Annotated in this window: 51 protein-coding genes and 1 pseudogene (1 of these 52 cut by a window edge); 38 read left to right on the plus strand and 14 right to left on the minus strand. The window is 63.0% G+C overall.

Going from position 1 to position 57,671, the window contains the following annotated elements:
- Positions 1 to 1,039: the start of a ribonucleoside-diphosphate reductase subunit alpha gene (locus I8J29_RS10730; RefSeq protein ID WP_208847616.1), read on the minus strand. It extends 1,187 nt beyond the left edge of the window; only the first 1,039 of its 2,226 coding nucleotides appear in the window; its start codon is at positions 1,037 to 1,039; the stop codon falls past the left edge of the window.
- A 477-nt stretch (positions 1,040 to 1,516) separates the two neighbouring features.
- Between I8J29_RS10730 and I8J29_RS10735 the strand changes: the two genes are divergently transcribed.
- From I8J29_RS10735 to I8J29_RS10765, 7 genes are all read left to right on the plus strand, one after another.
- The gene (locus tag I8J29_RS10735) at positions 1,517 to 3,163 is read left to right on the plus strand and encodes a copper resistance CopC/CopD family protein (RefSeq protein ID WP_208847617.1); all 1,647 of its coding nucleotides are present in this window, start codon (positions 1,517 to 1,519) and stop codon (positions 3,161 to 3,163) included.
- 100 nt (positions 3,164 to 3,263) lie between these two features.
- Positions 3,264 to 4,115 (plus strand): sensor histidine kinase, encoded by an 852-nt coding sequence (locus I8J29_RS10740; RefSeq protein WP_208847618.1) that lies wholly within the window; start codon positions 3,264 to 3,266, stop codon positions 4,113 to 4,115.
- Between the two features lie 5 nt (positions 4,116 to 4,120).
- Complete coding sequence (locus tag I8J29_RS10745; RefSeq protein WP_208847619.1) at positions 4,121 to 4,840, plus strand: response regulator; 720 nt, start codon at positions 4,121 to 4,123, stop codon at positions 4,838 to 4,840.
- A 151-nt stretch (positions 4,841 to 4,991) separates the two neighbouring features.
- Positions 4,992 to 5,636 carry a YcnI family copper-binding membrane protein gene (locus I8J29_RS10750; protein ID WP_240546086.1) on the plus strand — a complete coding sequence of 215 codons (645 nt, stop codon included), beginning with the start codon at positions 4,992 to 4,994 and terminating at the stop codon, positions 5,634 to 5,636.
- 402 nt (positions 5,637 to 6,038) lie between these two features.
- A complete protein-coding gene (gene pheS, locus I8J29_RS10755) occupies positions 6,039 to 7,070 on the plus strand; it encodes a phenylalanine--tRNA ligase subunit alpha (RefSeq protein WP_208847620.1) in 1,032 nt (343 codons plus the stop codon).
- Between the two features lie 16 nt (positions 7,071 to 7,086).
- Positions 7,087 to 9,531 carry a phenylalanine--tRNA ligase subunit beta gene (pheT, locus tag I8J29_RS10760; RefSeq protein WP_208847621.1) on the plus strand — a complete coding sequence of 815 codons (2,445 nt, stop codon included), beginning with the start codon at positions 7,087 to 7,089 and terminating at the stop codon, positions 9,529 to 9,531.
- 306 nt (positions 9,532 to 9,837) lie between these two features.
- A complete protein-coding gene (locus tag I8J29_RS10765) occupies positions 9,838 to 13,212 on the plus strand; it encodes a hypothetical protein (protein WP_208847622.1) in 3,375 nt (1,124 codons plus the stop codon).
- A 347-nt stretch (positions 13,213 to 13,559) separates the two neighbouring features.
- Here I8J29_RS10765 and I8J29_RS10770 read toward each other — a convergent pair whose 3' ends face one another.
- From I8J29_RS10770 to I8J29_RS10780, 3 genes are all read right to left on the minus strand, one after another.
- Positions 13,560 to 14,246, minus strand: coding sequence for an SDR family NAD(P)-dependent oxidoreductase (locus I8J29_RS10770; protein ID WP_208847623.1), 687 nt, complete (start codon positions 14,244 to 14,246; stop codon positions 13,560 to 13,562).
- A 247-nt stretch (positions 14,247 to 14,493) separates the two neighbouring features.
- Positions 14,494 to 14,886 carry a cupredoxin domain-containing protein gene (locus tag I8J29_RS10775; RefSeq protein ID WP_208847624.1) on the minus strand — a complete coding sequence of 131 codons (393 nt, stop codon included), beginning with the start codon at positions 14,884 to 14,886 and terminating at the stop codon, positions 14,494 to 14,496.
- Between the two features lie 90 nt (positions 14,887 to 14,976).
- Positions 14,977 to 15,339, minus strand: coding sequence for a phage holin family protein (locus I8J29_RS10780; RefSeq protein ID WP_208847625.1), 363 nt, complete (start codon positions 15,337 to 15,339; stop codon positions 14,977 to 14,979).
- Positions 15,340 to 15,573: 234 nt separating this feature from the next.
- On the opposite strand from I8J29_RS10780, the gene I8J29_RS10785 reads away from it, so the two are divergent.
- The 5 genes from I8J29_RS10785 to cysK all read left to right on the plus strand — a co-directional run bounded on the left by I8J29_RS10785 (position 15,574) and on the right by cysK (position 21,498).
- Positions 15,574 to 17,934 carry an endonuclease MutS2 gene (locus tag I8J29_RS10785; RefSeq protein WP_208847626.1) on the plus strand — a complete coding sequence of 787 codons (2,361 nt, stop codon included), beginning with the start codon at positions 15,574 to 15,576 and terminating at the stop codon, positions 17,932 to 17,934.
- Between the two features lie 17 nt (positions 17,935 to 17,951).
- Entirely contained in the window at positions 17,952 to 18,371 is a 420-nt protein-coding gene (locus I8J29_RS10790) for a DUF350 domain-containing protein (protein ID WP_090641344.1), read from the plus strand.
- A gap of 163 nt (positions 18,372 to 18,534) precedes the next feature.
- Positions 18,535 to 19,107, plus strand: coding sequence for a hypothetical protein (locus tag I8J29_RS10795; RefSeq protein ID WP_208847627.1), 573 nt, complete (start codon positions 18,535 to 18,537; stop codon positions 19,105 to 19,107).
- A 121-nt stretch (positions 19,108 to 19,228) separates the two neighbouring features.
- Positions 19,229 to 20,554, plus strand: coding sequence for an MFS transporter (locus I8J29_RS10800; protein WP_240546087.1), 1,326 nt, complete (start codon positions 19,229 to 19,231; stop codon positions 20,552 to 20,554).
- A gap of 26 nt (positions 20,555 to 20,580) precedes the next feature.
- Positions 20,581 to 21,498 (plus strand): cysteine synthase A, encoded by a 918-nt coding sequence (gene cysK, locus I8J29_RS10805; RefSeq protein ID WP_208847628.1) that lies wholly within the window; start codon positions 20,581 to 20,583, stop codon positions 21,496 to 21,498.
- Positions 21,499 to 21,538: 40 nt separating this feature from the next.
- Here cysK and I8J29_RS10810 read toward each other — a convergent pair whose 3' ends face one another.
- Positions 21,539 to 22,615 carry a CotH kinase family protein gene (locus I8J29_RS10810; RefSeq protein WP_208847629.1) on the minus strand — a complete coding sequence of 359 codons (1,077 nt, stop codon included), beginning with the start codon at positions 22,613 to 22,615 and terminating at the stop codon, positions 21,539 to 21,541.
- 911 nt (positions 22,616 to 23,526) lie between these two features.
- Here I8J29_RS10810 and I8J29_RS10815 point away from each other — a divergent pair.
- From I8J29_RS10815 to I8J29_RS10870, 13 genes and pseudogenes are all read left to right on the plus strand, one after another.
- The gene (locus tag I8J29_RS10815; protein ID WP_208847630.1) at positions 23,527 to 24,339 is read left to right on the plus strand and encodes a hypothetical protein; all 813 of its coding nucleotides are present in this window, start codon (positions 23,527 to 23,529) and stop codon (positions 24,337 to 24,339) included.
- Positions 24,340 to 24,771: 432 nt separating this feature from the next.
- Positions 24,772 to 25,440 (plus strand): DUF2642 domain-containing protein, encoded by a 669-nt coding sequence (locus I8J29_RS10820; RefSeq protein ID WP_208847631.1) that lies wholly within the window; start codon positions 24,772 to 24,774, stop codon positions 25,438 to 25,440.
- 114 nt (positions 25,441 to 25,554) lie between these two features.
- The gene (locus I8J29_RS10825) at positions 25,555 to 25,779 is read left to right on the plus strand and encodes a hypothetical protein (protein ID WP_240546088.1); all 225 of its coding nucleotides are present in this window, start codon (positions 25,555 to 25,557) and stop codon (positions 25,777 to 25,779) included.
- A 35-nt stretch (positions 25,780 to 25,814) separates the two neighbouring features.
- Positions 25,815 to 26,213, plus strand: coding sequence for a spore coat protein (locus I8J29_RS10830; RefSeq protein WP_208847633.1), 399 nt, complete (start codon positions 25,815 to 25,817; stop codon positions 26,211 to 26,213).
- A gap of 156 nt (positions 26,214 to 26,369) precedes the next feature.
- Positions 26,370 to 26,861: an Lrp/AsnC family transcriptional regulator gene (locus I8J29_RS10835; protein WP_208847634.1), complete on the plus strand. Its 492-nt coding sequence runs from the start codon at positions 26,370 to 26,372 to the stop codon at positions 26,859 to 26,861.
- A gap of 14 nt (positions 26,862 to 26,875) precedes the next feature.
- The gene (locus tag I8J29_RS10840; protein WP_208847635.1) at positions 26,876 to 28,087 is read left to right on the plus strand and encodes an aminotransferase class I/II-fold pyridoxal phosphate-dependent enzyme; all 1,212 of its coding nucleotides are present in this window, start codon (positions 26,876 to 26,878) and stop codon (positions 28,085 to 28,087) included.
- Between the two features lie 205 nt (positions 28,088 to 28,292).
- Entirely contained in the window at positions 28,293 to 28,424 is a 132-nt protein-coding gene (locus I8J29_RS33735) for an aspartyl-phosphate phosphatase Spo0E family protein (RefSeq protein WP_240546106.1), read from the plus strand.
- 92 nt (positions 28,425 to 28,516) lie between these two features.
- Positions 28,517 to 29,170 (plus strand): annotated as a pseudogene (locus I8J29_RS33740) (MFS transporter); the annotation flags it as partial.
- A 19-nt stretch (positions 29,171 to 29,189) separates the two neighbouring features.
- Positions 29,190 to 29,645: an MFS transporter gene (locus I8J29_RS33745; RefSeq protein WP_240546119.1), complete on the plus strand. Its 456-nt coding sequence runs from the start codon at positions 29,190 to 29,192 to the stop codon at positions 29,643 to 29,645.
- A gap of 119 nt (positions 29,646 to 29,764) precedes the next feature.
- Positions 29,765 to 30,340, plus strand: a complete 576-nt coding sequence (locus I8J29_RS10855) for a cob(I)yrinic acid a,c-diamide adenosyltransferase (protein WP_208847636.1) — start codon at positions 29,765 to 29,767, stop codon at positions 30,338 to 30,340.
- A complete protein-coding gene (locus I8J29_RS10860; protein ID WP_208847637.1) occupies positions 30,337 to 31,380 on the plus strand; it encodes an RluA family pseudouridine synthase in 1,044 nt (347 codons plus the stop codon). The genes I8J29_RS10855 and I8J29_RS10860 overlap by 4 nt, the downstream gene beginning before the upstream one ends.
- Positions 31,381 to 31,547: 167 nt before the next feature.
- Positions 31,548 to 31,907, plus strand: coding sequence for a Spx/MgsR family RNA polymerase-binding regulatory protein (locus tag I8J29_RS10865; protein ID WP_090641362.1), 360 nt, complete (start codon positions 31,548 to 31,550; stop codon positions 31,905 to 31,907).
- Positions 31,908 to 31,940: 33 nt separating this feature from the next.
- Positions 31,941 to 33,137 (plus strand): aminotransferase class I/II-fold pyridoxal phosphate-dependent enzyme, encoded by a 1,197-nt coding sequence (locus I8J29_RS10870; protein WP_208847779.1) that lies wholly within the window; start codon positions 31,941 to 31,943, stop codon positions 33,135 to 33,137.
- A 71-nt stretch (positions 33,138 to 33,208) separates the two neighbouring features.
- On the opposite strand, the gene I8J29_RS10875 is transcribed toward I8J29_RS10870, so the two are convergent.
- The 4 genes from I8J29_RS10875 to I8J29_RS10890 all read right to left on the minus strand — a co-directional run bounded on the left by I8J29_RS10875 (position 33,209) and on the right by I8J29_RS10890 (position 37,732).
- A complete protein-coding gene (locus tag I8J29_RS10875; RefSeq protein ID WP_240546089.1) occupies positions 33,209 to 34,426 on the minus strand; it encodes a cytochrome P450 family protein in 1,218 nt (405 codons plus the stop codon).
- A gap of 329 nt (positions 34,427 to 34,755) precedes the next feature.
- Positions 34,756 to 35,736 (minus strand): Gfo/Idh/MocA family protein, encoded by a 981-nt coding sequence (locus tag I8J29_RS10880; RefSeq protein ID WP_208847638.1) that lies wholly within the window; start codon positions 35,734 to 35,736, stop codon positions 34,756 to 34,758.
- On the minus strand, positions 35,737 to 36,747 hold the full coding sequence (locus I8J29_RS10885; protein ID WP_208847639.1) for a Gfo/Idh/MocA family protein: 1,011 nt from the start codon (positions 36,745 to 36,747) through the stop codon (positions 35,737 to 35,739). It lies immediately after the preceding gene.
- 712 nt (positions 36,748 to 37,459) lie between these two features.
- A complete protein-coding gene (locus I8J29_RS10890) occupies positions 37,460 to 37,732 on the minus strand; it encodes a hypothetical protein (RefSeq protein WP_208847640.1) in 273 nt (90 codons plus the stop codon).
- 208 nt (positions 37,733 to 37,940) lie between these two features.
- Between I8J29_RS10890 and I8J29_RS10895 the strand changes: the two genes are divergently transcribed.
- Together I8J29_RS10895 and I8J29_RS10900 are read left to right on the plus strand one after the other, a co-directional pair.
- A complete protein-coding gene (locus I8J29_RS10895) occupies positions 37,941 to 39,422 on the plus strand; it encodes an alpha/beta fold hydrolase (protein ID WP_208847641.1) in 1,482 nt (493 codons plus the stop codon).
- Positions 39,423 to 39,512: 90 nt separating this feature from the next.
- Positions 39,513 to 40,373: a 5'-3' exonuclease gene (locus tag I8J29_RS10900; protein ID WP_090641371.1), complete on the plus strand. Its 861-nt coding sequence runs from the start codon at positions 39,513 to 39,515 to the stop codon at positions 40,371 to 40,373.
- A 190-nt stretch (positions 40,374 to 40,563) separates the two neighbouring features.
- Here the strand turns inward: I8J29_RS10900 and I8J29_RS10905 are convergent, their stop codons facing one another.
- The 4 genes from I8J29_RS10905 to I8J29_RS10920 all read right to left on the minus strand — a co-directional run bounded on the left by I8J29_RS10905 (position 40,564) and on the right by I8J29_RS10920 (position 42,158).
- Positions 40,564 to 40,740, minus strand: a complete 177-nt coding sequence (locus I8J29_RS10905) for a hypothetical protein (RefSeq protein WP_208847642.1) — start codon at positions 40,738 to 40,740, stop codon at positions 40,564 to 40,566.
- A gap of 25 nt (positions 40,741 to 40,765) precedes the next feature.
- Complete coding sequence (locus tag I8J29_RS10910; protein ID WP_208847643.1) at positions 40,766 to 40,951, minus strand: hypothetical protein; 186 nt, start codon at positions 40,949 to 40,951, stop codon at positions 40,766 to 40,768.
- Between the two features lie 597 nt (positions 40,952 to 41,548).
- Positions 41,549 to 41,809, minus strand: a complete 261-nt coding sequence (locus tag I8J29_RS10915) for a hypothetical protein (RefSeq protein ID WP_256252759.1) — start codon at positions 41,807 to 41,809, stop codon at positions 41,549 to 41,551.
- 52 nt (positions 41,810 to 41,861) lie between these two features.
- Positions 41,862 to 42,158, minus strand: coding sequence for a DUF3055 domain-containing protein (locus I8J29_RS10920; RefSeq protein ID WP_208847644.1), 297 nt, complete (start codon positions 42,156 to 42,158; stop codon positions 41,862 to 41,864).
- Between the two features lie 262 nt (positions 42,159 to 42,420).
- Between I8J29_RS10920 and I8J29_RS10925 the strand changes: the two genes are divergently transcribed.
- A complete protein-coding gene (locus I8J29_RS10925; protein ID WP_208847645.1) occupies positions 42,421 to 43,434 on the plus strand; it encodes an HRDC domain-containing protein in 1,014 nt (337 codons plus the stop codon).
- Here the strand turns inward: I8J29_RS10925 and I8J29_RS10930 are convergent.
- Positions 43,429 to 44,433, minus strand: coding sequence for a zinc dependent phospholipase C family protein (locus I8J29_RS10930; protein ID WP_208847646.1), 1,005 nt, complete (start codon positions 44,431 to 44,433; stop codon positions 43,429 to 43,431). The two genes, I8J29_RS10925 and I8J29_RS10930, sit on opposite strands and share 6 nt — an antisense overlap.
- Before the next feature lie 411 nt (positions 44,434 to 44,844).
- Between I8J29_RS10930 and I8J29_RS10935 the strand changes: the two genes are divergently transcribed.
- The 10 genes from I8J29_RS10935 to I8J29_RS10980 all read left to right on the plus strand — a co-directional run bounded on the left by I8J29_RS10935 (position 44,845) and on the right by I8J29_RS10980 (position 57,490).
- Positions 44,845 to 45,306: a chemotaxis protein CheX gene (locus I8J29_RS10935; RefSeq protein ID WP_090641379.1), complete on the plus strand. Its 462-nt coding sequence runs from the start codon at positions 44,845 to 44,847 to the stop codon at positions 45,304 to 45,306.
- A gap of 104 nt (positions 45,307 to 45,410) precedes the next feature.
- Entirely contained in the window at positions 45,411 to 46,184 is a 774-nt protein-coding gene (locus I8J29_RS10940) for an SDR family NAD(P)-dependent oxidoreductase (protein ID WP_208847647.1), read from the plus strand.
- A 32-nt stretch (positions 46,185 to 46,216) separates the two neighbouring features.
- Positions 46,217 to 47,719: a DEAD/DEAH box helicase gene (locus tag I8J29_RS10945; RefSeq protein WP_208847648.1), complete on the plus strand. Its 1,503-nt coding sequence runs from the start codon at positions 46,217 to 46,219 to the stop codon at positions 47,717 to 47,719.
- Between the two features lie 1,235 nt (positions 47,720 to 48,954).
- Positions 48,955 to 50,040, plus strand: coding sequence for a Gfo/Idh/MocA family protein (locus tag I8J29_RS10950; protein ID WP_208847649.1), 1,086 nt, complete (start codon positions 48,955 to 48,957; stop codon positions 50,038 to 50,040).
- Positions 50,033 to 50,842 carry a sugar phosphate isomerase/epimerase family protein gene (locus I8J29_RS10955; protein WP_208847650.1) on the plus strand — a complete coding sequence of 270 codons (810 nt, stop codon included), beginning with the start codon at positions 50,033 to 50,035 and terminating at the stop codon, positions 50,840 to 50,842. The genes I8J29_RS10950 and I8J29_RS10955 overlap by 8 nt, the downstream gene beginning before the upstream one ends.
- Positions 50,843 to 50,923: 81 nt before the next feature.
- On the plus strand, positions 50,924 to 51,937 hold the full coding sequence (locus I8J29_RS10960) for a LacI family DNA-binding transcriptional regulator (protein ID WP_208847651.1): 1,014 nt from the start codon (positions 50,924 to 50,926) through the stop codon (positions 51,935 to 51,937).
- A 44-nt stretch (positions 51,938 to 51,981) separates the two neighbouring features.
- Complete coding sequence (locus I8J29_RS10965; protein WP_208847652.1) at positions 51,982 to 52,938, plus strand: ABC transporter permease; 957 nt, start codon at positions 51,982 to 51,984, stop codon at positions 52,936 to 52,938.
- Positions 52,939 to 52,956: 18 nt separating this feature from the next.
- Entirely contained in the window at positions 52,957 to 53,928 is a 972-nt protein-coding gene (locus I8J29_RS10970) for a carbohydrate ABC transporter permease (protein WP_208847653.1), read from the plus strand.
- 50 nt (positions 53,929 to 53,978) lie between these two features.
- Entirely contained in the window at positions 53,979 to 55,943 is a 1,965-nt protein-coding gene (locus I8J29_RS10975) for a type 2 periplasmic-binding domain-containing protein (protein ID WP_208847654.1), read from the plus strand.
- Positions 55,944 to 56,269: 326 nt separating this feature from the next.
- On the plus strand, positions 56,270 to 57,490 hold the full coding sequence (locus I8J29_RS10980; protein WP_208847655.1) for an S-layer homology domain-containing protein: 1,221 nt from the start codon (positions 56,270 to 56,272) through the stop codon (positions 57,488 to 57,490).
- Positions 57,491 to 57,671 lie beyond the last annotated feature (181 nt).

Genomic DNA, 57,671 nt, shown 5'->3' on the forward strand with positions numbered 1-57,671 from the left:
CCTGCACCTTGCGCATGAACAGGTCCGGGATGCAGACGCCGGGGAAGATGTCGTGCGCCTTCATGCGGTCGTCGCCGTTGTTCGTCTTCAGGTTCAGGAAGTCGAAAATGTCTTTATGCCAGACGTCGAGGTAGACGGCGACGGCGCCGGAGCGCACGCCGAGCTGGTCGACCGCGACCGCCGTGTTGTTGTAGTTTTTGATCCAAGGCACGACGCCGCCGGCGACGCCTTTGAACCCGCGGATGTTGGAGCCGCGGCTGCGGACCTTGCCGATGTAGATGCCCATGCCGCCGCCGAATTTGGATACTTGGGCGAAGCTGGAATCGACGTTGTAGATGCCCCATAGGTTGTCGGGCACTGTATCGATGAAGCAGCTCGACAGCTGGTGGAACGGCTTGCGCGCGTTCGCGAGCGTCGGCGTCGCGACCGTCATCTGCAGGCGGCTCAGCACGTCGTAGAATTTGCGGGCCCAAGCGAGCTTGTCGTCTTCTTTCATGGCCAGGTGCATGGCCACGCCCATGAACAGCTCTTGCGGCAGCTCCAGCACGTCGCCGTTGAAGCTCTTGATGAGGTAGCGGTCGGACAGCGTCTTCAGGCCGATGTAGTTGAACAGGTAGTCGCGTTCCGGCACGATGTAGTTGCCGAGCTCGCGGATCTCGTCGCGGGTGTAGTGGTCCAGTATGTAGCTGCCGTATAAGCCCTTGTCGGTCAGGTACGTGATGAGGGAGTAGAAGTCCCCGTAGCCGAAGTAGCCGTATTTGCGGTTGATGGCGGATTCTTTATAGAGATCGTACACGAGAAGCTTGGCCGCGACATATTGCCAGTTCGGCTCTTCGATGCTCGTTTTCTCGACTGCAACTTGCGTCAGCGTACGTTGGATTTCTTTGGTCGTGATGTTGTTGCGGAAATAGGGGAGCAAGGCCGTTTCCAGCTCCAAAGGATCGCAGTCGCTGTAGCTCTGGCAAGCGAAATCGATGACCTTCTTCAGCTTGGAAAAGATGAGTTCTTCCTTCTGACCATTCCTTTTAATAATATCCACGGGCAGAGCCACTCCTTGTCGAAGGTTGTCGTCCGACAACCCGTAATACACAATATGTTGTAAGTACTTTCCTACGTTACACCGAGATATAGTGATAGTCAAGCTAAACAATTCGACATCCGGGCCCTCCGGAAAGCCCGTTTTCTACATGAAAAATCAATGAAAGCTCGCAGCGGCGCCCTTTCGCAAACGGTCGATCCGGCGTCTCCGATGGCAAAATAAAAGGCGGCGAGCAAAAAACAATTATAGCATTTCGGGCATCGGATGTGTCGTGACAATAATAGGGAGTTTCGACGCGGATCCGGATCGGGGATTCGCCGCGGCAGGGCGGAAACGGATTCGTTCAAACAAAAGTTGAATTTACGATTGGTGCTCGGCGATTCGCTCTAGTACACTAGGCTTATCGGCGACCGGTTTTGAAACCGGCGCCTGGAACAGAAGGAAGGGACGTGACGTTACGAGATGTTGCTCGGACGCATGATTGGACGGCGTAAACCGATCCGTCGCGCCTTCGCGGCGGCGGCGTTCGCGCTATGGCTCGGCATCCTGCTGGCCGGCGCGCCTTCGGCCGCGCTCGCGCACGCCGAGCTGGAGCGCTCGGTGCCGGAGCCGAATACCAAATACGAGCAGAGCCCCAAGGAAGTGGAGCTCGCCTTTAATGAAGCGATCGAAGCGAAGGTCGGCTCGCTGGAGGTGCTGGACGACAAGTCGCGCCGGGTGACGCAGTCGGATCCCGTGCCGAGCGCCGACCATCGGACGCTGAAGCTGGCGCTGCCCAAGCTGGGCGAGGGCGTCTACACGGTGTCGTACGCGATCGTGTCCGCGGACGGCCATCCCGTCAGCGGCTCGTACGTCTTCGTCGTGGGCAATCCGCCGCAGGGCGTCGACGCTTCCGCGTTCGACCCGCACAAGGCGCTCGGGCACGAAGGCCACGGCGCGGCGACGGGGCTGACGACGAACCAATTCATTATTTACGCGGTCCGCTCGCTGTATTACGCGGCGCTGCTGTGGACGGCGGGACTCATGTTCTGGGGGCTTGCCGCCGGGAACCGCGGCGAGGCGCTGGCGAACATCCGGAAGAAATGGGAGCCGATCGCGCTGCGCACGCAGCTCGTGGCGGTGCTGCTGTACGTGTTCGTCCATGCGCGCGAGATTCTGAAGGGCTATCCGTCGAGCGACTACGGCAAGCTCTTCCTCGACACGGCTGTGGGCAAGGAATGGATCGCGCTGGCGGCGCTGGCGCTGCTCGGGTTCCTGCTCGTCCGGCTTCACCCGGCGCTCCGGGCGCTCTGGGCGGGGGCGATGCTGGCCGTCGAAAGCTGGAGCGGGCACGCGGCGGTCTTCTCGCCGAAGTACGCGACGGTGCTGTTCGACTTCCTGCATCTGGCTTCCGGCGCCGTATGGGCAGGCGGCCTGACGCTGCTGTTCATGCTGTGGCTGAAGGAACGCAAGGAAGCCGGCCGATTCGCCGCGCTGTTCTCCAAGGCGGCGCTGCTGTCGCTCATGCTGCTCGCGCTGTCGGGCGTCGGGATGACGCTGCTTTTCCTGCCGAGCTTGAAGTACCTGTTCTACACGGCGTGGGGCACGCTGCTGCTCGTCAAGACCGGGCTGGTCGTGCTCGTGCTCGGGGTCGGCGGAACGCTGCACCTGCGGATCCGCAAAGGCGGTCTGCCGACGGGCGCGCTGCTGCGCGCGGACGCCGCGCTGATGGTCCTGATCGTCGTCGTCGCGGCGCTGTTCACGTACGTCAGCCCGCTGCCGGCCAACGAACCCGTCACGTACCATCAGATGGGCGAGAAGATGCATCTGTCCTTCCGCGTCACGCCGAACAAGGCGGGCGTCAACGAACTGACCGTCAAGGTCTGGCTGCCGGACGCCGTCGGCGCCGCGAAGTCGGCGGAGCTGCGGCTGTTCTCGCTCGACCGCAAGGAGCTCGGTCCGATCGAGGTGCCGATCAAGCCGTTCGAGGATACGGAGCTGACGGACTTCGAGGGCTACGCGAAGACCGCCTACAAGACCGAAGGGCCGTACGTTCCGTTCGCCGGCCGGTGGGAGGCCGAGATCCGCGTCCGCGACAAGGACGACAACGAGACGGTGCAGAAGGTCGATTTCCGCAACTATTAACGTTCGCGACTAGCAGGGCCGAGGCTCGGGTCATGGGCCGCCCGAACGAGCGGCCGCAGGGCGGAACGCGCGCCGGGACGGAAGGGAGGCAGGGACGAGGATGACGTATAAGCGGCTGAAATGGCTCATTCTATGGACGCCGACCTTGACGATCGCGCTGTGGGAATATTTGCGCCATACGCTGCTGCTGCCCTATCTGTCCATGGATCTCGGCAACGCGCTGGCGCCGGTCATCGTCATGACCGTGACCGCCACGCTGCTGCTCCGGCTGTTCCGGATGCTGGAGGACACGCAGGATACGCTGCAGCGGTCCAAGGCGGCCGAGGCGGCGTTCGAGGAGCGCGAGCAGCTGGCGCGGGAGCTGCACGACGGCATCTCGCAATCGCTGTTCCTGCTGTCCGTGAAGCTCGACAAGCTCGAGCACGCCAAGGATCCGGAGCTCGCGGCGGAAACGATGGTCCAGCTGCGCCGGACGGTCAAGCACGTATACGACGACGTCCGGCAGTCGATCGCGGCGCTGCGGAGCGAGCCGTCCCGGACCGACGTGCAGTGGATGCGGGCGGTGCGCGACATGGCCGCGGAGCTGGAGCTCGGCGGCCTGCGCGTCGAGCTGGATTGGCAGCTGGCCGATGCCCGGCTGTCGGGCAAGGAGAAGGTGCAGCTGATCGCGATCGTGCGCGAGGCGATGCAGAACGCGCGGAAGCACGCGGGCGCTTCGCGCCTGCGGGTGTATGCCGCGTCCGGCGGGGAGGCGGCGTTCCGCTGCACGGTCGCCGACGACGGCGCCGGGGCCGATCCGGAGCGGCTGTTCGCGAAGGGGCGCTACGGCGTCCGCATGATGCAGGGACGCGCCGCCGAGATGGGCTGGCGCTTCGCGGTCCGGCCAGCCGGCGCGGACGACGCGTGGTCCGGCGGCCGGGGAACGGTCGTGGAAGTCGAGAAGGAAGGGTGAGCGGCATGGAGGGGAACGGAACCGGGAACGACAAGATCAGAGTGCTGCTGGCGGACGACCATCCCCACGGCCGTGAAGGCATGCGCGACATCGTCGGCGGGGCGCCGGAATTCGAGATCGCGGGCGAGGCGGCGAACGGCGAGCAGGCGGTCGCCATGGCGGCCCAGCTGGCGCCCGACCTCGTGCTGATGGACATCAACATGCCCGTCATGTCGGGAATGGAGGCGACGCAGCTGATCAAGGCCTTCGATCCCCGGATCAAGATCGTCATGGTGACGGTGTCCGACGACATCACGGATCTGTTCGAGGCCATCAAGCGCGGCGCGCAGGGCTACCTGCTCAAGAACCTGTCGCCGTCCTCCTGGCTGGAATATTTGCGGACCGTGGCGCTGGACGAGGCGTCGCTGTCCAAGGAGCTGGCCTTCCGCATGCTGCAGGAATTCAACGGCGGCAGCGGCTCGGGCGCGGCGCGGCGCCCGGAGGTGCAGGGCGCCGCGGCCGGCCGGGGGCCGGAGGATCGGGCGCATACGGCGCTGACGCAGCGGGAGCGCGAGGTGCTGGAGCAGGTGGCGTCGGGCGGCTCCAACCGGCAGATCGCCGAAGCGTTCGGCCTTTCGGAGCATACCGTCAAAAACCACTTGAAGAACATTTTGCAGAAGCTGCATCTCGACAACCGGGTCCAGCTGACGCGGTACGCGCTGGAGAAGGGGCTCGTGAAGGAATAGGCCGCCGTCCCGGACAAGGGACACGATTTCGTAACATCCGCATAGCCCGTTCGAGTCATGTCTTCGCGGCACGTCTGCGCTATACTCCCTCTAGGCTAAGATAATGATACCGGCAAATGGGGGATCATTTGCCAGAGGGAGGATGCGCGGAATGTTGAAACGCATGAAGAAAATATCGGTGATCGGGGCGGCCGCGATATCGCTGTTCCTGTTCGCGTCCATGGCGAGCGCGCACGTGACGGTGCAGCCGAAGCAGACGACGCAGGGGAGCTACGAGGTATTCTCGGTCCGCGTGCCGAGCGAGAGCGAGAACGTGACGACGACGGGCGTGAAGGTGACGGTGCCGGACGGCGTGGCGATCAGCCGGGTCGAGCCGAAGGCGGGCTGGAAGTACGACCTGGAGCTCGCGCCGGACACGAAGGCGGTGAAGTCCATCACGTGGACGGCCGAAGGGGCGGGACTCGCGCAGACGGAATTCACGGACTTCCGCATCTCCGGCAAAGTGGCGGACGACGCGGCGCAGCTGGTTTGGAAGGCGTATCAGACGTACAGCGACAAATCCGTGGTGGAATGGGTCGGCGCGGACGGCTCGGATCATCCCGCATCGGTCACGGCGGTCGTCGCGGGCGCCGCGGAAGGCGACGGGCACGGCGCGCCGGCGGCTTCGGCGGATGCCGAAGCCGCCGCGGACAAAAGCGGCGCGAAGGAAAACGCCTCGTTCGTCCTGTCGATCGCGGCGGCAGTGCTCGGCGCGGCGGCGCTGATCGCGTCGCTGACCCGCCGGAAACGGGCGTAATCGCGAAAAAAGGACGGAATAGGCGGCTTTTCGCGCGGAACGGACTTGCGAACGAGCGGCCAAGTTTCGTATAATAAAACGAACATACGTCAATGCGATGAGGAAGAAGAGTACGCAGTGCTTTCCGCAACAGGGAGGAGACGCCGCAGATTGAGAGCGTCTTCGGGAAATCAGGCTGCCGAAGTTCGCTTCCGAGCAGGCTTCTGAACGGGTGCGTCCTCCGGGCGCATGAGGTAGGAGGCACCGGTCGTCCGGCCGATATCCGGAGCTTGAGGAATCGCAAGGCGATACGGCGGCAGCATGCCGGCGCGGCGGTTCGAATTAGGGTGGTAACACGGTTCTTTCGTCCCTTACGGGGAGAGAGGACCGTTTTTTTATTTCCAAGAGAAGGGACTGGAAGAAATGAAAGAGCGTTTGGAAGCACTGCGCGCCGAGGCGCTGCAGGAGCTGCAGGGCGTTGCCGGCCCGCAGCAGCTGAACGACCTGCGGGTCAAATATTTGGGCAAGAAGGGCGCCCTGACGGAAATTCTCCGCGGCATGGGAAGTCTGAGCGCCGAGGAACGCCCGGTCATCGGGCAGGTCGGCAACGACGTGCGCGCCGCGATCGAAGCGGTCATCGAGTCGAAGCAGGCCGCGTTCCAGCAGGCCGAGACGGAGAACCGCCTCCGCGCGGAAACGGTCGACGTCACGCTGCCGGGCCGCAAGCTCGGCGCGGGGGCGGTGCATCCGCTGAACAAGGTCGCCCAGGAAATCGAGGACGCGTTCATCGGCATGGGCTACACGATCGCGGAAGGTCCGGAGGTCGAGACCGACTTCTTTAATTTCGAGGCGCTGAACCTGCCGAAGAACCACCCGGCGCGCGACATGCAGGACTCCTTCTACGTGACGGACGAAATCCTCATGCGGACGCACACGTCGCCGGTGCAGGTGCGGACGATGAAAGCGATGAACGGCAAGCCCGTCAAGGTCATTTGCCCGGGCAAGGTGTACCGCCGCGACGACGACGACGCGACGCACTCGTTCCAGTTCAACCAGGTCGAAGGCCTGGTCATCGGGCCGAACATCCGCATGAGCGACCTGAAAGGGACGCTGCTGCAATTCGTGCAGCTCATGTTCGGCAAGCAGACGCAGATCCGCCTGCGCCCGAGCTTCTTCCCGTTCACGGAGCCGAGCGCGGAGGTCGACGTGACGTGCGTGCAGTGCGGCGGCCACGGCTGCCGGATGTGCAAGCAGACGGGCTGGCTGGAAATTCTCGGCTGCGGCATGGTCCACCCGCGCGTCCTGGAAATGGGCGGCTACGACCCGCAGGAGATGAGCGGCTTCGCCTTCGGGATGGGCATCGAGCGGATCGCGCTGCTGAAGTACGGCATCGACGACATTCGTCATTTCTATACGAACGACCTGCGCTTCCTGAGCCAGTTTGTCCGAATGTGAGAGGGAGGCTAATACGATGAACGTATCTTATAAATGGTTGAGCCAATATATCGACCTGGACGGCTATGACGGCGAACGGCTGGCCGAGCTGATGACGAGCGGCGGCATCGAGATCGACGTCGTCGAATCCCGCAACAAAGGCGTGACCGGCGTCGTCGTCGGCCGCGTCCTGACGAAGGAGAAGCACCCCGACGCCGACAAACTGAACGTCACGACGGTCGACGTCGGCGGTCCCGAAGCGCTGCAGATCGTCTGCGGCGCGAAGAACGTCGCGGCGGGCCAGCTCGTGCCGGTCGCGACGATCGGCGCGGTGCTGCCGGGCGACTTCGCGATCAAGAAGGCGAAGCTGCGCGGCGTGGAGTCCCAGGGCATGATCTGCTCCGCGAAGGAGCTCGGCCTGAACGACAAGCTGCTGCCGAAGGAGCAGCAAGAGGGCATCCTCGTGCTGCCGGAAGGCACGGCGGTCGGCGCGTCGATCCTCGACGTGCTCGGCATCGACGACGAAGTGCTGGAGCTCGACCTGACGCCGAACCGTTCGGACTGCCTCAGCATGCTGGGGGTCGCATACGAGGTCGGCGCGCTGACCGGCCGCGCGGTGAAGCTGCCGGACAACCGCGTGAGCGACTCCGCGGAGCAAGCGTCCGCGCGCGTCTCGGTCCGCATCGAAGCGAAGGAGCAGTGCGCGCATTACGCCGCCCGCTACATCAAGGGCGTCAGCATCGGCCCGTCGCCCCTCTGGATGCAGAACCGCCTCATGGCGGCGGGCATCCGTCCGATCAGCAACGTCGTCGACATCACGAACTACGTCATGCTGGAGTACGGACAGCCGCTGCACGCGTTCGACGCGGATAAAATCCCGGGCGGCCGCATCCTGGTGCGCCTCGCGCACGAAGGCGAAACGATGGCGACGCTGGACGGCCAGGAGCGGAAGCTCGAGCCGCAAATGCTCGTCATCACGGACGGCGAGCGCCCGATCGCCCTCGCCGGCGTCATGGGCGGCGCGGATACGGAAGTGTCGGCGTCGACGGTCGACATCCTGCTGGAGTCCGCCCGGTTCGACGGCGGCACGGTCCGCAAGACGTCGCGCCAGCTCGGGCTCCGCTCGGAATCGAGCCTCCGCTTCGAGAAAGGCGTCGATCCGGCGCGCGTCCTCCCGGCGCTCGACCGGGCGGCCGCGCTGATGGCGCAATACGCCGGCGGCCACGTGCTGGAAGGCGTCGTGGAAGAGATCGCGGCGCCGGCCGAAAAGACCGTCGTGACCGTCTCGATCGAGAAGATCAACCGCTACCTCGGCACGAGCCTGTCGAAGCTGGAGCTGGAGACGATTTTCAGCCGGCTGCAGTTCCACTTCCAATTGTCCGAGGGCGGCGTGTTCACCGTCGACGTGCCGAGCCGCCGCGGCGACATCGCGCGCGACGTCGACCTGATCGAGGAAGCGGCCCGCCTGTTCGGCTACGACAACATTCCGACGACGGCGATCGAAGGCGCGGCGACGCCGGGCGCCCTCACGAAGCCGCAAGCGATCCGCCGCGAGCTGCGCAAGCGGCTGACCGACGCCGGCTTGCACGAGGTGATCAGCTACTCGTTCACCCACCCGGACCGGACGAAGCTGTTCCCGGCGCTGAACGGCGAAGGCATGCTGCCCGTCCGCCTGGCGCTGCCGATGAGCGAGGACCGAAGCGTGCTTCGCACGAGCCTGCTGCCGCAGCTGCTCGAGACGGCCGCGTACAACCGCAACCGCAAAACCGACGACGTCGCGATTTTCGAAATCGGCAGCGTCTTCCATACGGACGAAGAAACGCTCACGCGCCTGCCGCAGGAGAAGCATCGCTTGGCCGTGCTGCTGACGGGCAGCCGCGTCCGCGCGGAATGGAACCGCAAGGCGGAGGCATACGACTTCTACGACGCGAAAGGCATCCTCGAATCGCTGGTGGACGCGCTCGGCGTCGGCGGGGAGATCGGCTACGAAGCGGCGCGGCCGGCGCACATGCATCCGGGCCGGACGGCCGCCGTCGTCTTCCGCGGCGAACGCGGTCCCGTCACGATCGGGTACCTGGGCCAGCTGCACCCTTCCGTCCAGCTGGAGCAGGACCTCGCGGATACGTACGTGCTCGAGATCGAGCTTGCGCCGCTCTATGACCACGCGAACTTCGAGATCGTCTACAAAGCCCTGCCGCGCTACCCGGCGATGGAACGCGATATCGCCGTCGTGCTGGACCGCGGCGTGGAAGCCGGCAAGCTGACGCAAGCCGCTGCCGAAACGGCCGGCGAGCTCTTGGAATCGATCCGGATCTTCGACATCTATACGGGCGAGAAGCTCGGCGAGGACAAGAAGAGCGTCGCGCTGTCGCTGGTTTACCGCCACGGCGAGCGCACGCTGACGGACGAAGAAGTAACGGAGCTGCACGGCAAGGTCGTAACAAAATTGGAACAATCTTTTGGGGCAGAATTGCGTAAATAGGCAGGAGATGCCATGAGCCGCATCGAATTAGTTCCTTACGAACGCTAATTCGGTGCGGCTTTGTTTTTTCCGCAGACGGGAGAATGCAGGCTTGTTTGCCGCTTCTTTCTATATTTTGGAATAAAACGCGAAAAGCCGAATGGTTCTAGGCTGGATCAGCCGTATCGAAAGCGTTTGCGGCGGCCGGATTCCGGCATGCGGCGGCGGCAAGCCGCCCGGCGGAGGTCCGGTTCGGCGGAAAATGGGCGGAGGCCCTTCGAGAACGCGCAAATAAATGTTCACCCGGAACAATAGGAGGCTACCCTCATGAACGCTGCCGATCGGACACGCGTGACGGTTGATATATACGGTAATCAATTCAAACTGACAGGCCATAACAATCCCGATTACATCAAACGGATTGCCGCTTTCGTGGACGACAATCTGCATAAGCTGGCGAAAGGCTATCCGCGCCTCGACCTTCCGAAGCTGGCGATGCTGGCCTCGGTGCAAATGGCGGAGGACGTGTTCCGCCTGCGCGCCGAGAACGAGCGCATGCACGAGACGGAGGAGCGCCGCCGGGCGGCCGTGGCCGAAATGGAACAGGCGAAGCGGTTGCTGGACGAGCTGCAGGCGCAGATGGAAGCCGAGCGGCTGGACGCGGAAGCCGCGCTCGAAGCGGAGCGCGGCCGGGCAAGCGCCGAGCTGAAGGAACGTCTCGAAGCGGCGCTGCGCGAAGCCGAAGCGAAGCACGCGAAGGCGGAGGCCGACGCGCGCGAAGAGCTGGACCGCGTCCGCAAGGAGCTGGAGGAACAGCAGCTGCAGGAGATGCTGGCGGCGCAGGCCGAGCTCGAACGCGCGCAGGAAGCGCACGAATCCGCGTTGGAAGCGGCGCGGGAAGAGCGCGAGCGGCTGATTGCCGAGCACGCGCTCGGGCGCGAGGAGGCCGAGGCGGCGTTCGCGCGCGTGCGCGAAGAGCTGGAGCTGGAGCGCGAGCTCGAACGGGAGAGCGCGCACGAAGAAATGGAACGGCTGAGCGCGATGCTGCAGGGCCGGACGGAAGAGGCGCTCCGCGAAGCGGAAGCGCAGGCCGCCCTCGAGCGGGAAGCCGCCGCGGAAGAGCTCGCGCGCGTGCGCGAGGCGCTCGAAGCCGAGCTGGCGACCGCGCGCGGCGAGCTCGAGCGCGAGCAGGGACGTCATGCCGACACCGCGCGCGAAGGGCAGGACGCCTTGGTCCTTGCGCGGATGGAGGCCGAGGAGTCGCTGGCCGCGGAGCGCGAAGCGGCGGCCGCGGAGCTGGCGCGGACGCGGGCGACGCTCGAAGCGGAGCTGCGGTCGCTGCGCGAATCGCTCGAAACCGAGCTGGCGCGGCAGCGGGAAGCGCTGGAGCAGGAGCGCGAAGGCCGTCTGATGGAAGCCCTCGAAGCCGAAGAAGCGCTTGAGCGGCTGAAGCAAGAAGCCGATGCGGTCCGGGCAGCGGAGCGGGAAGCGGCCAACGCCGAGCTGGCGCGCGTCCGCGAAGCCGGGGAGCGCGAGCTGGAACGGGCGCGGGCGGAAGCCGAGGCGGCGCTTGCGAGCGCGCGGGAAGACGCGGAGTCGGAGCTGGGGCGCCTCCGCGAGACGCTGGAAGCCGAGCTGGCGCAGGCGCGCGCGGAGCACGAAGCCGAGCGGGCGCGCGAGCGCGAGGATCGCGAGCTGGCCGAGCTCGAGGCGCTCGAAGCGCACGAGGAGGCGCTGCGCGAAGCGGATGCGCGCGCGGCGGCCGAGCGCGAGGCGCACGAGCAGGCTAGGCGCGAGGCGGAGGCACAGGCCGCCGCGGAGCGCGAGGCGATCGCGGAGCGGCTGCGCGAAGCGGAAGCCCGCGCGACGCCCGAGCGCGAGGCGCACGAGGCGGCAATGTCCGCGGCGCGGGATGCGGCCGCGGCGGAGCTGGCGCGCGAGCGCGAGGACAGCGAGCTGGCGGAGCTCGAGGCGCTCGAAGCGCACGAGCAGGCGCTGCGCGAAGCGCAAGCCCGCGCGGCGGCCGAGCGCGAGGCGCATGAAGCGGCGCTGCGCGAAGCCGAAGCGGCGCTCGCCGAGGAGCGCGGCGCGTACGAGCAAATGCTGCTCGCCGCGGCGGCGCGCGCGGGCGGGGAGCGCAAGTCGCACGAGGACGCGCTCCAAGCGGCCGAGGCGCGGGCCGCAGCCGAACGCGAAGCGGCGGAACTCGCGGCCGCGGAAGAGCTGGAGCGCCTGCGGCAAGCGGCGGCGCTGGAAGCCGCGCAGCTGCGCGAGGCGCTCGAGCTGCAGCTCGCGGAGCATCGCCGGGCGATGGAAGCGCAGCTCGGGCAGCAGCGCGAAGAAGCGCGGGCGGAGCTCGAGCGCGAACGCGAAGCCGCGCTGCTCGAGCTGATCGAGGCGCAGGAGAAGCACGAGGAGGACGTGAAGCGCGAACGGGCCTTGCAGGAAGCGACGGCGGCGGCGGCGGCCGAGCAGCTGGCGGAAGCGCGGGCCGGATTGCTGGCGCAGCTGGAGCAGGCGCGCGAGGAAGCGGCGGCGGAAGCCGAGCGTCTGCGCGAAGCCGCCGGCCAGGAAGCGGAGCGCCTTCGCGGCGAGGCCGCGCGCGAAGCCGCCCTGGCTGCTGAAAGCGAAGCCGCGCTGCGGGAGCAGCTGGCCGAGCTGCGCGCGGCGCTTGAAGATGAGCGGGCGGCGGCGGAGGCGCTGCTGGCGCGGGAGCGCGAGACCGCGCAGGCGCTGCTCGACGAGGCGCTGGAGGAAGGAGCGGCCGAAGCCGCCGCGCTCGCGGACGAACACCGGACGGCGCTGGAAGCCGCCCGCGCGGAAGCGGCCGAGCGCGAGCAATCGCTGCGCGGCGAGCTCGACGCGCGCGGCGAAGAACGGCTTCGTCTTGCGGAGCAGCTGGACCGCGCGAAAGCCGAGCTGGAACGGCTGCGGATAGAGCTGGCGGACGCGCAGGAGAGCGGCGAGCTGCTGCTAGTGGAAGCGGCCGAGCAGGAAGAAACGCAGCGGAAGGCGATCGAGCGGCTGCAGCAGGAGCTTCGCGAGCGGGAATACGCCGCGGAGCAGCTGTCCCAGCAGGCCGAGCAGCTGGCGCGCGGCGAGCAGCGCCGCGCGGCGGCGCTCGAAGAGCAGGAGCGGCGGGTCGGCGAGCTGGAAGCGGAGCTGAGGGATGCGCGGGCAAGCGCCGACGACTACCGGCAGCTGCAGCTCGAGCTGCAGCAGGAGCGCGACGGCATCCGGCGGGAGCTCGAGGCGTTGAACGAACGGAACGCCGAGCTGACGGAGAGGCTGCAGGCTGCCGAGGACCGCGCGGCCGAGCTCATGGGCGAGGCACGCCACTATATGGCGGAGTCGGAACGGGTGGCCGACGAAGCTGCCGCCGAGCTGGAGCGCCGGACGCGGGCCGCCGAAGCCGAGTTGGAGCTGGCGAGGCGCGAGGCCGCGGCGCACGCGGAGTCGGAAGCCGGACTGCTAGATCAGCTGAGGCTCGTCGAGGAACAGGCGCTCCGGTTGCAGGATCGGCCGGAGCATGACGGGCGGCTCACGGAACTGGAAGCGGCTTTGAACGACGCGGTGCAGGACAAGGAGTCGCTGCTCGGCGTCCATGAACAGCTGAAGGTGGAGCACGGCAAGCTGACGACGGAATACCGGAAGCTGCAGACCGAATTCAACGACTGGCTCGAACTGATCGAGAACAGCTAGACCGCGGAGCGGCTTGAAGAAAAGGACAGCATCCGAGCTCGGCCGGGTACGATAACCGGTCGAATTCTCTGGAGACGCTGTCCTTTTTTGTCGGGTATGACGGTGTCGAAAGCAAAAACCGTGACGGACCGAATCGCGCATTTCGTCGATTCGGGCGCATGCGCTCCTCTTCCTCGAACATTCTCGGGCCTCCGGCCAATCTCCGGCTTTAAGCCAATCTCCGGCTTTAAGCCATTCCCGGGCCTCCAGCCATTCTCAGCTTCAAAGCTTCTACGCGCTCCGGCCTTTCTCTCCGATCTCGGCCTTTACGTACCATGGAAAGTTTTGCCGCGCTGCCTTCCGCGCCGTCAGCTGGCGACGATGCCGCCCGTCTGCCCGTGCTCCGGAAGCGAAGCGAGCCGCACCAGCTCCGGCGCGACCAGCTGCGGATCCTGTCCCGTCGCGTGCATCTCCGAGCGGATCGTCCCGGGATTGAAAGCATTGACGAGAATGCCGTGGCTTTGCTCTTCGTCGGCGGTCGTCCGCGTGAGCGATTCCAGCCCTGCCTTGGAGGCGCTGTAGGCGGCATACCCGCCCGCGCCGTTGTCCGCGAGTCCGGACGTGACGTTGACGATGCGCCCGTACCGGCTGCCGCGCATCAGCGGCAGCACTTCGCGCGTCATCAGGAACGGCCCGGTCAAATTGGTCGCCAGCTGCCGGTTCCATTCCTCGAGGTCCATCTCCAGCACGGTCCCCGGCTCGAACGTTGCGGCGTTGTTCAGGAGGATGTCGACCGTGCCGAACTGGGCATAGACCCAGCCGACGGCATGCCGGACGTCCTGTTCGGACGTGACGTCCGCCTGGATGACGATAGCTCTGCCGGTGCCTCCCGCCGCCCGGATCGCCGCCGCCGTCTCTTCGAGCTTGGCGATCCGCCGGCCGACGAGCGCGACGTGCGCGCCTTCCGCGGCGAAGGCGAGCGCGGCCGCCCGGCCGAGACCGGTGCCCGCTCCCGTAATGATCGCGACCCGTCCTTGCAGTTTGCCTGTTGCCATGAAGTCCACCCCTTCGTCGGTTCTTGTGTTGCGGACATCGTACCAAACGACGGGGGCACGAGGAATAGGCACGGTATCAGACTTTCTTATGAAGGACCGGCGTTAACGCGATATTTCCGCGGTTCGGGCTTGGAATCGCGGCTTCATCAGGGATATTGATGAACGTCATCAGAATTCGCTATGGCTCCCGGGCAAAAAGAAACCCGGCTCCGGGCATGGGATGCATGCCGGACCGGGCTACGGTCGTTTATTGCACGACGATTTTGGCGACCATCTTGGCATGGCCGGTGCCGCAAGGCACGTCGCAATGGAACTCGTACGTGCCGGCGTCGTTGATCGTGACGACCTTCGGCTTGCCGGAGTCGAGCTTGACGTCGAGGTCGGGAATCTCGACCCCGTGCACGCCGTCTTCGGATACGAGCGTCAGCTCGGTCGGTTCGCCCTTCTTGATCGTATATTCGGGCTGGTCGAATTCGTAGCGCTTCGCCTTGATCGTAATTTTCGCGGCCGCGGCCGTGCCGGTTTCCTCGACGCTGCCGCTGTTGCCGGCGTTCGAGCCGGAATCGGATTTCGATCCGCAGGCGGCCAGAATGAAGATCGCGGCGGCGAGCATGACGGCCATGAGCAGTAATTTTTTCACGAAACGTGACTCCCCTTCCCTAATCTGGAATGCTGCCATTCCAGTATAGCGCGAACGGGACGAAATTACTGTGACGAACTATTGAATCCGTTACGCCCGATCCTTGTCCCGTCCCGCTTCGTACGGCGTCGCGACCGGAATGAACAAGTCGATGATGCCGATGACGAGCGCGGCCAGAATGGCGCCGAGCCACGTCACCGATACGCCGCTGACGATGAACTGAGCCACCCAGATGACGACCGCGCTCATGATGAAGCCGACGATGCCCCGCCCGAACGGCGTGACCCGTTTGCCGAAAATGCCTTCCACGATCCAGCCCAGCGCGGCGATGACGAGCGCAAGCAGCAGCGCGCTCCAGAATCCGCCGACGCTGAATTGCGGAACAATGTAACCGACGATCATCAGGACGATCGCGGAGACGATAAACCGTACGACATGACCCAGAAAATGCATATCGATTTCAACCTCCTGCAAAGTATAGTGGTCAAGCGCCGGCCGGGGCCTGTTTCGCTTCGTCCGCGCGGCAAGCGGCGGCCGGCTTACCAAGAAGCATGACACTTCCCGTGTACATGTTTCCCGTGTACATGTAGTGTTGCCTTTTCCGGCGGGACCATGCATGGAATCGGACGGTCGTAGCATACGGAGAACGCTTCGGCTATAATAGGAAACGAGAGGAGTTGTGCTCGCTTGGACAGCAAAATCTTACACACGCTCGATTACGCGAAAATTGTATATACATTAAGCCAGCACGCGGCGACGGCGCTCGGCAAAGCCGAGGTTGAAGCGCTTCATCCCAGTTCGGTGCTGGACGACGTGAAGCATGCGCTTCAGGTCACGGACGAAGCGTACAAGGCCGACCGGCTGAAGGGCAACGCGCCGTTCGGCGGCGTCGCGGACGTCAAGCCGTCGCTTATGCGCTCGAAGATCGGAGGCACGCTGAATCCGGCGGAGCTGCTCGAGATCGCCGAGACCGTCCGGGGCGGCCGCCGCGTGAAGCGGCACGTCCTGCAGCTGCACGACGACGATCCCATCCCGATGCTGGCCGCCATGGCGGAGCAGCTGACGGAGCATAAGCCGCTCGAGGACGCGATCTTCCAATGCATCGACGACCAGGCGGAGGTCATGGACAGCGCCAGCGCCGAGCTCGCGAACATCCGCCGTGAGCTCCGGTCGGGAGAATCGCGCGTCCGCGAGAAGCTGGAGAGCCTGATCCGTTCGTCGTCCGTGCAGAAGATGCTGCAGGACGCCATTATCACCATACGGAACGACCGTTACGTTATCCCGGTCAAGCAAGAGTACCGCTCGAACTTCGGCGGCATCATCCACGACCAGTCGGGCTCGGGCGCGACGCTCTTCATCGAGCCGGAGGCGGTCGTCGTGATGAACAACAGGCTGCGCGAGCTGCGGCTGGCGGAGGAGCGGGAGATCGAGAAAATCCTGCAGAAGCTGACCGCGCTGACCGCGGAATACGCCGATGACCTGACGATCGACCTGGACCTGCTCGGCAAGCTGGACTTCGCCTTCGCGAAAGCGCGGCTCGCCCATGTCATGAGCGCGTCGATGCCGCGCATGAACGACCGCGGCTACTTGAAGCTGCGCCGGGGACGCCATCCGCTTATTCCGCGGGACCAGGTCGTGCCGATCGACGTGGAGCTCGGCAACCAATACACGGCCATCATCGTCACGGGGCCGAATACCGGCGGCAAGACGGTCTCGCTGAAGACGATCGGCCTGCTCAGCCTGATGGCGATGTCCGGACTGTTCGTGCCGGCGGAGGAAGGCAGTCAGCTGTGCGTCTTCGACGCGCTTTATGCCGACATCGGCGACGAGCAGAGCATCGAGCAGAACCTCAGTACGTTTTCCAGCCATATGACGAACATCATCCGCATCCTGAACACGATGACGCCGAAGAGCCTCGTGCTGCTCGATGAGCTGGGCGCCGGTACGGACCCCGCCGAGGGCTCGGCGCTGGCCATCGCGATTCTGGAGCACATGCACAAGCTCGGCTGCCGGATCGTGGCGACGACGCACTACAGCGAGCTGAAGGCCTACGCGTACGACCGCAAGGGCGTCATCAACGCGAGCATGGAATTCGACATCGCGACGCTGAGCCCGACGTACCGGCTGCTGGTCGGCGTGCCCGGCCGAAGCAACGCGTTCGCGATCGCGGAGCGGCTCGGCCTGCAGCGCGGCATCATCGAGCATGCGCGGGGCGAAGTGAGCGAAGAGGACGTCCGCGTCGAGACGATGATCGCCTCGCTCGAGGAGAACCGGATCGGCGCCGAGCACGAGCGCCAGACCGCCGAGGCGCTGCGCAAGCAGCTCGAAGAGCAGCAGGCCCGCCACGAGGCGGAGCTCCGGCGCTTCGAGGAGCAGCGGGAGAAGCTGCTCGCGAAGGCGCAGGAGGAAGCCCGAGCGGTCATGCTGCGCGCCAAGCGCGAAGCGGAGGACATCATCGCGGACCTGCGCAAGCTGGCGCAGGAGGAAGGCGCGGCGGTCAAGGACCATAAGCTGACGGAAGCCAGGCGCCGCCTGGACGAAGCGACGCCCGAAGCGCGCAAGTCGGCGGCCAAGCCGAAAACCGCCAAGCCGCAGCAGATCGGGAATGGCGACGAAGTCATGGTGTACAGCCTCGGCCAGCGCGGCCACGTCGTGGAGCTGAGCGGCTCGGACGCGCTGGTGCAGCTCGGCATCTTGAAGATGAAGGTGGCGCTGAGCGACCTGGAGCTCGTGAAGAACGCCGAGAAGTCGAAGACGCAGCAGCCGAAGCTGGCGGCGAGCCTGAAGCGGACCCGCGACGAGAACGTCCGCTCGGAGCTCGACCTGCGCGGCTCCAACCTCGAGGAAGCGATGCTGGAGGTGGACCGGTTCCTGGACGAATCGTTCCTGGCCGGCTTCGGGCAGGTGTACATCATCCACGGCAACGGCACGGGCGTGCTGCGCAGCGGGATCAGCGATTTCCTGCGCCGCCATAAGCACGTGAAGAGCTACCGTCTGGGCAAATACGGCGAAGGCGGCGCGGGCGTCACCGTCGCCGAACTGAAGTAAGGAGATGGGGCTTCGCGATGGATCAGGAAGTCGACAAGATGCTAAGCAATACCTTCGCGGCATCGCTGGCGTACGTGTCGGTAGCGGTGCTCGCGCTGTTAATCTTCTTATATATCTTCGAGCTGGTCACGCGTTATAAATGCTGGCAGGAAATCAAGAAGGGCAATCTGGCCGTGGCAATGGCGACCGGGGGCAAAATCTTCGGCATCTGCAACCTGTTCCGCTTCTCCATCGAAGCGAACGAGACCGTGTACCAAAGCCTGGTCTGGGCGTTGTACGGCTACGCCCTGCTGCTCGCGGCTTATTTCCTGTTCGAGTTTCTGACGCCGGTGTTCCGGATCGACGACGAGATTGCGCGCGATAACCGCGCGGTCGGGTTGATCGCCATGATCATCTCGGTCTCGCTGTCGTACGTCATCGGCGCCACGATCGCGTGACGGCCGCGCAACGTTTGCATGAAGCTGGGAGGCTGAACGGTCGGCATGAAATATTTATGGGGCACGCTTTTTGCGCTTGCCGTGATATTCGTCATTATCGGCGTTTTATATTTGATGAACTGAGGACTACGTTGACCAATCGAACGAGAACGGGGGAGACTTCTTGAGCAATCCGCACAATCACAATCATGATCATGACCAGGAGGGACCGGTCGTTTGCCCGTGGTGCCAGACGGAGATCGTCTGGGACGAGGAAATCGGACCCGAGCGCTACTGCCCGCACTGCGAGAACGAACTGTCCGGCTACCGGACGCTGCAGCTGGATTTGGACGACGCGGGCGAAGAAGACCCGGGAGAGCAAGAAGAAGACGACAAGCAAGCTTGGCGCGGCGACGGCGCCGATCAGGATCTGACCGACTTCCGCGAATATAACCGCGAACGCCTCGCGCTGGACGGCACCATGGAACGGATGCTGGACGATCAGCTGGAAGCGCCGGAATGCCCGAACTGCCGCGAGCTGATGCTTGAAGCGGGCACGCATATCGTAACGGGGGACGCGTTCAAGGCCAGAATTCCGGCCGCGCTCGGAGCGCCGGTCGTGGAAACGCCGTTCGCGCTCGTCATGTACGTCTGTCCGTCCTGCTTCCATACGGAGAACCGGCTGTCGGTGCAGGATCAGGAGCGGCTGGTCTTCCTGCTGACGGAGGCATCCGACGAAGGCGGCGAGAACGGGTAAGCGGCGGTCCGAACGATTGGCAAGTTCAGGGAATCGGCGCGCGCGGGGCATGGCGCCTTCCGCTTGGGGGTATCTTACGCCTAGTTAGCTGCAGCGATGCAGCAAGCAGGAGGGATGCTGCTTGGAGCAAGGCAAACATAGCGTGCAGTCGCGCTGGTTCGCGGGCAAGGGCGGAAGCCGCGTGCGGACCGTATCGAACGACGGCGGCGGCAAGCGGAATTATGAAAGCCGCGCGTTGGACGGCCAAGCCGTGCTGCTCTTGGCCGTACAGGCAATGCTCGGCACGGCCAACGCGCTGTCCGGGACGTTCCTGCCGATCTATTTATGGAAGACGAGCCAGTCCTTTGCGCTCATCGGGTGGTTCAACCTGACGCAATTTCTCGTCAGCGGGCTGACGTTCTGGCTCGCGGGCAAGTGGGTCAAGGAGCACAACAAAATGAACAGTCTCCGGCTCGGCGTCGCGCTGTCGGGCTTGTTTTATTTTGTCGTGCTGCTGATGGGAAAGTCCGCGGTGACGTACGCGGTGCCGCTCGGGGCCATGATCGGTCTCGGCAACGGCTTCTTCTGGCTCGCGTTCAACGTCGTCTACTTCGAAGTGACGGAGCCCGGCAACCGCGACCGGTTCAACGGCTGGGCGGGGCTGCTCGGTTCCGGGGCGGGCATCGTGGCACCCTGGATTTCGGGGTGGCTCATTACCATCAATAACGGAGAACGCGGCTATCATATTATATTCACGGTGTCCGCGATCGTCTTCGCGGTGGGAGTCGTGCTCAGCTTCTGGCTGAAGAAGCGGCAATCCTCCGGCACGTACGAATGGCTGCACGGCATTCGCCAGCTTCGCGAACGGGGCAATCCGTGGCGGTTCGCCTTTCCGGCGATCGTCTGCCAAGGCGTGCGCGAAGGCGTCTACATGTTCTTCATCGGCCTGTTGGTCTTCCTGGCGACGAAGAACGAAGGCAAGCTCGGCAATTTCTCGCTCGTCACCTCGCTCGTGGCGCTCGCCAGCTTCTGGCTGATCGGGCGGATGCTTAAGCCGGAACGCCGGCGCGCCGCCATGCTGATCGGGGCGCTCGCGGTAACGGCGACCATCGCGACGCTGTTCTGGCCGCTGTCGTACCGGACGCTGCTGATCTTCGGCATCGGCACCGCGCTGTTCATGCCGCTGTACATTTTGCCGATGACCTCGACGGTATTCGATCTGATCGGAAGCACGGAAGCCAGCGCGAGGCAGCGGGAAGAGTTCGTCATCCTGCGCGAAGCCGGCCTGACCGTAGGCAGGATCGTCGGGGTCGCCGCGTACCTGCTCGTCCTGCCGTACATGGACCGGTCCGATTACGTCGTGCCGGGACTGATGCTGGCGGTCGGTGCTTTTCCGATCTTGGGCTGGTGGCTGATGCGCGGGCTGTTGGGGAAAGTGACCGCGGGGAGAAACAAAGCCTCATCGTGAGGACGGATTCAAGGAGGGGGAATACGATGCCTCGGATCGTAAACGACGTGACGGAGCTGATCGGGGAAACACCGGTCGTGGCCTTGCGCCGAATGAGGGAACCAGGCGCCGCGGAGGTGCTGGTGAAGCTGGAGCGCTTCAATCCGAGCGGCAGCGTGAAGGACCGGGCGGCGTTCGCGTTGATCGCTGCCGCCGAACGCCAAGGCCTATTGAAGCCCGGGGCGACCATTATCGAGCCGACGAGCGGCAACACCGGCATCGGGCTCGCGATGAACGCGGCGGCGAAGGGTTACCGCCTCATCCTGGTCATGCCCGACAACATGACGAAGGAGCGGATCGGCCTGCTGAAGGCGTACGGCGCCGACGTCGTGCTGACGCCCGCGGCGGAGCGGATGCCCGGCGCGATCAAGCGGGCGTTGGAGCTGCAGGCGGAACGGCCGGGCAGCTACATCCCGAATCAATTCGAGAACGCGGCGAATCCCGATATTCACCGCGTCACGACGGCGCAGGAGATTCTCCGCCAGACGGATGGCCGGCTGGACGTCTTCGTCGCGACCGCCGGTACCGGCGGCACCATTACGGGTACGGGCGAGACGCTCAAGGCGGCCCTCCCGGGCTTGTACGTCGCGGTCGTGGAGCCGCAGGGCTCGCCCGTTCTGTCGGGCGGCAAGCCGGGACCGCATAAGCTGGTCGGCACGAGCCCCGGCTTCGTGCCGCGCATCCTAAATACGTCCGTGTACGACGAGATCGTGCAGGTCGCGGACGACGACGCGGTCGGGACGATGCGCCGGCTCGCCCGGGAAGAGGGTCTGCTTCTCGGGCCGTCGTCCGGCGCGGCCGTTTGGGCCGCCATGGAACAGGCGCGCCGAATCGGACCGGACGGCCGCGTGCTGTGCATCGCGCCGGACAGCGGCGAGCGGTATTTGAGCATGGGGTTGTTTTGAACGCCGTGCCGAATGTCCGAGATTCGGCCGCTCGCCGCGTTCAATCCTTCCACGCGTTCAACGTATCGTAAATAATGGCCCTCCGCTCTTCGATGTAGCTGCGAAACAATTCCGGCTCCGCCTCGAACGAGCGGAAGGGCCATTTTCGCGTGAAATCGTCGCGGATGGCGGGCGTAAGCCGCTCATACATCTCCGCGATGACGGGTTCGATCGCGTTCAGCGTGAATTTCGTTTCGAGCATCTTCTTCAATAGCTTCCGATAGGCGCGCCGGCAGTCTTTGTACGACAGCACTTTGCGGGTCAGCGCGTTATAGCCCTTCACGTCCACGAGGTCGCTGCCGCACAGCCGGCCGTAACAGTTCCGTCCCCAGGTCCCCTCGTAGTCCCATGGAATAATCCGGTATTTCCCCGTCGAGTAATGTTCGTAGAGCGCGTAGTTCTGATCGAAGCCGTCGTAATTCCCCGTCAGCACGGCGCCGGCGAGCCATTTTAGGTAGACGCTCACGTCCAGCCGCTTGGCGAGAAACGTCTTCAGCGACCGCCGCGGAAGCCGATTGATGCCGCGCACGAAGCGGGTCAGCCGCTTCTCGGTCCGCGCGACGTTCCCGTGCATCACGCGATAGCCGTCGAGCAGCGACTCCTTGGCGCCTTCCGTGTCGGGGTCGATCAGGCTGAAGTTGGCCTTGTCGTTGACCGCGTAGACGAGCGCCCGCGAGCCGAGCTTCCGTTTGCGGAAGAACGTCCGGTCGACCGATTCGATCTCCAGATAGACCCCGTGCGGATAGCCGTTCCACTCGAGCCACATATGCTGCGTGCGCGGCGCCGGCAGCCCCATCATTTCGAAGAAATGAAACGACAGGGCGTTGCGGATCATGGACGGATCGTCGAACTCGGCGTTCCAATGAAGGATTCCGTTATCGCCGTAATGGATCTCGTAGGACTTCTTCGGATAGTTCCGCGTGTGGCCTCCCCGAAAGCGCAGCCGCGCGTCCATCGCCACGCCGTCCATCTCCAGCTTCACCGGCGCGAATTCATTGCTCCAGACGTCCGCCTGAAGACGCCGCAGGTCGGCTTCGTCAATCGTGATTTTGCGAGTAGGCAGCCCTTCCCCGGACATTCGACCATCTCCTTAGGCAAAAGATAAAGCCTACCGCATTCGATAGGCTTCAGCTTATTTACACTATGCGGGCGATCGTCTATCGGTCACTCCTTATTTGCCGCCCCAGCCGCTGTGGTGTCCGCGGGAGCTGCCGCGGGAGCCTTGGGAACCGCGCGTACCTTACGAGCCTTGGGAGCCGCGCGTGCCTTCGCCGCGGGAACCCTTGGAGCCTTGCGATCCGCGCGTGCCTTCGCCGCGGGAACCCTTGGAGCCTTGCGATCCGCGCGTACCTTCGCCGCGGGAACCCTTGGAGCCTTTGGAGCCGCGCGTACCTTCGCCGCGGGAACCCTTGGAGCCTTGCGATCCGCGCGTGCCTTCGCCGCGGGAACCCTTGGAGCCTTGCGATCCTCGCGTGCCTTCGCCGCGGGAACCCTTGGAGCCTTGCGATCCGCGCGTGCCTTCGCCGCGGGAACCTTTGGAGCCTTGCGATCCTCGCGTGCCTTCGCCGCGGGAACCTTTGGAGCCTTGAGATCCTCGCGTATCTTCACCTCGGGAACCTTGCGTGCCTTGGTTGCCTTGATTGCCGTTCCGACCGCTCATGCCGGCACGTTTCGTTTGCATTGCCATACTGCGTCATCTCCTTTTCATAGATTCAATACAAGCTATGTTGCGAATCTATCAATCGCTCCGGGTCATCGACCAAACTTGGAAGAAATAGATATCAATCTAGTACCCTATGGATACCGGATACATATAAATGCATTATAAATTGTCTCCCATGATAGATTTCACAGGGGCAAGCAATGGAGGGATGAATGCCGAAGCGAGTAAAATGAACCGTTATTTCGTAAGCAGGTATCGGATCGTGTTTGCACCCTTTGGTCTCTCATGGGGCAGGTTAGAATCTATTTATGCGGAGGGATTTTGGTATGAACTACTGGGGTAACATGGGTAACATGGGCAACATGGGCAACGAAGCGATCAGCTACAAACCGTACGGCATGCTCGGCAACCAAGGCATGGGCATGGGCAACCAAGGCAACCACTGCTGCGACCACAAGGATCACAAGAGCCACAAAAGCCACCACAGCGGCGGCAACACCTTCTTGGCCAACCAAGTCGGCATGAACGTCCGCATCAACCGCGGCGGTCCGGAATCGCTCGAAGGCAAGCTGCTCGGCGTGCAAACCGGCTACCTCGTGCTGAAAGCCACGGGCGGCCTCGTCTACGTCAACACCAGCCATGTGAAAAGCGTGACGGACCTTCCGGGCTCCAAAGGCTCCCGCGGCTCCCAAGGCTCCCGCGGCGGCTCGCGCCCATACATCATGGCCGGCAGCTTCGTCGGCGTACTGCGCGCGCTGAGACAGAAATTCGTCCAAGTCAACTGGGGCGGCCCGGAAAAAATCGAAGGCTTCATCTCGGACGTCGGCAACAACGCCCTGCTGCTCGTCGTCGGACCGGAATTGGTGCAAATTCCGCTGTACCACATCAAAACGGTTAAAACGGCCGGCATCTACGCAAGCCGCGGAAGCCAAGGAAGCAAAGGAAGCAGCGGCAACAACAATAACAACAATAACAACAACAACAAATCCGGCAAGAACAACAACTCCTCGTCCGGCGGCAACCGCAACAGCTCCTCCGGCGGCGCCAACAACCGCAACGCGAGCAGCCGCAGCAACAACAAGAGCAAGAAAAGCGGCAAAACCTCGAGCCTCCGGTCCGGTTCTTTGCGCGGCAAATAAGACGGACGGCAGCCGCGATGCGTCCCGCCAGCGCTTGCGTTAAGCGGCGGCGCGCGCGGCTTCCCCTTCCGGCGGCGGCCCGGGCCGGGTTCCGAACGGATCCGGCCCCGGGGTGCCGGCTGACTGGATTTCCCGCGACCGGCGCGGCCCTTATCGGCGCCGCACGGCCGCGAACCGCTTCATAGCGGGAGACCGAAAGGCGAAGACTCCCTGGCATATCCTCTTGTTTGCGTTCGGTATCTATGTGATTGCGCACCTTCGGCAGGCTGCCGGCGATCATGTCAAACCTTCATGAACAGCGTATATGTTATCGACGGCCGGGACGTTGCCGCTGACCGCTTCCTTCTTCTTTCTCCCGCCATGCAGCTGGCCAGTCTGCTCAGTCTTACGATGCCTGAACGCAAATAACCGGATGAAAGGAGGTCGATTTCGTTGAAACATCGTCACCCTTTGTTGGACCGTTACGTCGAGCTGGACATTTCCGGCAAGTCGATTACGATTCAAGGCAAGCTGATCGATATGGGCCAAGACATACTCGTTATTCATAACGGCACGCAGTTCCTTTACATTCCGCTCATCCACGTGCAGCAGCTCCGCATGTCCAAAGCCGCCGATACGCAAGAAATCGAAGTGCCGGACCTGCCCTTCGAGCCGCAGAACGATCCCATCTCCTACCGCAAGGTGCTCATGAACGCGAAGGGCATGTTTTCCGAGATTTACATTACCGGCAACCAGTCCATCCACGGCTATTTGACGAGCGTCATGAACGATTTCTTCGTCTTCTACTCGCCCGTGTATCATTCGGTAATCGTGTCGCTCCAGCACCTGAAATACTTGATCCCGTACAATCCGAACGTCACGCCTTACACGCTCACGCCCGAGCAATTCCCGCTGAAGCCGTCGCCGATCACGCTCGCCCGCACGTTCGACCAGCAGCTGCGCAAACTGATCGGGGAATTCGTCATTTTGGATCTCGGCGAGAATCCGAACAAAATTGGCGTGCTCAAAAGCATCGACCAAAATATCATCGAGCTGTCGACCGCGGGCGGGAATTCCGTCTATCTGCACTTCGACCACGTGAAGACGGTTCATCTCCCGTAACGACCGCAAGGCACCGTTTTCTTCCCTCCGGGGAAGAAGCGTTACATAGGATCGCGCTGCGCCGGATATACTACCCGAGGATTACAATCCATGGAAAAAGGAGGGATTGCCTCGATGAAGGCGCTCACGTCCAAAGAGCTGGAGTATATGGTGGATTCCCTGTCGAACGAAGACCTGCTCATCAAGCAAAACGCGGTATTGTCGGCTTCCGCCGGCAATGCCGCGCTGAAGCAGGCAAGCATGCAAATGATTCAGACGCATCAGCAGCATACCCAAATGCTGCTCCAGGCGATCGCGCAGCACCAGCAGCTCGCCCCTACGCAGCCGCAGTCGCACTGACGGCCAACCCTACTACGATCGGGAGGATGCACGATATGTACCAACAACAAGGACAAGCCCATCCGATGCTGTCCGACGAGGATTTGGCGTATACGGTTCTGGCGGACCTGAAGCGGGTCTGCGGCGAATATGCCACGGCGACGACCGAGTCGAACTGCCCGCAGGTGCGCCAGCTGTTCACGAACCTGCTGAACAGCACGCTGCAGATGCAGGGTCACTTGTACCAAATCATGGAGCAGAACAACATGTACAGCGTCGCTTCCCCGGCGCTTCGCCAGGAAGTCGACAAGCAGCTGAAGCAGAACCAGCAGACGGCGCAGCAGACGCAGCAGTTCCTGCAGCAGCATGGTTACGGCCAAAACGGCATGGGCTTCCAGCAGCACATGCATCAGCCGCAGAACATGCAGCAGCAGCAAGGCCAGCCTTACATGTAGCCGATCGCCAAAAAGACCCTTCGGGGTCTTTTTTTGTGCGGCGCCCGCCCGCTCCGAAAGCCCGGAAAGGGGCGAGCCAGCGCGCTTTTCCGCTTTGCAGGAAGCTTGGATTCGTTGTAATATAGTTTTTATAGCTAAGATCAGGAGGGTTTGACGATGAATGAACGGAAGAGGAAGATACTTGAGCTGCTGAAGGAAGACGCAAGGCGCTCCGCGGACCTGATCGCGACGATGATCGACGCGCCCGTGGACGAAGTGAAGGCGGCCATTGCGGAAATGGAGCAGGATCATATCATCGTCAAATACGCGACCGTCGTCAATTGGAGCAAGGTGGAAGACGAGAAGGTGACGGCGCTCATCGAGGTGCAGATCACGCCGGAACGCGGCCGCGGCTTCGAGGGCATCGCGGAACGGATTTATTTATATCCCGAGGTGAAATCGGTTTATTTGATGTCCGGGGCGTACGACCTGCTCGTCGAGGTGCAGGGCAAGACGCTGAAGGACGTGGCTTCTTTCGTGTCCAACAAGCTGTCCCCGATCGACGCCGTGCTGTCGACCAAGACGTTCTTCATCCTCAAAAAATACAAGCAGGACGGCATCATATTCGAAGAGCACGAGGACGATCACCGTCTTCTCGTCTCGCCGTGAGGAGTGAAGTCGGGATGATTATCGACGAGAAACGGAAAAGCAGCCCGCGGCGCGCTTCGATGGAGGAGTATCTGTCGCCGCAGGTCAGGGACATCAAGCCTTCGGGCATCCGGCGGTTTTTCGATTTGGCGGCGGGACGCAAGGATATCATCACGCTCGGCGTCGGCGAGCCCGACTTCGTAACGCCGTGGCACGTGCGGGAAGCCTGCGTGTACGCGCTGGAAATGGGCAAGACGCAATACACGTCCAACGCGGGCACGCCGGAGCTGCGCGAAGAGATCGCGCATTACTTGCACCGGCAGTACGAGGTCGCGTACGAGCCGGGCAACGAAGTGCTCGTCACGGTCGGGGGCAGCGAAGCGATCGATCTGGCGCTGCGGGCGCTCATCGCGCCGGGCGACGAAATTCTCGTGCCGGAGCCCTGCTACATCTCGTATTCCCCGATCACGGCGCTGAGCGGCGGCGTGCCGGTCGGGGTCGAGACGTTCGCGAAGGATCAGTTCAAGCTGACGGCCGAATCGCTGCGCGCGGCGATCACGCCGAAGTCCAAGGTGCTGATCCTGTGCTATCCGAGCAATCCGACCGGCGGCATCATGACGCGCGAGGATTGGCTGCCGATCGCCAAGGTGGTCGAGGAGCACGACCTGATCGTCATTTCCGACGAGATCTACGCCGAGCTGACGTACGGCGCGAAGCACGTCAGCTTCGCCGCGATGCCGGGCATGCGCGACCGGACGATTCTGGTCAGCGGCTTCTCCAAGGCGTTCGCGATGACCGGCTGGCGGATCGGCTACGCCTGCGGCCATCCGGAGCTCATCGCCGCGATGCTGAAGATTCACCAGTACACGGTCATGTGCGCGTCGAACATGGCGCAGGTCGCGGCGCTCGAAGCGCTTCGGAACGGCATGGAAGAGAAGGATCGGATGGTGGAAGCGTACAATCAGCGCCGGCGGATCGTCGTGAAGGGCTTCCGCGAGATCGGTCTGGACTGCCACGAGCCGCAGGGCGCCTTTTACGCGTTCCCGTCCATCGCGGGACTCGGCATGACGTCGGAGGAATTCGCGACGGGGCTGCTGCACGACCAGAAGGTCGCGGCCGTGCCCGGCGACGTGTTCGGACTCGGCGGCGAAGGCCATCTGCGCTGCTCGTACGCGACGTCCGTGAGCCTTATTACGGAGGCGATCGAGCGGATCGGGACGTACGTCCGCAAGCTGAAGGGCGAATAAATAAGGATAGGCTTTTTTACCAGACTTTGTTATACTTGAGTAATCTTTATCAAATCTTTAACCCGCGCTGAGCACAAGCGTCGTGACATGGCATTGATTGATGACAGGAGGGGTGGCAATGACTTGTGCGAAAACGGGTCTTAAGCTGAAGTCCTCAACGTCTATGCGTCGGTTGGAAGACGAAATCTATGCGCTGCGTATGAAAATGGAACAGTCTTACGCGGAAGAAGCGACGTTCAGTTCGGAGAAAGTCATCGGCCTCAGCCGATTATTGGATAACAAGATTAACGAGTATATGCGGTTTCGCAGAGGTTTGGGCGCAGCGCCGTTGGGCTGACCCGGACGCGCGAACCTGTTCCGGGAAGAGGTCCTTGCGGGGGCTTCTTTTCTTTTGCCCGCCGCATGTGCGCGATCGAGAAAGGAACCGTCATGAGCGCTACCGCCCGTTTGCGCGCGTACAACGTGCTGTTTTTCGCGCTGCTTGCCATTTTCATTTCGTTCTTGCCCGTTTACCTGGATGCCCAAGGGCTGACGGCTTCGCGCATCGGCGTCGTCGTCGGGACCGGCGGCTTCGTGTCGATCTTCTCGTCCCCGCTGTGGGGCATGGTCAGCGACCGTGCCAAGACGATTCGCGGCGTCCTGCTGGTGCTGATCGCGTGCTCCGCCGTCGCCGGGTATTTCCTCTACACCTCGGACAGCCTCATCGCGCTCATCGCGCTCACGATGCTGCTCTACTTCTTCCTGCTGCCGATGGACCCGCTGACGGAAAGCTTGAACTTTCAATCCTCGCAGGCGGCGGGCGTCAGCTACGGCTCGATCCGCACGTTCGGGGCGTTCGGGTACGCGGCGATGTCGCTCGTCGTCGGCTATGTCATGCTGTACTTCGGCAAGAACAGCCTGGGGCTGCTGTTCGCGGGCTTCGGCGCGGCCGCCTTCCTCGTCTGCCTGACGCTGCGCGACGCGCCCGCGGCGGGCAAGCCGGTCCGCTGGCGCGATCTCGGCCGGTTCCTGGGGCACCGGGAAACGCTGCTGTTCCTCGTGCTGATCTTCGTCGCGGCGGTGCCGTCCCGGATGAACGACACGTACCTCGGCGTGCATCTGCATGCGCTCGGCGGGAGTTCCGAGCTCGTCGGCCAGCTTCTGGTGGATGCGGAGCGGCCGGGAATTGGCGCTGATCGCCTTCGCCAGCTTCTTCTATTTCCTGCGCTTCTTCCTGTCGATCTGGGTGACCGATCCCCATGGCATGACGTATGTGCAGCTCATGCAGGTGTTTACGTTCCCGATCTTCTATTCGGCGGCGATTCAATACTTGTACCGGATCGTGCCGGACGAGTGGAAGGCGACGGGACAGACGGTGCTGGCGCTCGTCTTCTTCGGCGTCTCGGGCATCGTCGCCTCGTACGCGGGCGGTTGGCTGTACGATCGCTTGGCGGGACAGGGCTTCTACGTCGCGCTGTCCGCCATGTCGCTGTCGGCGTTCCTGTTCAGCCTCGCGCTGCTGGCCGCGTACCGGCGCGGGCGCGCGGGTGGAGCGCTCGGCGGCGGGCAGGCGGTGTAACGGCGGGGGCGGCTTGCCCGGCCCGGCCGGCTGCGGGCAATGCCCGGGCGGCCGCAAGTATGCTATAGTGAACGTAACCTATTGACCAAGGCAAGATGCGAGAGGAGCATGCAACGACGATGAAACTGTATACGCGAACGGGCGACGGCGGCCAAACGTCGGTGAAAGGCGGACGCGTCCGCAAGGACGACGTCCGGGTGGAGGCATACGGAACGATCGACGAGCTGAACAGCTTCGTGGGCCTGGCGGCGGCGATGGCCGCCGCGCGCGAAGGGCTGGGGGCGCTCTCGGCCGAATTGCTCGAGATTCAGCAGGAGCTGTTCGACTGCGGGTCGGACCTCGCGTTCCGCGATCCGGCCGGCCGGGAGCTCAAGCTGACGGCGGACGCGGCCGCGCGGCTGGAGGGCTGGATCGACGCGCACGACGCGGCCGCGCCGGCGATCACGCGGTTTATCTTGCCGGGCGGAAGCGATGTGGCGGCGCAGCTGCACGTCTGCCGGACGGCGTGCCGCCGGGCCGAGCGGCGCGCCGTGACACTGAGCGCCGAGGTCGAAGTGCCCGCGCCCGTCATGGTGTATTTGAACCGGCTGTCGGATTATTTCTTCGCGGCGGCGCGGGCGGCCAACGCGATGCTGGGCGTGACCGACACCGAATACGTCAGGAGCGCGGAAGTCTTCCGCAAGCGCGATTCATGAGCCTTGACGCGATGTATTACGCGCCGCTAGCGGTAAGCGTGGCGGAGGAGGACGCCGGCAAGACGGTCCGCGCCGTGCTGGACCGCCGGCTCGGCGTCTCCCGCAAGCTGCTGTCGCGGCTGAAGCTGACGGAGCACGGCATTACGGTGAACGGCGTGCGCGTCTATACGAACGACCGCGTGGCCGCGGGCGATCTCCTCGAGCTGCGGATGGAGCGGGAGGAATCGGACGACATCCTGCCGGAGCCGATGGCACTGGACATCGTGTACGAGGACGACGACCTGTTCGTCGTGAACAAGCCGCCGGGCGTCATCGTTCATCCGACGCACGGCCACTACACGGGCACGCTGGCCAACGGCGTCGTCCACCACTGGCGGGAGCGCGGCGAACGGGTGCGCTTCCGGCCGATCCACCGGCTCGACGAGGATACGTCGGGCCTCGTCGCGATCGCGAAGACCGCTTACGTCCACCAGCAGCTCTCGGAGCAGCTGCAGCGCGGCGAGGTGGACAAGCGGTACCGGGCGTACGTGTACGGCCGGCCCGCCGAGGCGGCGGCCGCGATCGACGAGCCGATCGACCGCGACGAGGCCGATCCGCATCTGCGGGTCGTGCGGCCGGACGGGTATCCGTCCGTGACCCGTTACGAGACGGAAGCCGTCTTCGGCGGCGGCGCCGCGGCGAAGGTGAACCTGAAGCTGGAGACGGGGCGCACGCATCAGATCCGCGTCCATATGAAGCATATTGGCTGTCCCCTGATCGGGGACAAGCTGTACGGCTATGCGGGACGGGCGGCAGACGAGGCGGAGGGCGAGGCGGATTCGGCGAGGGAAGCCGGCGATTCGGCGGTCCCGGCGGCGGCTCGCGCCGCGTCCGCGGAAGCGCCCTCGTCCGCGGCCGTGCTGGAATCCGCGATCGAACGGCAGGCGCTGCATGCCGCGATGCTGGCGTTCACGCATCCCATCACGCGGGAGCGAATGTCGTTCGAGGCGTCGCTGCCCGACGATTTGCGGCGGCTCGAGGCGGCGCTGGAGCGGCTGTAACGGGCCGGCGCGCCGGCTTGGCGCAAGATTGTCGGGGCTGTTCGGCAGATCGTCCGCGCTACCGTAGTGCGCGAGGAAGGATGACCGACGCTGCCGCGTCGGTTCGCGAGCTTGCGGCCGATGCCGGGCAGCGGTTTTACTTCGACGAATGGAGACTTGGACAGAAGATGAAGAAATTGACGATCTACGAATATCCCAAATGCGGCACGAGCCGCAGCGCGATCAAATGGCTGAAGGGCAAGGACTACGAACTGGAGCATCACAACCTGTTCGAGACGGCGCCGTCCGAGGACGTGCTGGCGGAGCTCGTGCGCAAGAGCGGTCTGGAAGCCAAGAAGTTTTTCAACACGTCCGGCGAGACTTATAAGGAAATGGGCTTGAAGGACGTGCTGCCGGGACTGTCGGAGCGGGAGAAGATTGCGCTGCTCGCGTCCAACGGCCGGCTGATCAAGCGCCCCGTCGTCACGGACGGAAGCACGGTCACCGTCGGCTTCAAGGAAGACGATTACGAGCGGACCTGGGGTTAGTCGGCGGCTACGGGGAGGAGAATTCGCGTGACGATGAAATCATGGCGGGCCGGGCGGCTGTCGCGTCTCGGCTCGTCGATCTTCGCGGAGGTGGCGGAGCGGAAGCGCCGCGCGGCGGCGAACGGGCTGGACGTCATCGACCTCAGCATCGGCAGCCCGGATCTGCCGCCTTCGGCGGCCGTGCGGGAGTCGCTGAGCCGCGCCGCGCTCCGGGAAGACGCCTACGGCTATCCCGGCTCGAAGGGGACGCCGGCGTTCCTCGGGGAGGCGGCCGAATGGCTGGCCTTCCGGTTCGGCGTCCGGCTCGATCCGGAGCGCGAGCTGGTGTCGCTCATGGGGTCGCAGGACGGCCTCGGCCATCTGGCGCTGGCGCTGTGCGATCCCGGCGACGTGGCGCTTCTGCCGGATCCGGGCTACCCCGTTTACGCCGCTGGGCTGGCGCTTGCCGGCGTGGAGCCGCATCTGATGCCGCTGCGGGCGGCAAACGGCTATTTGCCGGATTTCGACGCGATTCCGGACGAGGTATGGCAGCGGACGAAGTTCATGCTGCTGAACTATCCGAGCAATCCGCTCTCGGCCGTCGCGGACCTCGCGTTCTTCGAGCGGGCCGTCGCGGCGGCCAAGCGGCATAGCGTGCTGATCGTGCACGACTTGGCCTATTCCGAAATGGCGTTCGACGGCTATCGTCCGCCGAGCATTTTGCAAGTCGCCGGTGCCGTCGATACCGCGGTGGAGTTCCATTCCTTGTCGAAGAGCTTCAATCTGGCGGGCGCGCGGATCGGCTTCCTCGCCGGCAACCGCGAAGCCGTCGCGGCGATGCGCGAGCTGAAGGCGAACATCGACTACGGCGTGTTCCTGCCCGTGCAGGAAGCGGGCATCGCGGCGCTCCGGGAGGATCGGCTCGGGACCGGTCCGAAGGTCGGGCCGTTGTACGAGCGGCGCAGGGACGTGCTCGTCGAGGCGCTCGGGGAACAGGGCTGGGACATCGGCAGGCCGAAAGCGACCATGTTCCTATGGGCCAAACTGCCCGAAATGGCTTGGGAGCTCGCGGAACCGTGGAATTCGCGTCGAATTGCCCGGGAAATGCTCGAACGGGCAGGCGTCGCGGTCATACCGGGCGATGCGTTCGGCGCCGAAGGAGAAGGGTACGTGCGGATCGCGCTCGTGGAAAGCGAAGCCCGCCTGCGCGAAGCGGCGGCGCGCATCGGGGCGTTCATTCGCGGCGAATAGAAGCCGTGCGGATACATAAAAGGTCGATCGGAATGGTTCCCGGTCGACCTTTTGTCATTGGATGCGCCTAGCTAGCGAAGCTCGATCGGAAGCTCCCGCAGTCCGCGCATCAAGATGCCCGGCCGCCATTCCAGGCCGGTGAACGACGGGCTGATCCGCAGGTTGGGCAGCCGCCGGAGCAGCGCCGTCAGCGCGATCCGCCCTTCGATGCGGGCGAGCGGCGCGCCGAGGCAGAAATGGATGCCGTTGCCGAAGGCGATATGTTTGTTTTTCTTGCGGCTCAAGTCGAGGCGGCCCGGGTCGTCGAATTGGGCGGGATCGCGGTTGGCCGCGCCGAGGCCGACCAGGATGAGATCGCCTTTGCGCACGTCCTTGCCATGCCATTCGAAATCGCGGCTGGCCCAGCGGGACGTAGCGATTTCGACCGGGCTATAGTAGCGCAGCAGCTCTTCGACGGCGGTCGCGGTCAGCGACGGATCCTGGCGCCAGAGACGCAGCTGGTCCGGGTTTTCGAGCAGCGCGAGCAGGCCGTTGCCGATCAGGTTGACCGTCGTCTCGTGTCCGGCGACGATGAGCAGCCAGATCGTGGAGACGAGCTCGTCTCCCGACAGCCGGTCCTGGTCGTCGTGCGCCTGAATGAGCAGGCTGATGAGATCGTCTCCCGGCGTTTTCCTTCGGGCGTCGATGAGCTCCTCGAGGTAGAGGCGGAACGCTTGCAAGGACGGAAAGGCCGTCTTCAGCTTCTCGCGGTTGTTGGCCGCCTCGATGAAATCGCTCGACCAGCGCTTGAACAGAACGTAGTCGTCGTCGGGGATGCCCAGCATGCGGCTGATGACGGTAATGGGCAGCGGGAACGCGAAGTCTTCGATCGCCTCCAGCTTGCCCGTCTGCTCGATGCGGTCGATCAGGTCCTCGGCGATGCGCTGGATGTCGCTTTCCATCCGGTCGATCATCTGCGGCGTGAAGGCTTTCGACACGATGGCGCGGAGCCGGGTATGGTCCGGCGGATCGGAGGAAAGCATCTGCTTGCTGATCAGCGCCATTTCCTTCTCGGGGATGACCGAGGCGTAGTCTTCCGGGGACAGGGACTGCAGGTTTTTCGTGATGCGTTCGTTGTCCTTGAGCGCCAGAATGGCATCGTCGTACCGCGTGGTCAGCCAGGCGCGTTGGCCGTCGGTCATGGTCAGCTCGTGCAGCGGGTCCTGGGCGCGAAGCCGGTCATAGAGCTCGTGGGCGTGCCGTTTGAATGCGGGCGACGACACATCGAGGTTCGCGTTGGGAATCGTCAAGAACGTCACTCCAATCCATATAATTGTCGAGGCGGTCCATGTCCCTTGCCTGCCGCCTCTGATTGGTAGTGTACACCATCGCGATTGCCGCGCCCATGGGACCGAAGCCGCACGAGGCAGGCGGACACCGGCGCATCGGCCTGCAGCGGGCCTACCGCTGCGCAGGCATCGGCCGTACGCCGAAAAGCCGCGGAAAACTCCGCGGCTAGGATAGCGAGTCTGCAAGCAGGCGGCGTGAACGCCACGATGGTGCCGCGTTCACGCCGAGAAGGGGCAGCGCGAGTGCAGCGAGGATGGGGCGCTGGTGCGGCGCGGGTGAAGGACCGCGCTTAGCGCGCGATCTTCACCGGCTGGCGCCGCGCCGCGGATTCGTACGCGGCGAGCGCGGCGCGCACCGCCTCGAGGCCGTCCTCGCCCGTGACGGCGACCGGGCTGCCGGTTCGGACGCTGTCGACGAAGGAGGCGACGAGGCCGGCGTCCATGTCCGAGCCCCAGTTCGACCAGGACGTCTTCATTGTCGCGTCCTTATGGACGACGATGTTTTGCTTGAACAGATCGACCTTGGATACGCCGGCGCTGCCGACGATCTCGAGCGTAACGTCGCCCCAGGTCGGAAACGATTTCGTGCGCGACCAGGACGGATCGAGCGAAGCGATGACGCCGTTGTCGAACGCGAACGAGAGCGCGCCGCAGTCGTCGGCTTCGATCGCGTGGAAGCGGGTGGCGATTTCGGCGTACACTTCGACGATCTCCGCGCCGGGCATGATCCAGCGCATCAAGTCGACGACGTGGACGGTGTGGTCGATGACGGCGCCGCCGCCGGATTTGGCCTTGTCGACGAACCAGCCGCCCGGCATCGTGCCGCGGTTCGTGCCTTGCAGCGCGCGGATGCGGCCGAGCGCGCCGCTTTCGACCTCGCGTTTCATCGCCGCGGCCGCCGGGTGGAACCGGCAGGGGAACGCGGTCATTAAGTGTACGCCGTGCTTGCGAGCCGCGGCGACGATGGCTTCCGCGCCTTCCAGGGAATCGGCGAGCGGCTTCTCGCACAGCACGTGCTTGCCGGCTTCCGCCGCGGCGACCGCCATCTCGCGGTGGAGGGCGTTCTCGGAGCAGACGACGACGGCGTCGATATCCGAGGCGAGCAGCTTCTCGTAGTCCCGCTCCCAGCCCGTCCCGAAATCATGAGCCGCTTGGCGGCCGCGGGCTTCTTCGGGCTCCGCGACGCCGGCGATCTCCACGCCCAGCCGGCGCAGACCGTTGACGTAGGCGTAGACGTGCATGTGGGCGACGCCCAATATTCCGACTTTCATTTACGCCTCCTCCTTTCCGAAGCCGTCCAGCTCGACGGCGGTGCCGGTTGCGGCCGAATGCAGGCAGGCCAAGCTGATCCGCAGCGCTTCGTAGGCGTCCTCGGCGGTCACGACGGGCGCGATGCCGTCCTCGATGCAGCGAAGGAAATGCGCGAGCTCTTCGTCGTACGGACTTGCGGCCAGCGCGCTACGCGGAACTTGCACGGCCGGGTGGTCGGCGCTCCGCGAGGCCAGCCGGGTGCGGTTCGTGACGGCGTCCTCCGAGTTGACGGAGAGGATGCCGCCGTTGCCCGCGACCTCGAGTCGGGTCGCGAAGCCTTCGGGAAACGCCCACGAGCCGTTGGCGTAGCCGATGGCGCCGCTGCGGAAGCGCAGCGTGGCGAAGGCGTGATCCGGTCCGGACGCGTCGCCGGAGGCGTGCAGCCCGCGCGCGTAGACGCGTTCGACGTCGCCGAACGTCCAGCGCAGCCAGTCGAAGTCGTGCAGCAGCAGATCCAGCAGCACGCCGCCGGATTGGGCAAAATCGGCGTACCAGCCGTTATAGCCGCTCGGGGCGGAGCTGACGCGCTCGGCCCGGACCGTGCCGACGTCGCCGATCTCGCCGGCGCGGACCAGCTCCCGCGCTTGGGCGTACTCCGGGAAGAAGCGGACGACGTGGCCGATGTACAGGTGAACCCCGGCCGACTTGCAGGCGCCGATCATCGCCCGCGCATCCGCGAGATTGCCGGCGATGGGCTTCTCGCAAATGACGTGCTTGCCGAGGCCGGCGGCTCGAAGCACGTATTCCTTATGCAGGGGCGTCGGCAAACAAATATCGATGACGTCCGGTTCGGCGTCGGCCAGCAGCTCGTCCAGCGCGGCATACGCGCGCGTGCCCAGCCGCTCGGCCAATGCGGCGGCGGCGTCCGGACGCGCGTCGACGATGCCGACCAGCTCCGCGCGCGGATTGCGCGCGTGGGCCTCGGCATGAACGGTCCCCATGGCGCCGGCTCCGATAAGTGCGATTCGCATGTTGTGAACCTCCTAAAAGTTTTGCGGTAGTAGACGCAGCCACGGAAGTGGCAAGGTAGAGCAAAACTACTTCGAAAGCATGGACTTAAGTTTTGCGGTAATAGACGCAGCCACGGAAGTGGCAAGGTAGAGCAAAACTACTTCGAAAGCATGGACTTAAGTTTTGCGGTAATACACGCAAGTTAAAGCAAAACTACTTCGAAAGCATGGACTTAAGTTTTGCGGTAGCAGACGCAGCCACGGAAGTGGCAAGGTAGAGCAAAACGACTTCGAAAGCATGGACTTAAGTTTTGCGGTAATACACGCAAGTTAAAGTAAAACTACTTCGAAAGCATGGACTTAAGTTTTGCGGTAGCAGACGCAGCCACGGAAGTGGCAAGGTAGAGCAAAACGACTTCGAAAGCATAGCCGCAGAACATGATTTCACCGTGCCCCGGCACATTTCCTCCCGGCCGTTAAAAAATAAGACGATAATCCGCGTCCCCGACCTATCGCCATATCGGCGAAGGAAATGTGCCGCTCCGGCGAATTAATGCCTGATTTGCTGGGATTTTTGCGGGTTGACGGGTGCGAACGGGCATCGTATACTGCGCCTGAGTTCTCCTTTTACGGAACCCGTCGCCGTCTTCCTGCGTATAGGCTATGGCGGCCCGTGCATCGCCGCCAACAAAAAAGACCCCGCCATCCGGGATGGCAGGGCCGTTCGTGGCTCTTAAGGACGATGCTTGGCATCGGCCGCTTTGCTCCGCTCTTGATCGACGAGCGTTTGCGCTTCCGTGATCTTCTCGGAGATGGTTAGCAGCAGCGCTTTGAATTCGGGATCGGTTGCGGACCGGATGTATTGGTCGACGGCCGCTTCTTTGCGTGTCAGCGCGTTCATGATTTCCTCCTGCCAGGCTGCGTCGCCAAGTGACTCCGCGATCGAATAGAGATCCAATTGATCGTTCAGCCACTGCCCGTACCAATGCCGTCTTGACTTGGCCATCGCGCATGTCTCCTTCGGGAACAATCGGGTAGAATTCGAAGCCGCGGGCCTTGCGCGGCCCCAAACATTGGAAGGCGGCCGCAATTGCTTTCTCGCTTGCACAAATTATAATAAAGCTACCGTTACATAACCGTTACATGGCCGGAGAGGCCGTGAATAGCGCATTTTAACCGAATTGGCCGCAGACGGCCGATTGGAGGTGTTCGCTTTGTCCGATGTCAAAGAACCGGGACCGGTGCTCGCGTACCGGCATTCGCCGGCGAGCAGACCGGAAGCGGAAACGATCATGCTGCTGCACGGGAATGGCTTCAACAGCTCCTTGTGGGGCGGGATGGCGGAGCGGCTGAACGAATGCTTCCACGTGCTGTTCATCGACGTGCATGCCGGAGAAGCGGAATACGCGACCTGGGACCGGCTTTGCGGCGAGCTCCGCGGCCTTCTTGCGCGCCTGGACATTCGCGAGCTGCATATCGCGGGACACGCGTTCGGCGGCTCGCTCGCGGTCGCTTTCGCGGACCGTTATCCGGAGGCGGTGAAGACGCTCGTGCTGATTTCGCTCGCGGTGTTCTATCCCGCCGTCGAAGGAGAGCGGATCATTAACGCCTACCTCGGCCATATCGCGGAGCAAGGCCTGCCGACCGTCGCCCGGCGCGAATTCATACCGTTCCTGACCCTGCTCCCGGAAGGGGACGAGATGCTCGAAGCCATCTATCGCGCGTACGACCGGATCGACGAGCGGCTCTATCTTCAGCTGTTCAAGCTGCAAATGCTGGACCGCCCGATTCACGAACGGCGGAAAATCGCCTGTCCGGCGCTGCTGCTCGCGGGAGAGCAGGACAAGCTCTATTTGCCTCAGCTCCAGTCGATCACGGCCGGTTACTTCGCGAGAGGGTCGTTCCTGATCATGCCGAACGCGAGCAACGCCGTGTTTATCGACCAGCCGGAACTGACGGCTCAATGGATCCGGGACTTCGTGCTGAAGGCGTCGAATTACGTGCGGCAGTCGTCCCGGGCGACGATGGCCAGCCATATTCCGTCCATTATCCACGCGGTGATGCAAAACCTCGCGCCGGACATGCGCCCGCGCGAGTCGGCGAAGGCGCTCGAACCGGTCCTGCACGTCGCGCTGTTCCATCCGTTCGAAGTGCGGCTGAACGGGGTGCCGATCCTGGACGGCTGGGACAAGCGGTATGCCAAGACGATTATGGCGTATTTGGCCATGCATCCGTCCTGCACCCGGGAAGAGCTGTGCGACGCCCTGTTCCCCGAGCTCAGCCGGCTGACGGCGCTCAGCAATCTGCGCGTGTACCTCGGCTACCTGAAGAAGCTGCTTGAGCTCCCGGGCGGCGAATCGGTGCTGGTCACCAGCCGGACCCATATCCGGCTGAACGCGAAGATCGAATGCGACCTGCAGATCTACGGCGCGGAGCTCAGACGGATTCCGTTCATCACGGACGGCGAGTCGAAATACGCGGCGTTAAGGGCGCTGCTGCGGACCGTCGGTACGGAACCGTTCATGCAGGGCATTTACGACCAGTGGTTCCTCGACTTCCGCACGGATATCGAAGAGCTGCTTGCGAGCCTGTCGGAATGGGCGGCGTCCTGGGAAGCGCGGATGGACCGGCCGGACTCGGCGCGCTACTTCGCCCAAATCGCGCACCGGCTTACCGACGGCGGCGATTCCTTGTAAATTGCATCCAACCGGCGATCGGCGTTGCGGCCGGGGGCCATCCTATTCTATGATAAGAGTAACTTTTGATAGAACAGGAAGGACGAACCGATGAACGAAAACAAGATTCTGATCGTCGACGGGATGGCGCTGCTGTTCCGGGCGTATTTCGCCCAGTCGTACGATGCCCGCCGCATGGCCGACGGCACTCCGACGAACGCCGTTTACGGATTCCTGCAGTATTTGTTCGACGCCGTCAACCGTTTCGGGCCGACGCACGTGCTCTGCTGCTGGGACATGGGCAGCAAGACGTTCCGCACGGACATGTACGCCGGCTACAAGGCGAACCGGCCGGAGGCGCCGGGCGATCTCATTCCGCAATTTTCCTTGGTGAAAGACATCGTGGCCGCGCTCGGCATCCCGAACGTCGGGCTGGAAGGGTACGAAGCGGACGACTGCATCGGCACATTGTCGAACAGGTTGAGCGAGCTCGGTCACGTATACGTGCTGACGGGCGACCAGGACATGCTGCAGCTCATCTCGGAGCGGATTCACGTCGTCATCATGAAGAAGGGGCGCGGCAATTACGCGGTGTACGATCTCGATTTCCTGCAGACGGACAAGGGCGTTCGGCCGTTCCAGATCATCGAGATGAAGGGGCTGACCGGCGACACGAGCGATAACTATCCCGGCGTCAAGGGCATCGGCGAGAAAACCGCGCTCAAGCTGCTGCAGGAATACGAGTCGATCGACGGCATCCTGAGCAATTTGGACGCCTTGTCCAAGAGCGTCAAGGCGAAGATCGAAGCCGACCTCGAGATGCTGCATCTTTCGCGCACGCTGGCGCGGATCAACGTCGAAGTGCCGATCGAATGCGAGCTCGAGACCTGCGCCTGGAGCGGACCGCAGGACCCGGCGCATCCGATGTTCGAGCAATACCGGCTGACCTCGCTGCTGAAGCTGATCGGCTAGCGGGAAGGCGTATCGGAAACCGACAAAAAAGGACGTCCCGCGGGACGTCCTTCTTTGATGGGGACTTTACCTTGATACCGGCCGCTCCGGGGGAGCGGGGGAAGCAGGATAACGCGATTTGACCGACCGCCAGCACGATGCCGGCGGCGGTCGAAGACCAGTCGGAATTTCCGCATGCGCGCCTCCGTGGTCAATGCAGCGCGAAGGCGAGCAGTCCGACGGCGAGCGGGCCGACCACCAGGAAGCCGAGCAGCGCCGCGGCGAGCTTCTTCATCCAGGAAGAACCGCGCGACGCTTCGAGCCGGTCCAGCCTGTCGTTGATCCTTCGCAATTCACGCCAAATCTCTTCGTCCGATCCGTTCGGCATCTTCGTCACCTCCTCGCAAAAGCCGCTACAGCCTTCGGTTACGCTTCTCGTCCAAATGAATGTCGAGCGCTTCGATCGCGCGGATCAGGAGCTTGATGACGAGGTACAGCGCATAGAGCCCGAGCAGCGCCATTAATCCGTACACGATGATCAAAAACACGGGGATCGCGGATAAGAGCGAGAAGCCCGATATTCCGGTCGCAGCGTTCATGACGTTAGTCCTCCTTTCGGGCGCGGAAGAGGCAGGCATCTGCCGAGGTACCTCCCGTTCCTGAACCCGTATTCTAATCTTTTCCAGTTATGGTCGTCAATCGTTTTATGCAGCTGCCCGCGTTGCGGCGTATCATCGGCGTTTACGGGCTCTGTGCTCTCTATATCGGGAAACGGCTTGAGGCAGATTCAAAAGCCCGATCAGAAACGTCGAGAACAGCGGAAGCAGCTGAAAGAAAGAGAGATGGAGTTCTCCATCCCCGACGGGTCCGGTCTTCGGTCGGCGGAAGTCCCAGATGCCGTAGAGCAAGGCCATAACCGGAAGGAGGAGACAGACGATGACCAATACTAATCGCAGGGCGTCTTTGTTCATGATCCGCTCCTCGAAAAGGCGGTATTGTTCGATTTCTACGCGTTCGCGACAGCCCGGCTCCAAATTATGACACATCCGAGCTGCGGCGGATCGCCGGATTTCCGTCCGGCAATAGAAAAGGCCCGCAGGCCGGAAGCATCGTGTAAAGCGCTTCTTGTCTGCGGGCTATGCGCAACGCGGTTATGTTTATGTTCGTAGTGACGGTTTAGAGTCGGCTGCGGGACTTCAAGGCTCGTCGAGCGCGTCCGGATAGCTGTCTTCTCCGGGATAGTCGCGGTCGATGCCTTCATGCAGGTCGCGGTTCTCGTAGTCGAACCGGTTCGGGGAGCGCATGTCTATCCGCCACGGCGTGCTCTTGCCGAGCGAAGCCGATTGAATGCCGGACCCGTAAGGGCCTTCGGGAAATTCCTCCGCGACGAGATCGTTGCGCTGGGACTCGACCGTCTTGAAATCCGTATAAGCTTGGCGATTTTCTTCTTCGAACACGTCGGCTACCTCCTGAAACGGATTGGGGTGGTACCGTTTCAGTGTACCCCGATCAGTCGGTAAAATTCACCGTTCCCACCACAAGCTCGAGAAACTGGCGAAGCTCTGCCGCTTCTTCTTCGGTCAGCTTGTACGCGTATTCCAAGTACCCTTCCTCGTCCAGATCGTCCTGTCCCACGATCGCGGTGCGTCCGGACTGCAGGTCGGTAATCAGCTTTTTGCCATAGAAGCGATTCGTCGTCAAGATGGCGAGATCGAAGCGTTTCAGGCTCGGCGTGATGAACGTCACGAAGCGGGTCGACGTTTGTTCGGTCGAATCCGACATAAAATCGTAATCAGGCAGCTGCATCGGGCGTTCCTCCTTTGATGGGTTTATCATAGCATCCCGTTCGCGGCCGGGCAATACGGCGGAGGGGAACAATTGTTCGATTTTGCTATTGCCAACGCCGCGACGCTTGTGCTATGATGAGTGCAATCGAATCGTTGCACATGAGGAAGCACCTCTTTTCGCCATTAAGTATGGCGTTAAGCGGTGCTTTTTTGCGTTCATGCGGCCTAGCGGCGCGCGGGCGGAGCGGATTTGATGACACTAAGAGACGGAGGTGGCCTGCATGCAGGTCGTATTTTTGAACACGTTTGAGAAATCGGGCGGAGAGGACGGGGCCGCGCGCGAAGCGCAGCTGTCGATCTGCGAACAGAACGGCGTCTGGTCGGTCATTTGGACGGATGCGGACGGACCGCTGGACGGCGGCCAATCGGCGTGGTACGAAGGCGGGTCGTGGGAAGAGATGATGACCGCGTTTCGGCATGGCGTCGCGGTCCGGATGGGCGAAGGCTTCGCGCCGCTGATCGACGGCATGCTCGAGGAGCGCAGAAGCGCGGACGCGGGCGCCGCGCAGTATGCCATGATTCAATGCTACGGGGAGATGAACGGGAACGCGGAGCTGTTCAACGCGCTGCGCGACTGGCGGCGCGCCAAGGCGGCGTCGATCAAGAAATCGGCTTATCTCGTGGCGACGAACCGGATGCTGTGGATGCTCAGCGCCTATGTGCCGCTGCAGCCGGAAGAATTGATGCAAATCCCGGGATGGGGCGAGGCCAAGCAAGCCGCATACGGCGCGGAGGTGCTGGCCGTTACGGGCGCGTTCGGACGGGAGACGTCGTTTCCGCTCGATTGGGTAGCGGACAGGCTCGACCCGAAGGTGTACACGAAGTGGGTGTTCAAGCAGAAGGAGAACAAGTACAAGACGCAGCTTGACCGCCAGCAGGAGAAGCGCGACCTGCTTCGCGCGATCGCGGAAGGCAAATCGATCGAGGAGCTGCAGGCGGAGATCGAGCTGCCGCGGCGGGATTTGATGGAACGGCTCGAGAAGCTTGATTTGGAAGGCTACGATCTGGAGCCGCTCATCGAGAAGGAGCTTGCGAGCATGCCTGCTTCGGAGCAGCAGCTCGTGTGGGACGCGCTGCAGTCCATGGGCGACCGGTACCTGCGGCCCGTGCTGCACCGGGTTTATGGCGAAGACGCGGAGCAGGGAAAGGGCAAGGGGCTGGACCTGCTATACGATCGGCTGCGGCTGATCCGGCTGCGGTACCGCCGTTCGGGCGGCAACGACCGGGTGTCATAATGCCCAGATCGGATCCTCGAACCGGATGGAGGCGCCGCTGTCGCAATCCCGCCCGGTCTCGTAGGAGCGGTTGCCGATCAATTGGGCGGCCGCTTCGCGCAGCCGATGTTTGGACAGCGTCTGCTCGTCGATCGCGCCGTCGATCCGCGGCGCCTCGGGTTCGTCGCAGCGCAGCCATTGAAGTACGGCCGACACGACTTGCGCGCTCTCGTCCATCGCACGGTCCCAGAGGGTCCAGACGTCGTCGTCGTAACGCGTCAGTCCGTCCGTCGGATCCAGCCAAGGGCGCCGGGATACATTCAGGATATCCAGCTCCGGCATCCGGCGCTTGTACACGAACGGATCGATTTGCTTGAACGTCAGGAAACGCTTGATACCGCTCGGATCGTGGAACAGCCGCTGCGCCCGGATCATGTCGCGCATCGCGTGCTGCCAGTCCTCGCGCCGGACGCGAGGCGCCGATTCGGGGTAGTGGACGGCCGCGATTTGTTCGAAGGCGTCCAGGATCGCCCGGGGCAGCTCCCCGCGATTGTCGATTTCCCGCCAGGCCTCCGTCTTCCAGGTTTCCGCCCCGAGCAGCTTGCGGACGATGAGCGTGTCCATCATGACTTCGAAGCGTTGATGGTCCCATTTGCGAAAGCCCGAGCGGCTGAACACGTACGGATGCATGACGCGGTCCAGCAAATGATGCAGGAGGAAGCCGAGCGCATAGACGAGCGCGTCGTCTTTGCCCGGATCGCATTCTAAGGCCGCACGGTCCGCCGCGTCGAGCAGATCCATGAGGACCGGGCCGCAGTGATGCTCGTGCATGGCGCCGCCGAGGGCGCCCATCGTCCGGTCTTTCTGCCAAGGCAGGAAATGATGATAGAACAGGAAATCGGGACCTTGACAGCCCATATTGAACATGCGCCGGCGCTCCGGAAGGGCAATCAGTGCCCCTTCGCCGAGAGCCTGCAGGCATCGCTGCCCGAATAGCAAATGGGTCCAAACGTTTGGCACGGGTAACCTCCTCAAAATTAAGTAAGCGAACGCGAGCCGCTTAATACAACCGCCCCAAAGGGAAGAGCAAGTATGGATGACGGTCGCACAAGAGCGTTGCGCTATAAGTAAGATAGATCCTTGTAAAGTTTTGTCTTGCCGGACTAGAGGTACGGAGCGTTCTGCTTGCGAATCGTTCGTGACCTGAATAACGAGCGGAGACGTTATTTGAGCGGGGGGCGGCTGGTCATTCGGCCTATGTCCATCGACATGGCACCGTTACGGAATGACCAGGAACTTTAACATATCTTTAGGTCGAATGTTCGACAAATTTCTTCATATCTTGCAAGCTATAGTATACTTGGCCTAAGTATTCCTGTATACTTGTAATGAGTTTGAAAGAAATCGTCGAAAAGGGGCGCTATCCTGAAGATGAAGGCTGAATATATCAATCCCTTCTTGGAGTCCGCTAAAATCGTGATCGAACAAGTGATTCAAATCAGACCTTCTACCGGGCAGCTCGGCATCAAAGACATCAAATTCGTCGAAAACTACATATGGATTCAAATCGGCATCAACGGTCAAATGAACGGCGATATCGTGTTCGGTTTAAGCGAGCAGGTAGCGCTCAAGATGGTTTCCGCCATGATGGGCGGCTATGCCATCGCCGAGATGGACGAGATGGGCAAAAGCGCGATCTCCGAGCTCGGCAACATGATCAGCGGCAACGCCAGCACGATGCTGTACAATCAAGGCGTGCGGGTGGACATCACCCCGCCGAAAGTCATGCATTCGGCTCAGTCCGCCGGCTTCGCCGCGACCAAAGCACTGACGATCCCGCTCATCATGGATGGGATCGGCGAACTGGATATTCAGGTTCTTCTTGCATCGTAGCATGATTTCAAGCTCCCGTGGGAGCTTTTTTTCTTGTCCGGAAAGACGCGGCCCTTTTGCCTATTCGGACCGGTTGCGCTAAACTGAAGGACAGGTGATGCTACGTGCTGAAAGGGAAAATCATCGTCATAACCGGCGCGGCGAGCGGCATCGGCGCGGAGACGGCCAGGCAGCTGGCCAAGCATGGCGCCGTGCCGATCTTGACCGGCCGCAGCAAGGCCAAGCTCGAACGGACGTCTCGCACGATCGAAGGGCCGCACGGCGTTTACGAGATGGACGTGACCGACGATGGCGCCGTACGGACTGTCCTTCCCGAGATCGCGGCCGCGTACGGACGTCTCGACGTGCTGCTCAATAATGCGGGCTTCGGCGTATTCGAGACGCTCGAGGACACGCCCATCGAACGATTCGAGGCGATGATGGACACGAATTATATGGGCATCGTCCGCTGCACGAAAGCGGCCGTTCCCATCATGCGCGCCCAAGGGAGCGGGCATATCGTGAACGTCGCGTCCATGGCCGGCAAGCTGAGCACGGCCAAGGCGTCCGGCTATGCCGCGACCAAGCACGCGGTGCTGGGCTTTACGAACGCCATCCGGCCGGAACTGGCCGGCTTCGGCATCGCCGTGTCGGCTGTCAATCCCGGCCCGATCGATACGCCGTTCCTGAACGCCGCCGATCCGACGGGAGCGTATTTCGAGCGGTTGAAAGGCTTCATGCTGAAGCCGGAGCAGGTCGCCGCGGCGATCGTCCGGGTGATCCGGAAACGAAAGCCGGAAGTCGATCTGCCGCGGTCGGCCGCGATCGGCATCCGGATCTACGGCCTGTTTCCGCGGTTCGCCGACCGGGTCGCGGGCCGCTGGCTGAACCGCAAATAAGCATACGAGTCATATGAGGAGTTTGATAAACCGTGTCCTGGGAATCATTACAGCTGCAGCCGCAGCTGATCGAAGCATTGCGAAGCCACGATATCGCGTCGCCGACGCCGGTGCAGGCGGAGACGATTCCGCTGCTGCTCGCGGGGCATGATCTTTCCGCCCGGTCGCAGACCGGCTCGGGCAAGACGCTGGCCTACATGCTGCCGGCGCTGGAGAAGGCGGATCCGGGCAGCGATACCGTGCAAGTCATGGTCCTTGCGCCGACGCAGGAGCTGGCCATGCAAATTTTCCGCGTCGCGGAGACGTACGGCGAAGCGCTCGGCGTCAAGGCGCAGCAGCTGATCGGCGGCGCCTCCATGCAGCGTCAGGTCGAGAAGCTGCGCGAGCATCCGCAGCTCGTCGTCGGCACGCCGGGCCGCATCCACGAGCTGGTGAAGGCCGGCAAGCTCAAGCTGCACGCCATTCGGCTCGTCATCATCGACGAAGCCGATCAGGTCTTCAATTTGGGCTCGACCGTCGAAGTCGAATCGCTGCTGAAAGGCATGCTGCGGGACCGGCAGATCGCGTTCTTCTCGGCGACCCGGCCGCAGGCGATGGCCGACGTGGAGGCGCGGTGGATGCGCGAGCCGCGGCAGGTGGACGTGGAGCGCCAAACGGGCGGCCGCGTCGACCACTATTATCTCGTCTGCGACAAACGCGACAAGGTGGATACCGCGAGGCGGCTCGTTCGGCTGCTGAAGCCGGCTTCGGCGCTGCTGTTCATTAACGAAACCGACGAGATCGCCAACTACGAGGCGAAACTCAAGTACGAGGGGTTCTCGGTGGAAACGCTGTACGGCGACGCGGATAAGCAGCGGCGCGCGGCCACGCTGGCCAGGTTTCGCGACGGACGGATTCAGATTCTGCTCGCGACGGACGTGGCGGCGCGGGGGCTCGACATTGCGGACCTGCCGCTCGTCGTCCATCTGGATCCGGCGCTGGATGCCGACCATTACGTGCACCGTTCCGGCCGTACGGGCCGAATGGGCAAGTCCGGCACGGTCGTATCCATCGTGACGCGGAACCAGCTGTTCATAATGGACAAGTTCCGCAAGCAGCTTGGACTCGACCTGCGGGAGAAAACGATGTACCGCGGGAAGTTATGGACGCCGGGCGAGGAGAAAGGCCGCGCCGACGAAGGCGACCGCCGCGAAGCAGCGGGGCGCCGCGGGGCCGAGGGCGGGCGTCCGTCAGTGGAACGGCCGTCGGAACGACGCGCCGACGGCGCGCCTGCCCGCGTCGCCGACGGCGGCGCCGGAATCGCGGCGCGCAGGGGATCGGCCGGGGCGACGGGCCAGCCGTTGCGCGGAGCAGCCGGGCAATCCGGCGGCAGAACTGCCGGCCCCGGCGGCGCGGGGGCAGCCCGCGAAACGGGCAGAAAGCCGGCGGCGCCGGCGGCAAAACCCGCGAAGTCCAAGAAACAACTGGAGCAGGAACGCAAAAACAAAGGCGCTCCGAAATGGCTGAAAGCCAAACGAGACGGCGCGCCGCAGTAGACGGCGCATGAGCAAATCGCGCAGCAGCTATTCGCGCAGCAGCAGAAACCGGAAAGGGCCGTGAGGCCTTTCCGGTTTTTTGTCGTGGTCGCGGGAAGGTTGCGGTGAAGGTGAAGGGGCACCGCGGGAAGGTCGCGAGATGACCAAGAGAAGGTGGAGAGGAAAGTCGCGGGAAGGTCGCGAGATGACCAAGAGGAGGTGGAGAGGAAAGTCGCGGGAAGGTCGCGAGAAGATCGCGGGAAGGTGGAGAGGAATGTCGCGGGAAGGCCGCGAGATGCAAGAGAAGGTGAAGGGGAAAGCCACGTGAAGGTCGCCTCAAAATCGCGTGCAGGTCATGGGAAGGTCGAAAGGAGGTCGCGTGAAAGCCGCGAGAAGGTGAAGGGGAAAGCCGCGTGAAGGTCGCCTCAAAATCGCGTGCAGGTCATGGGAAGGTCGAAAGGAGGTCGCGTGAAAGCCGCTAGAAGGTGAAGTGAAGGACACGGGCAGTCACGAGGAGTCACGGAAAGGATACGGCAGATCATGTGCGGGTTACGGGCAGGCCGATCGAAGGTCTAGCGGGGGAATCGCAAGCGGATTCACGGACCGACCGCGCCGATCGGCGGCGCCGCAAGACGCTTCCGACGCCCCTGAACCGCCGCAGCGCAGGCGAGTGAAACGATTCAACACCGCCAAGAGGCATTCCCAAGATTATCGCGCATTCCCGCAGGTTTGCCTAGTTGGCCGCATAAGTGAAATGGCTGGTGAAACGCCTGTTTTCGTGCCCGGGCACACAATATGCTGGCTCGATCGCGATCACTCGTCGTTTGTCAGGACCGGCGATTTCACTATACGATAGCGCTTACAGAGACACGCTTGGACGGTTTAATGTCAGTCGGAGCAAGGAAGCGGGGGGTCGAATGCAGTCGAATCAGCCGTAATCGAATCGTTTCACAATTCATTCGCGCGCCGGTTTATCACAGCCGGAATGCTCGCCTGCCGATGTCACCGGCGTTCGTGTCGATCGCAATCGAATTCGATCGCAGCCGGTTTCTGCCGCATCATTCGGACTCGGCATTAATCGGATTCGGGTTCAATTGATCGCACTCGGATTCTATCAGCAATTCAGGTCCTGTCAGCATTCTTGTTCTATCGGTAATTCGAGTTCTATCAGTCGGGTTCCTTCAACGCTCGGATTTTTATGGATTTCGAATTCCATCCGTTCGAGTTCTATCCCATCCCATAACGAGGTGACGACAATGCGGTTTTATTTAATCGGGGCGGGCGTCATTAACCGCACCCACGCGGAAGCGATCTATAAGCTGGACGGCGAGGAGACCGTCGAGATCAAGGTGGCCGATCCTAACCCCGCGGCGCTGGCCGGGTTCTTGGAGCGATTCCCGGAAGCGGAGGCCTTCGCGGATGCCGAGGCCATGCTGACGGAGCCGCCGCGCGAGGACGACATCGTCATCGTCGGGACGCCGCCGTTCACGCATTTCGCCCTGTCCAACATGGCGCTGGCGTCCGGCCGGCACGTCCTCTGCGAGAAGCCGCTCGTCATGAACCGCGTCGAAGCCGAGGCGCTGCTCGCGGCGGCGCAGGCGCATCACCGGCTGCTCGGCTGCTGCAGCGTCCGGTTCCTCGACGTGCCGAAGACCGAAGAAGCGAAGCAGCTGCTGAACGACGGCACGCTGGGCGACGTGTACAAAATATCGTTCGTCTTCCGCGGCCAGCGCGGCCGGCCGGGCGTCGAATACCAGCCGGAGAGCCGCTGGTTCCTGGACCGCGCCAAAAGCGCCGGGGGCATCGTGATGGACTGGGGCCCTTACGATATGGCGGTGTTGAACGACCTGCTGCAGCCGCAGCGCATCGAGGTGGCCGCCGCGTGGACGAGCAAGCCGGAGACGGACATCGACCCGACGGACACGGTGTACGACATCGAGGGCCATGTCGGCGCCATGCTGAAATTCGTGCGGGAGGACGGCACGTCGGTGTGGGTCCAGTACGAGCGCGCGTCGTGCACGCACGGCGAACCGTATGCCTTCGTCGAGATCGAGGGCACGAAGGGCGCGGTGAAATGGTCGCCGTATTTCGAAACGGACCGCGTCCTCCTCAAGACCGACCGGGGCGGCGAGGTCGAGTCGAAGGAACGCGAGGTGCCGTACGAAGGGCCGATCGGCTACATGGACCATCCCGTGCATTTGTTCCGCCGGAAGGTGAAGGGGCTCGCGTCATCGGCGATCGTGAACGAGCAGGCGGTGTTCAACTTCCTGCAGCTGCTCGCGATTTACGAGAGCGCCGAGAGCGGCCGGCCGGTCCGGCTGGGGAGGAACGTGCATGCGTAGCGGCAAAGGCTTCTCGACCGGACTGTACGGCTGGCAGGCCGAGTATTGGAAGGCCGGCCGCGAGCCGGCGCTGGACGAGATCTTCCGCGCCTGCGCGCAGGCCGGCCTGCAGGCGGTCGAGGCCGACCCGACCCCGGACGTGCTCGCGCTCGCCGGGCGGCACGGACTCGCGATATCCGGCGCTTATATCGGTCTGCCGCTGCACGAGCCGTTCGAGCGCTTGAACGTTCAAGCGACCGTGCTGCCGGCGGCGATAAGGATGGCCGAAGCCGGCGGCACGGACCTGGTGATCAACGCCGATCCGAAGGGCGGCTGGGACGCGCCGCAGCCCAAGACGGAGGACGAGTTCGAGCGTCAGGGCGACAATCTGTCGCGCATCGCGACGGCGGCTGGCGGCCTGGGGCTGACGGTCAGCATGCATAACCATGCGGCCGACGGGCACAACGCGGAAGGCGATTTGCGCTCCGTGATCCGGTATGCCGACGACGCCGTCGGCCTCTGCGTTGACACCGGCTGGGCGCACGTGGCGGGCATGGATCCGATCGGGCTGCTGCATCGGCATCCCGAGCGGATTCGGGCGTTTCACCTGCGCAACCAGTTCGGCCGCGTCCCGAGCGAAGAATTGACGGAGGGCGATATCGACATGAAGGCGCTGCTAAACGCCGCGTCCGAGATCGGCTACGACGGCTGGCTGACGTTCGAGCTGCTGCACGAGGAAGAGACACGCGCCAAACGGACGCTAGCGGAAGATACCGCCCGATCCGTCGCGTTCCTGCAAGCCTGCCTGCGGGAGCGCCAATAGGAGCCGAACCCGGCGGCGGGGCTTGTTCGACCAGCACCCAAGCATGTCCACGGCACAACCAGACGGAGAGGTACACGACAGATGGCAGCTACGATCAAAGACGTCGCGAAACTCGCGGGGGTCGCGATTTCGACCGTGTCTTACGCGCTGAACGGTTCGCCCAAAATCAGCGACGAAACGAAACGCAGGGTCGCCCGGGCCGCCGAGGAGCTGAACTATCGCCCGAGCGGCGCCGCGCGCAACCTGAAGAAGCGCAAGAGCGAGACGATCGGCCTCTTCCTGAACGCCCTCGGCGGCCCGTTCTATAGCCAGCTGATCGAAGGCATCCAGGAGGTCGTCGCCTCGTACGATTACAAGCTGATCGTCTCCAGCACCTACGGCGGGGAGAACAGCTCGGCGCACCGGGTGCTCCGGGAGAAGTTCGTCGACGGCGCGATCATCATGGGCTTCGATATCCGCGACAGCCTGATCCTTACAATCGCCGGCAAGTCGCTGCCGATCGTCGTGCTCGACCGGGAATTGAACGCCGACTACGTCCACAGCGTGCGGATCGACGACGAGCAGGGCGCGTACGAGGCCGTGTCCCATCTGATCAAGCTGGGGCGGAGAAAGATCGATTTTCTGAGCGGGCCGGTCGTCGCCTACGACAACGCCAAGCGCTTCGCCGGCTACCGGCGGGCCATGGACGAGCACGGCCTGCCGTATGCGCGGACGATCAAGGCGCAAGGCCGCTACACCGAGACGACCGGCTATCAGTCGATGAAGCTGATGCTGGCCGCGAACCGGCTGCCGGACGCCGTGTTCGCCGCGAACGACGAGATGGCGATCGGCGCCGTGCGCGCCCTGCAGGAAGCGAATCTGTCGATTCCGGACGACGTGGCGGTCGTCGGCTTCGACAATATTCACCAGGCCTCGTACGTCCGCCCCGCGCTGACGTCGGTCGGCCACTCCCGCTACGAGCTCGGCGCCATCGCGACCCAGTGCCTGTTCCATTCCCCGCGGGAAGGCCAGTCGATCGTCCTGCCGACCGAGCTCGCGATCCGGCAATCCTGCGGGTTCGGCCGCACGGACGGATCGCCGTCCGCCAACGCCTGATGTCCGCCGCATGACCCGCAATCGGAATACAGGAGGATGATCCCGTGTCAGTCTTAACCGCCAAACGGACCGCTTCGCCCAAGCGAGGCAAACGCTTGAAAACGCAAAACGTCAAGGTGCTCTACCTGTTCCTGCTGCCCGCGCTCGCGCTGACCTTCGTTTTCGCGTACCTGCCGATGTTCTCCAACTACATCGCGTTCCTGGACTACGACTTCAACAAAGGCTGGTTCGGCTTCGGCAGCAAATTCGTCGGCTTCGACAATTTCGCCAAGTTTCTGCACGACCACAAGTTCTACACCCTGATCGGGCGCACGCTGCTGTACAGCGTCACGATGATGGTCGCGACGTTCCCGGCTCCGCTCATTCTGGCGCTGCTGCTGAACGAGCTGCGGGGCGAGCGGTTCAAAAAGATCGTGCAGACGACCTCGTACATCCCGCATTTCGTGTCCTGGGTCACGGTGGCCGGACTGTTCTACCTGTTCCTAACCGTGGACGCGACCGGCCTCGTGAACAACATCCGGCAGTTCTTCGACCCCGGCGCGGAGCGCATCTCCTTCATGCAGGACGCGCATAACTTCCTGCCGGTGCTCGTCATCTCGGAGATCTGGAAGGAGACGGGCTGGGGAACGATCCTGTACCTCGCCGCGCTGACGACCATCGATCCGCAGCAGTACGAGGCGGCGCAGGTGGACGGGGCGAGCCGGTTCCAGCGTCTGCGCTACATCACGCTGCCCGGCCTCGTGCCGACGATGTGCATCCTGCTCATCTTCTCGCTGAGCGGCCTCTTGGCCACGAACTTCGACCAGGTGTTCAACCTGCAAAACAAAATGATCCGTCTCGATACCGACACGATCGGCGTCTATACCTACTATCAGGGCTTGGTGAGCGGGCAGTATTCCTATTCCGCCGCGGTCGGGCTGTTCCAGGGGCTCGTCTCCTTCATTCTGATCATGGCGACGAACGCCACGACCAAGCGGCTGAGCAACGTCGGCATCATCTAGGGAAAGGAGCTTCTGACGATGCAAGCGACACTCCAAACGGCGGCGAAAGCCCCGGAGAAGCTGGCGATGAAAGGCACGAAGATCCGCCGGACGGCCGGCGAGCGCGCCTTTGACGCGTTCAACGTCATTCTCATGATCGTCTGGGCGATCACGGCCGTCTATCCGTTCTGGTACATTCTCGTCATGTCCTTCAACACGGGCGCCGACGCGGCGGCCGGTCCGATCTGGTTCTTCCCGCGCGCGTTCACGCTCGAGAATTACGCCTTCGTGTTCCAGTACGACCGGCTGCAGACGGCGTTCGTCGTCACGGCGCTGCGCTGCGCGATCGGACCGGCGCTGTCCGTGTTCGTGACGATGCTGGCGGCGTTCGCGCTGTCGAAGCGGTTCCTGCCGGGCCGCAAGACGATCTTGTTCTTCTTCATGATCCCGATGTTCATCGGAGGCACGATCATTTCGAACTACGTCGTCATCGCGAAGCTGGACCTGCTGAACAACTTCCTCGTGTACGTCCTGCCCGGCGCGTTCGGCTTCTTCAGCATGGTCATCATGCGCACGCACATCGAAGAGCTGCCGGAGGAGCTGCAGGAATCGGCGACGATCGACGGCGCGGGGTACGTCCGCATTTTCTTCCAGATCATTCTTCCGCTCAGCATGCCGATCATCGCCGCGTTCGCCTTCTTCTCGGTCGTCGGCAACTGGCTGGATTATTACACCAACCTGATCTACGTCACCGATCGTTCCTTGAGCACCCTGCAGTTCGTGCTCTACGAGATTATCAACCGCGCCGAAGCGAACACCTTGATCGACTTCACCAAGACGACCGGCGCGCAGCAGCGCCGACTCATGTCGATGGCCAACAACACCGTGCCGACGCCGGAGGTCATCAAGATGACGGTCATGGTCGTCGTGACGTTCCCGCTGCTGTTCGTGTATCCGTTCTTCCAGAAATATTTCGTCAAAGGCATGCTGACCGGAGCGGTCAAGGCGTAAACGCCGCGCCGCCCGTCATCGCCATCCAAAAAGAGGAGGTTTATCGGGTTATGAGAAAGGGAATCGCGCTTCTAATGACGGTCGCGTTGTCGGCCGCGCTCGCCGGCTGCGGCGGATCGGACGGGGGGACGAACGAGCCGGCCGGCACGGCGTCCGACGCGAATAAAGGGACGGCGTCCGAGACGAACAAGGGGACGGGGAACGCCCCGGCGCCCGTCGATCCGTCCAGCTTCAAGGAAATGCACCTGGAGGTGCTGAGCCAGCTGCCGACGAATCCGCGCAAGCCGGTCGAGGACCGCCTGACGCCGATCTGGCGCGAGAAGACGAAGGTCATTCCCGACTTCGTCGAAATTCCGGCCAACACGGACTACAAGAGCTGGCTGCAGATGCAGATTCTCGCCAACACCGTGCCGCAGGTTATCGCGAACCAGAACGGCATCGCCGACGACCCCGCCAACATGGAGATGCTGAAGAAAGCCGGGATGGCGCGCGAAATCACGCTCGACGAGCTGAAGGCGTACATGCCGCTGACCGCCGAACGGCTCGCCGATCTCGGCGTCACGATGGAGCAATGGTACAAGGCGAGCGTCGATCCGACCGACGGCAAGCTGTGGGCGATCCCGTCGCTGCCGAGCCCGCTGCTGAAGGACGAGTACCGCAACTCCCCGTACGGCGAAGCCCGCCTCGGCAACGGCGGCTACGGGGTTTGGTTCCGCGACGACATTTTGAAGAAGATCTATCCGGACGCCATGAGCGCGGACGACCTGAAGAAGCTCGCGGTCGCGAACAAGGGCAAGCTGTCGCTGGAGCAGATCATGGACATCCCGATCCGTAATCTCGACGACCTGCACGACTACTTGACGAAGGTGAAGGACCTGAATTTGGCGGAGAACGGCCACCCGATCACGCCGGGGCATCTGCAATTGGAAAACTCCCGGGGCGCGCTCTACTGGTCGCTCTTCTCCGCGACCGGACTCAGCCTCAGCCAATCGTACCCGCTCGTCATCAACGAGTCCAAGAACCTGTTTGCGGACTACGAGCTGACGCCGGAGTGGAAGAACTACATCTCGTTCATGAACAAGAGCTTCAACGAAGGGCTGTTCGGCAAGGAATTTTACATCCAGAAGAACGAGCAGCGCGACGCGAAAATCATCAACGGCGAGTACGCCGTCGTCAACATGTGGGCGCCGATCGCCGCCAACCAGGACAAGGTCAAGAAGGCGGGCGGGACCTACAATTGGCGCTATTACCCGATCTTCGCCAATGAGCTCGATCCTAGCTACCAGGACGCGGCGAACCAATATTTTCCGCTCACGACCAAATGGAATTCCAAGGTCATCAATCCGAAGAAGGTCACCGAGGACCAGATTCCGCAAATCTTGCACTGGATCGATTGGAACGATTCGCTCGAGGCGGCATCGCTGCGCGAGTGGGGCACGCCGGACATGTATACGGGCGACGGCATGGACCGCCGGTTCAAGCCGGAGTACAAGAAGGTCGAGGAATACAAGCTGCTCGGCAAGCAGGACGAGACGGGCGACGGCTGGTATTACGGCATCCAGGGCCAGGACGGCACGATGACGAATCCGGAGGTGTACGGTCTTGCGATGGCGGGAGAAATGGGCTACGTCTACAGCCCGTCCGTCGTCTATCCGTTCAGCGAAAGCAATTACGACCAGTACACGCTCGTGAACCAGGCTTGGCAGCAGCATAACCTGAAGCGCATGTCGCTCTATGCCGAGCTGCCGGTCGACGACGCCACGCAGCAGGCCAAAGCCGACTACGACCAGGTGAGCAACGACGTGAACAACAATCAGATCGCGCCGCACAACGATGAGCTCGACAACCTGATCGTGAAGGCGATCACCGGCCCCGTCGGCAAGTTCGACGCCAATTACAAGGCGTATACGGACGTCCTGTCGGGCAGCGATATCGCGGACGGGTTGAGCAAGCAGAAGGACGCGTGGATGAAGTACTACAACCTGCGCCAAAATTTCCTGAAGAAGCTGAACTGATCGCGTTCCGATCGCGGAAGTTCGATTTTGGAGCCAGCTTGATCGAAACGTTTCACGGACGCCGCGCCCCCTTGGTGGGCGGGGCGTTTTTTTTTGCAGCCGCGGCCGCCGGAGCGCGCTGGCCGGACATGCGGCTTCGGCCGCGGGTTTGCCAACGCCGGCCGCGCGAATGCGGGGAATTATCCGTTCGTCCGACAATGGCGCGCGGACCGACTTGTCATTTTTTTCTCCCGTCACCCCCCGAAAGCGTTTGCGGCTTCGCGAACGGTATGAGCGAACGTCAACCAAGCGGCTCGGACCGCAATCGTGAGGAGAGTGGCAGCATCATGAAAAACGCCATGTTGAAGAAAGCGGCAGTGACTTCGATGGCTTTACTGACTCTGGCGGGCGGCGCGGGCAGCGCGTTCGCCGACGGCAAGGGACACGGCAACGACGACCGCGGGAACCATAACGGCCAGCACGATAACGGCAAGAACGACGATAAGGGCAAAGGTCCGGCTATCAATCTCCACTTCAAAGACGAAGACCAGCTCAAATGGGCTCTCGAATATATCGTGCGCCTCGCTTCGAAAGGCGTGTTCAACGGCTACGAAGACGGCACGTTCAAACCGCAGCAAAAGATTACGCGCATCGAGTCCATCGTGGCGGCGGTCCGCCTGATGGGCCTCAAGGACCAAGCGGAATCCGCGGCCGAAATGAGCACGAAGCTGAACTTCAAGGACGCGGATCAGCTGAAGAAGAAGTATCCGTGGGCGGTCGGCTACGTCGCCGTCGCGCTGGAGAAGGACCTGTTCTCCGAAACCGAGGATCAGATCCAGGCGGACAAGCCGGCAACGCGCCTGTTCGCGGCGACGCTGCTCGTGAAGGCGCTCGGCCTGGAAGCCGAAGCGAAGGCGAAGAGCAATTCGCAGCTGAACTTCCGCGACGCGGGCAAAATCCCGGCCGGCTCCGTCGGCTACGTGGAAGTCGCGATCGAGAAGAACCTCATCACCGGCTACGAGGACAACACGTTCCGTCCGAACCAACCGGTGACCCGCGCCGAGCTGGCCGCGCTGCTTGACCGGACGGACACGCAGCTGCCGGATCACGACGCGGCCGCCATTACCGGCAAGCTGAAGGCCGCCGCTTCCAACGGCGTCATCACGGTCGTGAAGGCCGACAACAGCGAAGTCGCGCTGGCGCTCGACCCGAACGTGTTCGTCTTCCGCGACAACGTGAAGGCTTCCGTATCCGCGCTGAAGGCGGGCGACGAAGTGCTGGTGCGCACGTACCAAAACAAAGTCGTCTTCCTCGAAGTGACGAAATCGGCGATCGACCAGCCGGCGGTTATCACGCAAAGCGGCAAGTTCAACTCCCTGTCGCTGAACGCCCAGGGCAAAATCGCCACGATCTCGATTACCAAAGAAGTGAACGGCGGCACGCAGGCGCTGGTGCTGAACGTCTCGCCGGACGTGACCGTGATCGGCAACGCGGCGTTGCTCGAAAACGGCCATGCCGTCGAGCTGACGCTGCTGAACGGGGTCGTCATCTCCATTAAAGTAGTGTAACGGACTCATGTGGCGTAACCGCCGCTTCGTCGGGGTACGGCGTTCGACGCTATCCGCACGCTCATGCGGTTTCGATGCCTGGCGGCGGCGGCACGCCTGATCGGACCGCATGCGGCGTCCGATGCGCGTATTCGCCTCTCTCATCATGGCGCGCTGCGCTCCCGCCCCTAGCGGCGCCCGA

Source organism: Paenibacillus artemisiicola (assembly GCF_017652985.1).
Taxonomy (GTDB): Bacteria; Bacillota; Bacilli; order Paenibacillales; family Paenibacillaceae; genus Paenibacillus_Z; species Paenibacillus_Z artemisiicola.

Bases quoted from the DNA above. Each gene is read 5' to 3' on its own strand.
- I8J29_RS10745 (WP_208847619.1), top strand. From the start codon at position 4,121: ATGGAGGGGAACGGAACCGGGAACGACAAGATCAGAGTGCTGCTGGCG.
- I8J29_RS10955 (WP_208847650.1), top strand. From the start codon at position 50,033: ATGCGTAGCGGCAAAGGCTTCTCGACCGGACTGTACGGCTGGCAGGCC.
- I8J29_RS33735 (WP_240546106.1), top strand. From the start codon at position 28,293: ATGGAACAGTCTTACGCGGAAGAAGCGACGTTCAGTTCGGAGAAAGTC.
- I8J29_RS10900 (WP_090641371.1), top strand. From the start codon at position 39,513: ATGAACGAAAACAAGATTCTGATCGTCGACGGGATGGCGCTGCTGTTC.
- I8J29_RS10890 (WP_208847640.1), bottom strand. From the start codon at position 37,732: ATGGCCAAGTCAAGACGGCATTGGTACGGGCAGTGGCTGAACGATCAA.
- I8J29_RS10870 (WP_208847779.1), top strand. From the start codon at position 31,941: ATGAAATCATGGCGGGCCGGGCGGCTGTCGCGTCTCGGCTCGTCGATC.
- I8J29_RS10980 (WP_208847655.1), top strand. From the start codon at position 56,270: ATGAAAAACGCCATGTTGAAGAAAGCGGCAGTGACTTCGATGGCTTTA.
- I8J29_RS10865 (WP_090641362.1), top strand. From the start codon at position 31,548: ATGAAGAAATTGACGATCTACGAATATCCCAAATGCGGCACGAGCCGC.
- I8J29_RS10765 (WP_208847622.1), top strand. From the start codon at position 9,838: ATGAACGCTGCCGATCGGACACGCGTGACGGTTGATATATACGGTAAT.
- I8J29_RS10835 (WP_208847634.1), top strand. From the start codon at position 26,370: ATGAATGAACGGAAGAGGAAGATACTTGAGCTGCTGAAGGAAGACGCA.
- I8J29_RS10950 (WP_208847649.1), top strand. From the start codon at position 48,955: ATGCGGTTTTATTTAATCGGGGCGGGCGTCATTAACCGCACCCACGCG.
- I8J29_RS10810 (WP_208847629.1), bottom strand. From the start codon at position 22,615: ATGTCCGGGGAAGGGCTGCCTACTCGCAAAATCACGATTGACGAAGCC.
- I8J29_RS10970 (WP_208847653.1), top strand. From the start codon at position 52,957: ATGCAAGCGACACTCCAAACGGCGGCGAAAGCCCCGGAGAAGCTGGCG.
- I8J29_RS10750 (WP_240546086.1), top strand. From the start codon at position 4,992: ATGTTGAAACGCATGAAGAAAATATCGGTGATCGGGGCGGCCGCGATA.
- I8J29_RS10780 (WP_208847625.1), bottom strand. From the start codon at position 15,339: ATGCATTTTCTGGGTCATGTCGTACGGTTTATCGTCTCCGCGATCGTC.
- I8J29_RS10920 (WP_208847644.1), bottom strand. From the start codon at position 42,158: ATGCAGCTGCCTGATTACGATTTTATGTCGGATTCGACCGAACAAACG.
- I8J29_RS10790 (WP_090641344.1), top strand. From the start codon at position 17,952: ATGGATCAGGAAGTCGACAAGATGCTAAGCAATACCTTCGCGGCATCG.
- I8J29_RS10880 (WP_208847638.1), bottom strand. From the start codon at position 35,736: ATGAAAGTCGGAATATTGGGCGTCGCCCACATGCACGTCTACGCCTAC.
- I8J29_RS10910 (WP_208847643.1), bottom strand. From the start codon at position 40,951: ATGAACGCTGCGACCGGAATATCGGGCTTCTCGCTCTTATCCGCGATC.
- I8J29_RS10830 (WP_208847633.1), top strand. From the start codon at position 25,815: ATGTACCAACAACAAGGACAAGCCCATCCGATGCTGTCCGACGAGGAT.
- cysK (WP_208847628.1), top strand. From the start codon at position 20,581: ATGCCTCGGATCGTAAACGACGTGACGGAGCTGATCGGGGAAACACCG.
- pheS (WP_208847620.1), top strand. From the start codon at position 6,039: ATGAAAGAGCGTTTGGAAGCACTGCGCGCCGAGGCGCTGCAGGAGCTG.
- I8J29_RS10975 (WP_208847654.1), top strand. From the start codon at position 53,979: ATGAGAAAGGGAATCGCGCTTCTAATGACGGTCGCGTTGTCGGCCGCG.
- I8J29_RS10885 (WP_208847639.1), bottom strand. From the start codon at position 36,747: ATGCGAATCGCACTTATCGGAGCCGGCGCCATGGGGACCGTTCATGCC.
- I8J29_RS10825 (WP_240546088.1), top strand. From the start codon at position 25,555: ATGAAGGCGCTCACGTCCAAAGAGCTGGAGTATATGGTGGATTCCCTG.
- I8J29_RS10935 (WP_090641379.1), top strand. From the start codon at position 44,845: ATGAAGGCTGAATATATCAATCCCTTCTTGGAGTCCGCTAAAATCGTG.
- I8J29_RS10855 (WP_208847636.1), top strand. From the start codon at position 29,765: ATGAAACTGTATACGCGAACGGGCGACGGCGGCCAAACGTCGGTGAAA.
- I8J29_RS10840 (WP_208847635.1), top strand. From the start codon at position 26,876: ATGATTATCGACGAGAAACGGAAAAGCAGCCCGCGGCGCGCTTCGATG.
- I8J29_RS10860 (WP_208847637.1), top strand. From the start codon at position 30,337: ATGAGCCTTGACGCGATGTATTACGCGCCGCTAGCGGTAAGCGTGGCG.
- I8J29_RS10735 (WP_208847617.1), top strand. From the start codon at position 1,517: ATGATTGGACGGCGTAAACCGATCCGTCGCGCCTTCGCGGCGGCGGCG.
- I8J29_RS10770 (WP_208847623.1), bottom strand. From the start codon at position 14,246: ATGGCAACAGGCAAACTGCAAGGACGGGTCGCGATCATTACGGGAGCG.
- I8J29_RS10925 (WP_208847645.1), top strand. From the start codon at position 42,421: ATGCAGGTCGTATTTTTGAACACGTTTGAGAAATCGGGCGGAGAGGAC.
- I8J29_RS10815 (WP_208847630.1), top strand. From the start codon at position 23,527: ATGAACTACTGGGGTAACATGGGTAACATGGGCAACATGGGCAACGAA.
- pheT (WP_208847621.1), top strand. From the start codon at position 7,087: ATGAACGTATCTTATAAATGGTTGAGCCAATATATCGACCTGGACGGC.
- I8J29_RS10740 (WP_208847618.1), top strand. From the start codon at position 3,264: ATGACGTATAAGCGGCTGAAATGGCTCATTCTATGGACGCCGACCTTG.
- I8J29_RS10905 (WP_208847642.1), bottom strand. From the start codon at position 40,740: ATGCCGAACGGATCGGACGAAGAGATTTGGCGTGAATTGCGAAGGATC.
- I8J29_RS10960 (WP_208847651.1), top strand. From the start codon at position 50,924: ATGGCAGCTACGATCAAAGACGTCGCGAAACTCGCGGGGGTCGCGATT.
- I8J29_RS33745 (WP_240546119.1), top strand. From the start codon at position 29,190: ATGCGCTCGGCGGGAGTTCCGAGCTCGTCGGCCAGCTTCTGGTGGATG.